Below are 51307 nucleotides of genomic sequence, written 5' to 3'. Positions count from 1 at the left end.
GGAACGACAGGCTCGGAGGCAACAGGCGAAGGCTTGAAAGACACGACACCAGGATCCCGCCAACAAGCCCATCACACCCACAGAACTAACGAAAAGATCAGTAGGGGCCCGGGCCGTCCACGGCCCGGGCGGGCGGCCCGCTCAGCGCTTGAGCGGCCCCACGCCGTTGAGCAGCGTGTCCACGACGGCCGCGGCGAGCGCGTCCGGATCGATGCCGCTGGCCGCGCGCTCCTGGATCGCCTGCTCGATCAGCGCGTGGTAGACGCGCTGCGCCCACACCAGGTCCGCACCGGGACGCAGCAGCTCCGCGTCCCGGGCCCGTTCGAGCAGCATCATGCCCTTGGCGAAGATCCGGTCGTGCGCGGCGACGGCCTCCGGGTCGCGCAACTGGGGCTGGTGGACGGCGAACCGCCAGCTGCTCTTGACCTCGATCACATTGGCAGTGACCTGATGGAGCGCCACCATCGGCGGCGCGGTCTCCGGGCGCCCCGCGTCGATGGCCTCCTCGACCTGCCGGAAGGCGTGCGAGGCCATCGCGTCGAGCAGGGCCTCGCGCGAGAGGAACCGCCGGTGCACGGTGGTGCGTGCCACGCCCGCGGCGGCCGCGATCTGGGCCAGGCTCGCGGCGGGATCCTCGCTGAGCACGCGCTCGGCGGTCTCCAGGATCAGACGGACCGTGCGCTCCGTGTCCGCACGCAGCGGCCGCTCTTTCGTGGTGTCCGGCACGGTGCCCGCCTTTCTGCCCTGGTCTCGCCGGTCTCGGCGTTCTCCCGACTGTACCAACGTACAGCCAAGTAGCAAGAACGTGAATAGATGCAACGTGATGTTGCATCTTCGTGAGTTTTGACTACAGTCATGTACCGACTAGCAACTCAGTTGCAACCATTGAGGAGCGTGAATCTCGTGTCGCACGACCAGCAGGACTGGATCGAGACGTACGAGTTCCACGACGGGGTCACCGCGAGTGGCCCCACGGAACTGCAGAAGGTCGGAGTCCTCAAGATCGGCCGCCCAGACGCCCGCCGCGTGCTGGTGCTGGTCGGTGGCCGGGAGGGCGGCGCCGCGGTCTTCAAGCACGCCGCGCGCTGCCTGGCCAGGGCCACCGACGACCTGCAGGTATGGGCGGTCGACCGCCGCGAGCAGAACCTCGCGGACCTCTCCGGCTTCGCCCGCAGCCCCGAGGAGGCCACCGAGTACTACCTCGGCGGCCACTACCGGGCCTGCGAGTCGAAGGACCACCCGTACGCGGCCGAGTGGGGCCTGCGGGTGCTCGTGGAGGACCTGCGCCGGGTGGTCCTGGCAGCCGCGGACGGCGGGCGGCGGGAGGTCGTCCTGGGCGGTGTGTCCGTGGGCGCGACCGCCGCGCTGTCGTACGCCGCCTGGGACTTCGACGGCACCCCCGGCCACCGCGACCTGGCGGGTCTGGCCGTGGTCGACGGCGGTGTGCACAACGCCTACGCGGGCGCCGGCATGGAGTTCGACCTGCCGCTCGCCGCCGCCGAGGGCTGGCTCGCGCAGATCGAACAGGGCGCGGTGTTCGAGGACTTCACCAGCACCACGGTCGGCCTGGGCACCCGGCCGGAGGACGCCGCCGTCTGGTTCCAGCTGGCCGCCCTGCACGCGGTGGCCGACCCGGAAGCCCCGGCGGTGCTCGCCGACCGGCTGCCCGAGGCGGTCCGCACCGACCGCAAGCTGACCAACGCGGGCCTGCTGGGCTGGCTGTTCGACGCCAAGCGCGCCCACCCCTCGTTCTCGGTGAACGCCGGCACGCTGGAGGACAGCGGCGTCTGGAGCGACGGCGGTCCCACCCGCCTGGCCACGGTCGCCGAGGCCTTCGCCGGCCCGCGGCCCAGCGCCTGGCTGTGGTACACCCTCAACCGGGTGCTGCTCGACTACGTTGCCGCACTGCCCTTCACCGAGACGGACGTCACCCGGCGACTGGGGCTGCGGCTCGCCCACACCTCCGGCATCGACATCCCGCTGTACGCCTTCCAGTCGGGTCTGACCAACGGCACCACCGGCCAGGCCGCCGCCTCGGTCGTCGCCGGCAGCCGGATCCCGGAGCTGGCGCTGTACGCGGACCCGGCGCTGACCCACCAGGACGTGGTCTACGCCCGCTGGGAGGACAACCGCTTCCTGCAGACCCTGTCGCAGTTCCTGCGCGACCTCCCGGCACGCGACCGCTGACCGGATGCCGTGCCCGGGCGGCGGAGCCGTTCCCGCAGCTCCGTCACCCCCTGGATCTCACCTCGGAAGGAGCAGCAGTCCCATGACTGCAGTCACCGCCCGTGAGGCACCTCCACGGGCCGGGCTCACCCTCTTCGCCCTGTGCCTGGCCGTCTTCATCGTTCCCTACGGCCTCAGCAGCCCCCCGGTCGCCCTGCCGGCGATCGGCCGCGACCTGGGCGCGGGCGTCGTCCCGCTGCAGTGGGTGGTCAACTCCTACAACGTGATGGCCGCCAGCTGCATGATGGCCGCGGGCTCCATCGCCGACCGCATCGGCCGCAAGCGGGTCTTCGCCTTCGGCGTCGCCCTGTACGGCCTGTCCTCCCTGATCGGCGCGCTCGCTCCGCACGTCGTCGTCCTGGACGTGGCGCGCGGCATCTCGGGTGTCGCCGCGGCCTGCATCATGACCGCCGGCGTGTCGGTGATGGCGAACATGTACCACGGTGCCGCCCGGACCAGGGCGTTCGCCTACGTCGGGGTCACCATCGGCGCGGGCCTCGCGCTCGGTCCGACGACCTCCGGTCTGCTCGCGTCCGCGCTCGGCTGGCGTTCGGTGTTCTGGGTCCACGTCGTGATCACAGCGGTGTCCCTGTTCGGGTTCCGCCTGGTGCAGGAGTCGAAGGACCCGGAGGCCAACTCCGTGGACTGGCCGGGCACGATCACCTTCACCGTCGGCCTGTTCCTCTTCACCCTCGGCGTCATCGAGGGCCCGCAGTGGGGCTGGGGCAGCCCGCAGGTGCTCGGGCTGTTCCTCGGCTGCGTGCTGTTCCTCGCCGCCTTCGTCGCCGTGGAGCGGCGCCAGCGGATGCCCATGTTCGACCTGAGCCTGTTCCGCGAACCGCGCTTCATGGCCGTCAACCTCCTCGCCACCGCGGTCTCCTTCGGCTTCGTCGGTCTGATGGTCCTGCTGCCCTCCTACCTCGTCGGAGCCAACGGGCAGAGCGACGGCGAGGCCGGTCTGACCATGCTGCTGCTGACGGTTCCGGTGCTCGTCTTCCCGCTGGTCGCCGGGCGCCTGGTGCAGGCCGGGGTCGCCATGCGCACCGTCCTCAGCGCCAGCCTGGTGCTGGTGGCCGCCGGCTGCGCCTGGCTGACCGTCGTCCACCCCGGCATCGGCCTGCTCGGCCTGGCCGGACCGCTCGTGGCGGTCGGTGTCGGCATCGGCCTCATCTACGGCCTGATGGACGGCGCGGCGGTCAGTACCGTCCCGCCCACCAAGGTCGGCATGGCGAGCGGCATGTTCAACACCATCCGGCTCGCCAGTGAGGCCGTCGCCGTCGCGGGCATGGTGGCCGCGCTCGTCTCCCTCGTCCAGAGCCGGATCTCCGACGGCCTGAACCGCTTCGCGGCCGGGACCGCACTGCGCACCCGCGCGGTCGCCGACAGCGTGACCAGCGGTGACGTCGACGGTCCGGTCCGGAAGGTGGCCGCCGGTCTGCGGTCCGAGTTCACGGACTTCCTGCGCACCGGCTACACCGAGGGCTTCCGGATCGTCCTGTGGTGCGCCGCCGCCATCTGCGTCGTCAGCGCACTGGTACTGCACCGCATCCTCACCGACCGCGCGGACGACGCCGGTCAGGGCGGCGCGGAGGCGGAGCACACCGAGGATCCCGCCCCGTCGCGGACGGACGCCACCGTCTGAACCGTCCGAGGCCGGCCTTCCCCCGCTTGTTCGCCGCGGCCGGCCTTCCCCCGCTTGTTCGCCGCCCGGGGCATCGAGCCCCGGGCGGCGAACGCGTTCCTTTCTGCGGAATTCACTCCGTTCCCGTGTGCACATCGCCGCGCGCACACCGTCGTGGCGAAATTCACACACCTATACCCCAGAGAAGCAATGGTAAAGAACAGGCATGCGGGGTCAACCTTCGTTGCATTTCCTTGCGAGCCACCTTCGCATGTGTGAGCCTTCTGGTGAAAGGTCTTGGAGCGAGCACCAACTCAAGGATCACAGTGTTTCGGTTCAATGTTCTCGGCCCACTGACTCTCACCTGGAACACCGAGACGATCACCGTGCCACGAGGCCCGAAAGTTCGTCAACTGCTGAGCCTTCTGGTACTGCAGCCAGGGGCGGTGGTGTCACACGGAACAATGGTGGACGAACTCTGGGGAAAGGAACCTCCGAAGACGGCGCTTTCCACGGTCAGAACACATGTGTACCACCTGAGAGGAATTCTGCGCGAAGCGCTCGGCGAGCGAATATCGCACGATCTGATAGAGACGTGGTCGACCGGCTACATCCTGCGCGTGCTGCCGGAGCAGGTGGACGCGGAGAACTTCCAGCGGCTGGCCCGCCAGGGTGAGGCGCTGCTCGACCGCGGGGACCTGCAGGAGGGGTCTCGCCTGGTCAGAAAGGCCCTTGCCCTCTGGCGGGGCGACCCGCTGACCGATGTGGCCAGCGGCCCGGTGCTCACCCAGCACGTGCGGCATCTCGAGGAACTGCACATGCGGACCCTGCAACTGCGCATAGAAGCCGACATGCGCATGGGACGGCACTGCCAGATCGCCGCCGAACTGAAACGCCTGGTCGCCTGCCACCCGCTGAACGAGTGGCTGCACGGACAGCTGATCACCGCGCTTTACCGCAGCGGCCGGCGCGGAGACGCTCTGCACGCCTATCACGATATGCGGTGCCTGCTGCGGGAGGAACTCGGACTTGATCCCTCGCTGGAACTCCAGCGGCTGCACCAGGCGATACTGTCGGACAAGGCGGGGAATCGACACTTCGTCCACTCCCCCGCCATCACTGCGGACCGGCTGTTCACCGAGGGCATGGACCGCGCGTCCTGATCCCCCGGCCGATCAATGTTACCCATGGTATTACCCGGGGTGGCCGCATGGAAAATCATGGATGAGCATTTCCCTCTCCGGGGTCGCCCCTGTGGCGAGAAATGCAGATTAAAAGGAGCGAACGTGCGGGAAGCACTCATCGCCCATCGTGGCGCAATCGCCGTCCGTGTGGCGAGTGCGCGCAGGGGGTCCGGGACGCGGGCCTGATCTGGACGTGCGGGCGCACCGCGGGTCCGGCTCGGAGGAGGCCATCGCCTTCGCCCAGGAGCACGGCCTGCGCCGCACACCCCCACATCCCCGACCCCCACAACACCCCTCGCGCCCACACCAGCCCCGACCCCCACACCGACTCACCGTCACCTCGACTCACGTCACGTCAACTCATCGAGCCCGCTACGGAAAGGACTCCCATGGTCAACGGACTCCGACGCGTGCACCGGGCGATCCTGCCCGCCGCCCTCGTCCTCTCCACCGCCCTGCTGCCCTCGACAGCGGTCGGTGAGCCCGCGGCGGCCGGTGCCGACGGCACCAGACAGGCCGCGGCCGACGCGGCGCTGCCCGCCGTGATCAACGGATCGGGCACGGCCATCCACCCCGAGGGCGTCACCTGGGACCCGACGCGCTCCGCCTTCCTCATCGGCTCCATCCGCTACGGCACCGTGTCCGTCGTCCGCGCCGACGGCACACCCCACACGCTGATCGACGACCCCGAGCTGATCGCGACCGGCGCGATACGCGTCGACGTGCCCCGCAACCGCCTCCTGGTCACCTACGACGACGTGTACGCGGGCCCGAACGCCCTGCTCAGCGTCGGCTCCACGCCCGAGACCCGCGGCCGTCACGCGGGGTTGGCCATCTACGACCTGCGGACCGGGAAACTGCGGCACCGGATCGACCTCGGCGAGGCGCCCGGCCTGCACCTCGCCAACGACATCGCCCTGGACCCCCAGGGCAACGCATACGTCACCGACTCGTTCTCCGGCCACATCTTCAAGGTCACCCCGTCGGGCCAGAAGTCGACGTTCCTGTACGACCCCGCGCTGGACGCCGGCACGGACGACAGCGGCCTGCCCAACGTCGGCGTGAACGGCATCGTCTACCACCCCGGCGGCTATCTGCTGGTGGTGCGCTACGACACGGGTGCGATCTTCCGGATCCCGCTGGACCGGCCGCAAGACTTCCGCGAGGTCGACCTCCAGCAGCGCATCCCCGGTGCGGACGGCATGGCCCTCGCCCCGGACGGCACCCTCTGGGCGGCGACGAACACCATCCGCTCCACCGGCATCGACGGGGTGTTCCGGCTGCGCTCGGACGACGGGTGGCGCACCGCCCGCACGGTCAGTGCCCAGGCCTCACCCGAGGCGGCGCCCACGACCGTGGCCGTCACCCCGTCCGGCGAATACGTGCTCAGCAGCAACCTGAACGTCCTCTTCGGCAGCGGCGGCGCTCAGACCCGCGACGGCTTCGTCCTGCGCCGCTACTGAGCGGGCGCGACCCCACAGGGAACAACACGGAGAACACAGAACACATGGAACGTCGTTTCCTCGCCGGTCTGGAGGTCTCCGCCCTCGGCCTCGGCTGCATGGGCATGAGCGACCACTACGGTGTGCCCGACGACACGGAGTCCCTCGCGACGATCCGGCGCGCACTGGACACGGGCGTGACCCTGCTCGACACCGCGGACATGTACGGCCCGTTCACCAACGAGCGCCTCGTCGGCAGGGCCGTCGCAGGGCGCCGGGACCAGGTGGTCATCGCCACCAAGTTCGGCATCGAGCGGCTGGCCGACGGCACGGTCAAGGGCATCAACGGCCGCCCCGAGTACGTGCGCGCGGCCTGTGACGCCTCGCTGCTCCGGCTGGGTGTCGACCACATCGACCTGTACTACCAGCACCGGGTCGACCCGAAGGTGCCCATCGAGGAGACCTGGGGTGCCCTGTCCGAACTGGTCGCCGCGGGCAAGGTGCGGCACCTCGGCATCTCCGAGGCCGCACCCGGCACGGTGCGCAGGGCGCACGCCGTCCACCCGATCACCGCGGGGCAGTATGAGTACTCCCTGTTCACCCGCGACGTCGAGGACGCCCTCCTGCCCACGCTGCGGGAGCTCGGCATCGGGCTGGTGGCCTACAGTCCGATGGGCCGCGGGCTGCTCACCGGCCGTATGACGGACACCAGCGACCTGCCGGCCCACGACATACGGCACCTGTCGCCCCGCTTCCGGCGAGAGAACCTGGGCGCCAATCTCGCGCTCGTGGACGCGCTGCGGAAGGCGGCCGCGGACCTCGGCGTGACGGCGGCGCAACTGTCCCTGGCGTGGCTGCTGGCCCAGGGCACCGACATCGTGCCCATCCCGGGCACCAAGCGGCGCACCTACCTCGACGAGAACCTCCGGGCGGCGGAGCTGAAGCTCACCGAGGAACAGCTCGGCGCGATCGAGGCGGCCGTACCAGCCTCGGCCGTCGCGGGTGAGCGGTACGACCCGCCGCGGATGGCCACCGTCAACATCTGACCAGCCGTCATATCCCCATCGCATCCGTCAGTATCTGTCAGCAACTGTCCTGGAGGAACCATGAACGTCACTGTCCTCGGGGCCACCGGCGCCACGGGCCGACGCGTCGTCACCCGGCTGCTGGCGGGCGGCCACACAGTCCGCGCCGCGGTGCGCGACGCCGCGCGGGCCGAGAAGCTGTTCGGCGCGGACGTCACGACCGCCGTCGTGGACCTCGCCGCTCCGGGCCCCGCCCTGGCCGACGCTTTCGCGGGCACCGACGCGGTGATCAACACGGCCGCCACGCGCAGCATGGACAAGCAGCAGGCCGAGCTGATCGACCACCGGGGCGTCGTCGCGGCCGTCGACGCGGCAGTGACCGCCGGTGTGCGGCGCTGGGTGCAGCTGTCGATGTGGGGCACCGCCGACCCCAGCCGCCTGCCCGGGTACCTGCGCGACACCGCGCACGCCAAGCTGGCCGCGGACACCCACCTGGAGAAGTCGGAGCTCGACTGGACCATCGTCCGGCCCCCGTGGCTGAACGACAGCGCCCCCGGCGACCGCATCACCGTGGGCGACGAGGTCGAGGAGGGCTCCCTGAGCCGTGAGGACCTCGCGACGGTCCTGGTGCGCGCGCTGGACCACCGGGCCACTGTCAACCGCGCCTTCGAGGTGACCGGCGGCGGTCGTCCCATCGCCGAGGCCCTGGACTCACTGGCCTCCTGACGGCGCGGGGGCCGCCGGCTTCCGCAGGAACCGCACGGTCAGGCCGGCCCCGGCCACGATGTCCGCCTTCGCGGTGCCGCTCTCGGCCGCGCCGACCCCGTTCGACGTCCGCGCGCCGGGCCGGTTCGTGTGCCGGTGCCGCGCCCGGCCAGGCCCGCGCGCGGCCCAGGTCACCACGACGGTCCGGTCCTCGAGGGGACTGTCCGTCACCGGCTGTTCCTTCGCCCCCGGTCGCGCCTCACGCCCCCCTCACGAACCGCTGCCGCGAGGTGGCGGGCCCTGGGTCCGCGCCCCAGCAGGAGATGCACTCCGGCCCACGACACCGTGCGCGCCCGTGCCTTGCCCGGAGGGTCGAGCCTGCGGGTGGAGATGTGCACCCCGCCGACCAGTCGTCCGCCCGAGGCCGCGACGGCGGACAGACAGAACCGGACCCACATGTTGAGCTGAACCTCCTTCGCCAGACGCAGGCGCGAATACAGCAGGTCCACCAAGCGATTGCCGGCACGGGCCCACAGCTCGATCTCGAACACCAGCAGGTCGTCGTCTCTCCGCGCACGGAACTGCACCTGCCCGGCCTCCATGTGACCGTTCAGGGTCACCAGGTGCAGGGATTCGGCGTCGCGGCGCACGACCCTGACGGGTCCGTTCCAGGGCCCCGGCATCTCCACCAGCAACTCGTCCGTGACGTCGAGGCCGTAGTCGCGGAGCGCGCGCGTGCGGATGTCGACCACCTCCGACGGGACGAAATGTTTGAAGTCCCGGCAGACCCATGAGATGAGCTGGTCCGCGGCGAGGTCCGCCCCGGCGATACGCACCCGGAAGAGGCGGTGGTAGAGGGGGCCGCAGCCGTCCTCCGCCCGTTGCACCCCGTCGCCGGCCGCTTCGGGGGGCAGCGGCGGTGGGCGGTCCCGCTCGTCGCCCCGACACTCGCCACCGCGATGGAGCGGGGTGGTCTCCCAGAGATAGCGCCAGGTGACCAGCGCCGTGCCCAGGAGCCACCGCGCCAGCACGGCGAGTACGCGAGGACAGCGAGGTCCCGCCATTCGCACCCCTTCGAACCGACAAACCACCGCATATATGAATAATCATGTGTATACCCCTGCATAGCGATGGTGACAAAGGGGATGCCGCCAGCCGACGAACCCGGAGGCCCACATGGTGGTCCGGCTCCTGCACCGGGCCGGCGCACGCCGTGCCCACCTGCACCTCGCCTCACTCGCCGCGGTCGGCCTGTGCCTGACGCTGTGGGTGCGCGCGAAAACCGTCGACCAGGAACAGCGGGGGAACGCCGAGCGGCGTGCGCTCTTCGTGGGCCTGTGGCCACCGATGCTGTGGTTGATCGGCGAGTCACTGGAGGAATTCGAGTGACCCCCTCGGGCGACCGGGCGTTCGGGCGGCTCGACGCCGCACGGGTGTGGCGGGGGCTGGCGGACGCACGCGTCAACTACTCGGCTGACGAGGTACGCCGGCCGTCCTGGACCATCGACACCTACCGCACCACGCTGCCGACCGAGCGACCGGGCTCCCCGGAGCCGGGAGGGTCCTGGGAGCACGCCTGCCGGCTGGTCCGCGACTACCAGTTCTCCCCACCGGAGATCGTCCGCGCCCTGTACGACCCGGCGGCACCGCTACTCGGCCGTGACATGCTGCTCGAGGCCCGTTTCCACGGCCTGCACTTCTACTGCGGCGTGCGCGTCACCGAGGTGGTGGACGAGACCCGGGACAACGCCGACCGCATCTGGGGATGGGCCTACGAGACCCTGGAGGGCCACCTGGAGCGCGGCAAGGCCATCTACGAGGTGGTGAAGCAGCACCACACGGGCCAGGTGCAGTTCGTGGTCTCCTGCCGTTCGCAGGGCGCCCCCACCCTGGACCGGATCACTGCTCTCGGATGGCGGCTGTTCGGCCGCCGCACCCAGTTGCGGTTCTACCGCCGGTGCGGCGAACGCCTACGGGACTTCGTCGAGGCCGCGTTGCGCGGTGAACGCCCGAACGCCGTCCCTCCGCTCCGCGTCGGGCACCTGGTGTACGCGCCCTTCGACGCGAGAACGCGTCGCAGGGATGCGCTGGCGATCCACCGCGTCGCCCCCGGCTGAGTGACCTGGCACATTCCGGGCAAACAGGAACGCCTGCACGGAAAAGCCCCGGAAGCGCCCCGAACAGGCGCTTCCGGGGCTCTCCCCCGATCCTCCGGTGGGCGCGGACGGTTTCGAACCGCCGACATCCTGCTTGTAAGGCAGGCGCTCTACCCCTGAGCTACGCACCCGAGACGATTCGACAGCCTACATTGCCGGAGGGGATGCCTCGCAAACGCGTGTCCGGGGGATATCCCCACCCCCGATCCGGGAGCGTGCCGGATCCTCCCCCGAGCCGTGGATCAGTACCGTCGAAGCACTTCGGCGTTGAGGGCCCGGCGGCCCTCCGGCTCTCAGGGGGACACATCATGGCTCGTACGACGGTGCACGCGCGGCGCGCCCGGGTGGCCGCGGTCGCGGGGCTCGCCGCCGTGCTCATCGGCACCGTCGCCGCCTGCGGGAACGACGCCCGCGACGACCCGCACCCGGACCACGCCGCCTTCGCGCTGCACGGCCGTACGCTGACCGTCGACTCCGACGACTCCACGTTGGAGATCGTTCCGGCGGATGTGGACAAGGTGCAGGTGACCCGGTGGTTCCGCGGCACGGTCGTGATGGGCGGGGATCCCCGCGTGACCTGGGCCATGAAGGGCGACCGGCTCGTGCTGCGGCTGAAGTGTTCCGGGATCGTCGCGGACTGTTCCGCCCGACACCGGATCGAGGTGCCGCGCGGGGTGGCCGTCACCGTGGAGGACGGCGACGGCAGCGTGTCGGCGCGGGGCTTCGCGACGGCCCTGAGCATTCGGACGCGGGACGGGTCCGTGCGGGTGAGCGACTCCACCGGGCCGCTGGCGCTGGCCGCCGACGACGGGTCGGTGCGCGCGACGGGCGTACGGTCGCGGCGCGTGCGGGCGACGGCGCAGGACGGGGCGGTGAGCCTCGAGTTCGGTGCCGTTCCGGATCTGGTGGAGTCGAGCAGCCACGACGGGTCCGTCGCGATCGCGGTGCCGCACGGCACGTACCGCGTGACGACGCACTCCGCCGACGGTTCGGTGCACGTGTCCGTCCCCCGGGACGCGGGCAGCTCCCATGTGATCGACGCCCGGACCCGGGACGGGTCGGTCAGCGTGCGGACGGCGGGCTGAACCGACCGGCCCGTGTGTTCGTCCTCAACCGGTGGGAGAATGACACCGGGCAGGGCGGATCACGGTACGGGAGAGGGATGTGACGGGGACACCACGGCAGGAGTCCGAGCAGGAGTCCGACCGCGTCGCCCGGTCCGTCTCCGGGGCGCTCCTCCTTCCCCTCCTCGTCGCCCTCGTCCTCCCCGCCGCCTTCGCCTCGGGCGGCACCCGGCGCTGGTTCGGCGGGCGGGGCGAGGCTCAGCGGGCCGAGGCGCAGGGGGCCAAGGACGCCGCCGCGGAGGCGTTCTACGAGCTGGACACCGCGCAGCGGGATGTGCGGATCTCCGTGGAGACCATCACCGCCGTCGACGACTCCCCCGCCGCCCGCCGCGCGCTCGCCGACTTCGAGGCGCTCGGGCGGCGGATCGACGAGGTCAGTCACCGGTACATCCAGGCCGTGGACGCGCATGATCTGGACCGGGTGGATCTGGAGGCCTCCGCGGCTTCCCGGGCCCGGGCGGATCTCACCGCCGCCAGGGACGACCTGGTCGGGGTCAAGCAGGAGCTGGATCGATTCGCCCAGGGGCTCGGGCCGCTGCTCGGCAAGGCCGAGACCCAACTGGCCCGGCTGGCCCCGGCCGTGGAGCGTGCCCGGCAGGCGTTGCTCGCCGCGAGCAACGCCCTGGACGCCGTACGCGCCTCGGGGCTGAAGGCCGACGATCTCGCCGCCCGGCTGGCCGCCCTCGGCCCGGAGCTGACCCGGCTCAACCAGGGCGCGGGGCAGCACGGGGTGCAGCAGACCCTGGAGCGCGCCGAGCGGGTCTCACGGGAGGCGGCGGCGATCCGCGCCGAGGCCGAGCGGCTGCCGGAGAGGGCCGCCGAGACCGGCCGGCGGCTGGTGTCGCTGCGGACGCGGGCGGAGGCGCTGACCACGCGGGCCGGGCAGGTGGAGCCGGTGCTGAGCGAGCTGAGGCGCCGGTTCACGGCCGCGTGCTGGCAGGACCTGCAGCATGTGCCGGAGCAGGCCGCCGAGACCGTGCGGCAGGCGGAGCTCAAGCTTCGGCAGGCGCAGGCCGCGCGGGACGCGCAGCGCTGGGCGGAGGCCACCTCGCTGCTGTCGACCGTGCGGGCGCTGCTGAACACCACCGATGAGGCCGTGTCGGCCGCCGGGGAGCGTCTGCGGCGGCTGAACGCGGTGCAGAAGGACCCGGAGCAGGAGATCGAGCGCACCCGGTTCGCGATCCGGGACGCGCAGCGGCTGGCGATGGCGGGCCGTGCGACGCCCGATCCGCGGCATGCTCGCCCGCTCGACGACTCCGTGGCGCGGCTGGAGCGCGCGGTCGCCGGGCTGGAGGGCCGTCACCCGGACTACTGGCACTTCCTGACGGAGACCGAGGGGGTGCGGCAGACGGTCGCCGAGGTCGTCGCGCGGATCCGGGAGGAGCGGGGCGCCGGTCACTGAGCCCGGCCCCCGCCCCGGGAAGGCCACCGATCGGGTGCGGTGGGCGCAGCAGTACGCCGCTTCCGGTTGCGGCGCCGTCGCTGCGCGGTTCACGCCCTACTCGCCCTGTGGCCGTGTTCCCCGGGTTCGGCGGGCACCGCTCACTTCTTGGGGCTGCAGTCGTAGAGCGTGATGCTGCCGTGGGCGCGGCGGCCGTAGGCGGTGGGGGGGACACGTGTGCAGTGGGACTTCACCCAGGTGGTGGCGGGGGTGGTGGGGCGCTGGGTGGTGAGCATCGCGTAGCGGAGCTGGTGGGTGCTGACAAGGGTGCCGAGCTGCTGGGCGGAGGGGAACGGGGTGAGGCCGGTGAAGCCGCCCATGACGAGCATGGGCTGCGACTCGGCCCGCAGCAGGGGCTCGGCGGTGTAGGCGGCCTGGGTGGCGACCAGGTACTTTTCGCCGTGGCGGTGCGCGGTGAGGTAGTCGAGCACGGCGGTGTCGCGGGCGCTGGGCCGGCCGAGCCCGATCCTTCGCAGAGCGGCGCGGTTGTGGACGGCCTCCTGGTAGGCGTTGCCGACCGGACCGGCCGAGGGCGAGGTGGAGGCACCCGCGTACAGCGGGTTGAGGCTGGAGGCGGCCCAGCCGGCCGGTACGACCAGCATGGCCGTGATCCCGGCGGCGAGGGCGGTGTGGACCGACCGGGGCGAGGTGCGCGGCCCCCGGGTCCACAGGCCCAGCGCGCCGCACACCGCGAGCATGACGGCGATCGGCAGCAGCCAGGAGACGAACCGGGTCGGCCAGTCGAGCACGAGCGCCCAGGCCACCGTGGCCACGATCGCCCACGGCAGCGCCGCAGCCCGGCGGCCGCCCGCCTCGTACTCGGTCCGGAAGAGCGCGAGCCCGCCGCCGACCAGCGCGGCGAGCGCGGGGGCGATGACGGCGGTGTAGTAGGGGTGGTTGCCGTTGGAGGCGCTGAACACCATGGCGTGCACGGCCAGCCAACCGCCCCAGAGCAGGAATCCGGCGCGCGTGAGGTCTGTTCGCGGCTGCCCGGCGCGCCAGACGACGCCCAGTACCGCGGCGGCCGCGGCGAGCGGCAGGAACCAGGCGATCTGCGGGCCGACCGTGTGGTTGATCAGCATCCCCCAGCCGGTGTTGCCGGTGGTGCGGCTGGCGGCGGTTCCCGCGACGGCTCCGAATGCGCTGGCGTCGCTGCTGAAGCGGCTGAGCCCGTTGTATCCGAAGACCAGGCTGAACGGGTTGTTGTTGGAGGTGCCGTCGAGGTAGGGGTGGCTCGCGGCGGGTGTCGCCCAGGCGAACAGCACCCAGGAGCAGGAGACGGCCAGCGCGACCGCACAGCCCAGCAGGGCGCGCAGAGCCCGCTTCAACGGTGTGCCGGGCGCGGCGACTTGGTGGACCGCCGCGAAGACGGGCAGTACCAGCCAGGCCTGGAGCATCTTCGCCTGGAAGGCGAGCCCGACCCAGACCCCGCAGGTGATCAGCGGCAGCATCCGTTCGGTGCGCATGGCCTTCTGCAGCGCTCCGGCGGCCGCCACCAGGAGCAGGGTGAGCGTGGTGTCCGGGATGGTGGCCCGGGTGAGGGCCACGGTGACCGGGGTGAGGGTGAGCGTGAGCGCGGCGGTCAGCGCGGCGAACGGCCCGGCCCAGGCCCGTACGATGCGGTGGAGCAGCCAGACGGTGAGCACGCCCTCGACGACCTGCGGCAGCGCGGCCGCCCACGTGTGCGGGCCGAATATCCGGACGGAGACGGCCTCGGGCCAGAAGGCGCCGGGGAGCTTGTCGATGCTGATCGAACCGCTGGGGTCGAGTCCGCCGAAGAGGAAGGCGCGCCAGCTCGTGGCCATCGACCGTACCGCCGCGCTGTAGTAGGGGTGGATCGCGGCGTGTGCGATGCCCCAGGCGTACAGCACCGTGGCGGCGACGAGTACCGCGGCGAGTGCCGGGCGCTCCCAGCGCGCGACGGTTTCCGGCCGGCCGGAGCGGCGGTTCGCCGGCTGGCGGCGGCGGCTCGCACCGGTGGGCTGGGCGGCGGGGATGGTGGCCATGGCGGTGGTCCTCGGATCAGCGGGTCGGGTGAGGCGGCGGGGTCACAGGCGGCGGGCGGTCCTGAAGCCGCGGGCGTAGAAGTCGGTGCCGTCCAGCAGCGCGTGGCCCGACAGGTCGCCCATGGTGGGGCCGTTGGCGGCGGAGCGGCTGGAGTAGAAGCGGTGGCGGCCCCGGTCGTCGAGGCCCATGTACATGCCGACGTGGTCGATGAAGTTGGGCCGTTCCTTGATGATGGCGAAGAAGACCAGGTCGCCGGGTTGCAGGACGCTGAGGTCGGTGGGCTGCCGGCCGGTGTTGGGGATCACCACGCGGCCGGGACCGTAGGCGGCGATGGCGAAGGCGCGGCGGGGCAGGCCGACGCCCTCGGTGTTGGTGTGGTGCATGGGGATGCCCATGCGGTAGCCCCACACCAGACGCTGGAAGCCGGAGCAGTCGACGTCGCCGTAGCGGGCCTTCTCCGGCTGCACGCGCGTGCCGTCCGGGAAGGTCCACGGAATACCCAGGTAATCGTAGAAGTCGGACTTCTCGTCGTAGAAGGCGAAGTCCAAGGGGTTGCTGACGTCGGGATTGCGCGGACCGAAATGCGCGGTGCCCGCATAGCGCACGCCGGCTGCGTTGTGCTTGTCGGGCGCCCCGGCGCTGCTGTACTGGAACGCGACCGCGAAGACGTCCGGGCTGGTGTCGCCCAGCGCCTTGGGGAACCAGCCCTTGAACCAGGCCGACTTCTCCATGCCCTGCTTCCACTCGTGCGGCAGCACCCGCACCCAGGCGTCCGTGGTCACCGTGGCGGTGGTGGTCCGCGGCTCGCTGAAGCTGCGGGTGGGGCCGGTGAGCACGGCGGTACGGGCGCCGTCGGTGAAGGTGGCGACCGTGGCGCCGTCGGCGGCGCGGACCACGGTGCGGTCGGGGGACGACAGCCGCTCGAAGGTGTGGCCCCCGGTGGGCCGGGCGCTGGGGCCGGCGCCCGCACCTCCGCGGTCGTCGCCGTCACCGCCGTCGTGGCCGAGGCGGTCCCAGGCGTACCCACCGGCCGCTCCGGCGGCCACCACCCCCGCGATCGTCCCGAGCACGGTGCGGCGAGTGCGGTGACTGCGCCTGCTGCCGGGTTCCGGATGCATGACCGGTCCTCCTGGTTGACGAGGGATGAAGCGGGTGATGGCGGATCAGCCGGTGGGCAGGGCGCCGAGCAGGAGCCCGGCGACCAGCACCACGTACGTGGCCAGCGTCACCGCCGTGGTCGAGATGAGCGTGGCCGCCGGCGGCTGCCGGACGAGCTGGTAGGAGATCAGGCCGGGGACGATGAAGCCAAGCGTCTGTGAGGTGTACAGCAGCGGGAACTCGTGGTTGAGGGCGAGCATCACGGTGGTCTGCATCAGCACGGCGCACAGCACCACGGCGGCGAACAGCCTCTTGCCGTAGAGGATCACGTTGCGCTGCAGCAGCTTGGTCGCGAAGTACGTCAGCACCGCGACGCCGACCATCAGCCCGGCCAGTTGCACGTCGGTGACGAGCGTGAGGGCGACCCAGCCCGGTGTGATCATTCCGCCCGGCGAGAGGTTGGTGGTCAGATAGCAGACGAGCGAGAAGACCAACCCGAGGGCGATCCCGAGCGCGGCGGTCTGTGCGGTGAGGTTGGCGGGGATCACTTACGGGTTCCTCGTCGACTGGTACGGATCGTAGGAGTGGTGCAGGTCGGCTTCGGCGCTCTCGCCCTCGGGCCGGCCGTGGCGGGCGGCGAACCGGCGGGCGAGTTCGCGCTGTCCCGGTATGTGGAAGCCGTACGCCGGTGTCTCCAGCGGCGCCACCCAGCTGTACGGCTCCTGCTGGGGCGGCCGGGCGACCGCGACGTGCCGCGGCAGCGCGATCTGCATGGTCTCCTGGTCCAGGACGTCGCCGCCGGGCACGGCGGCGAGCGGCTCCTCGGACTCGTCCAGCGGCAGCTCGGCGAGGCATTCCAGGAACAGCTCGCCCTGGCCGTGGATGTTGCCGATCGCCACCAGCGAGGAGGCCGGGCCGAGTTCGGCGAGGATTCCCGCGGTCAGCTCCTCGGGGTCCCGGCGGTCGCCGCCGAGATCCACCACCCGTCCGGTGAAGCCGGCCGGGATGGCGTCACGGGCGCTCTTGGTCGGGTGGCCGATCAGGAAGACCACTTCGGGGTCGAGGTCGGGGATGATCTCGCCCATCTGGCCGTTGCGCTCGACGCGGTCGGGGCGGCAGTTGATGACCACGTTGAGCGGCCGCCTGATCGCGCCGAGATCCTCGAGCTGCTTGACGTTCATGAGCGTCGACTCGGGGTCGTTGGCGGCGAAGACGTTGGCGAACCGCACCCGCTTGCCGTCGGGCGTGATGTAGCGCTCCACCGACAGCACGCCCGGGTCGGGCGGCGCGTCCCACATGCCCTGCAGCGCGGTCTGCCGGTCCACACCGAGCAGTTCGGCGACGGCGAGCGCGATCGCCACGTTCTCCTTGAAGGTGAACCAGCTGAAGCCGCGCAGCTCGGCGTCGGTCACCGACTCCGGATCGACCGCTATCAGACGGCAGTTCCGCTTGTCGGCCTCCTCCTGGAGGATGTGCAACCGGTCCTTCTCCGCCGTCACGCACACCCCGCCCACCGGCATCGACCGGGACAGCGAGCGGGCCACATCGTCCAGCGTCGGCCCCATCTCCTCCAGATGGTCCTCACGGACGTTGCACAGCACGCCGATGGTGGAGCGGATCAGCTTCTCCTGGTTGATCTCCTGCAGCGCGGGCATCACGGCCATGCACTCGATCACCAGCGCGTCCGGCCGGTAGGTCGCCGCCCGCCGCACGATGCCGATCTGCTCGACGATGTTGGAGATGCCGAACTTGCGGTACACCGGCTCCTCGGTGGCGTCCGGGTGGATGAACCGGGCCGCGGTGCCGGTGGTCTTGGCGACGGTGACCAGACCGCCGCCGCGCAGTGCGCCCGCGCACAGCCGGGTGATCGAGCTCTTGCCGCGGATGCCGTTGACCAGCACCCGCGTCGGTATCTGAGCCAGCGAGGCGAAGTGCCGCTTCTGCTCCAGGATTCCGGCGACCAGCAGCGCCGCGCAGCACAGCAGAAGTACGCAATAGAGGAAAAGCACGCCGATTCCGTCCTTCTACCGCTGGGGTACGTTCTCACGCCGCGACTGGGCGGGGATGGTCGCGTGGCCGGGTGCGCCCGCCCGGCCGCGTGCCGCCAGGGCCTGACGGATGAGCTCCAGGCTTCGGGTGATCGAGCCGACCTCGTCGTGGTTGACCGGGTACAGCACGGTACGGCGGTCCCCGCCGACGAGCCGCTCGACGAGCACGGCGACCGTGCGCAGCGGCCGGATCACCACAACGTGCAGCCAGCCCAGGCAGGCCACACCCACCGCGAGAGCGAGGATCCCGGCGAGGATGGTGCGCTGCTGGGCCTGCGTCGCCGGGAGTTGGAGCGCCGCCGCGGGCTCCGCGGTCACCACGTGCCAGCCGAGGCCTGCCGTCGGGCCGCTCTGCGCCAGCGGCGCGGCGGCGTCGACCGACGGGCCGGAGGACGAGGAGAGTACCGCCGAGGTGGCGGTGCCGGGGGTGCCGGGGGCGCCCCGGGTGGCGCGGGCGAGGCGGGTCAGGCCGGATTCGGGCAGCTCCTGGAAGGCGCGGTAGCCGACGCTGGCCGCCAGCACCTTGTAGTCGCCGTCCGTCACCCAGACGCTGCCCAGGTTCGGCCTGGGCAGGGTGGAGTTGAGGGCCTTCACGTCGATCTCGCCGAAGAGGACCACGCCGGCCGCCGGGGCCTTGCCCTTGACGGCCGGGATCCGGGCGTAGGCGGCGATCGACGGGATCCGGCCGGAGGTGTTGACGGTGGTGATCCCGCTGCCGTCCGGCACGTGCACGATGGTGCGCAGGGGGGTGTCGCCCACCCGCAGGGTGATGTCGCCGGAGGAGCCCAGCAGATACAGCGAGCGGTACGGCTTGTGGTCGGCGAGCGTGCGCCGCAGGACCTCCTTCTGGGCAGCCCGGCTCCTGCCCGGCAGGCTCGCGGCCACGCCGCTCAGGTCGGTGTACGACTGCTCGAGCGACTGCCGGATCCGGGTCGCCGCTATCTCGGTGCGCGCCTGCTGGTTGGCGACGACCGGGGCCGGCACCGTGGTCGTGGTGTCCACCCGGTTCAGCAGGAAGATCATCGGCACCGCCCATCCGGCCACCAGCACCGCCGCGACCACGGCCAGGGCCCTGCAGCCCGGTCCGCGCCGCGCCGGGGATTCCTCCGGACCGGTCTCACCGAGCAGTTGCCGGCGCAGCGACTCCAAGGCCCGCCCGATCCGGGCCGGCTCACCGAAGCCCAGCACCGGAACCGGCCGGGCGAGCTCCTCCAGCGCGGCCGGCCCGCTCCCGGTCGCGCCCCGGGCCAGGCGACCGGCGGACAGGTACAGCCGCAGCAGCGGCCGCTCCACGGAGAACCGCAGCACCAGCCCGAGCAGCAGCGCGATCGCGGCCAGGGCGCCCGCGGCCTCCAGCGCGAAGCGCGAGTAGTCGGCGGAGGCGGTCGTCGCGGGCACCGCCCGGTGGGTGAGCACCACCAGGCCGAGGTCGTCGGCGTGGCCCGGACCGGCGGTCGAGGCGACCTCGGCCCAGCCGGCCACCGTGGACCGGCCGCCGGTCGTGGCGCCCAGCAGACTTCCCGAGGGGTCCTCGGTGTCACGCCCCGGCCCGTTCGCCGCGCGGACCGCCGCCGCGGGCAGACCGCTGTCGGCCGCGTCCAGCGGCGCCGCGCCGCGGGCGGCGGTGAGGAGCACGTTGCCGCTCGCGTCGAGCACTTCGGCGGTGCGCCCGTCGCCGGACACGGTGAGGGCGGGGAGCGCCTCGGAGACCACCAGCAGCCACTGCCGCTCGGTCTGGTTCGGAGCCTGGTCCTGGTTGGGGTCCACGCTCTGCGCGGGCACCGTGACCCTGGCGAAGTACAGCAGCCGCCGCTTGCCGCCCGAGGTCACCAGCCGCGGCGGGATCGCGCCGTGCCCGGACGCGACCGCGGCGACGTGCACCCCGGCCAGGGACACCGGTTCACCGCCGGTCGCCAGCAGACGGCCGGTGTGCGCGTCGAGGAGCGCACTGCCGAGGACCGGCTTCCTGGCGGAGGTCAGCGTCTTGAGCACGGTCGCGGGGGCCGGCGCGCTCGCTGCCGTGTACGCCTCTGCGCTACGGCGTACCGCGGTCGCCTCGGCGTCGATCGCGATGCGCGCCGAGAGCGCGGTGTCCGCGGCGACCCGCTGCTCCCCGTCCAGCACGGCTTGCGGCACCCGCTCGGAATGGATACCGCCGAGGCCGACCACGGTCAGGCCGGCGACCCCCAGCAGCAGCACGATGAGAGAGGCGATGGGCGGGCGAACTCCGCCCAGCAGAGGCATATCGGCGCGGCGGCGGGAGCGATGTCGGCGCGGCGCCCGGGAAGCTGTGGGCAGGGCAGCAGATCCTCTCTCAACCGGCGCCGAGCGCCCGAATGTTCGACTGTTCGACCAAGCACACATACTTTAGCCGCAAAGAATCACACGACAATCACACTTTCATTCCCGTGCCACGCCTGTGAGAGGGACCACACGGCGGGGGAAGGGCGAGAGAAGGGCGGGCCCGCATGCACGGCCCGCCCTTCGGATGTCCGGTCAGCGGACGAAGGAGATCTCCGGGTAGCTCTTGTTGGCCCCGTCGAGCAGCGTGCTGTGCTGCTTGCGCAGCGTCTGGTCGAAGAAGGCGGCGAGGTAGACGCGCTGGATCTCGATCGCGCGGTTCGGGTCGATCGTGCCGAACTGCTGCTGGAGCTGGGCCCGCGAGAGGCCGAGCAGGCCCGCCTCCTGCGGCACCATCGCCTCGTTGTCGCTGAACGACAGGTGCGCCGAGCCGTGGAGCTGGATGTCGACCCGGTACCCCTTCAGATGCGACCACAGCGTGCGCCATGACCCGTCGTTGTTCCGGTTGTGGGTGCCGGAGCTGAACAGCATGAAGGGGCGGTTCAGGTCCTTGCTCGGCGCCGAGCCGAAGAACTGGCCGTCCAGGTTGGCACCTGCGGCGATGCGGGAGTCGAGCTGCATGGCCGTGTCGACCGCCGCGCCGCCCAGCGACCAGCCGAACATCCCGATGCGGGACATGTCCACGGCCTTCGACAGACCGGCGGGGAGCGTGGCCTTGCCGGCGTCCGGGTTGCCGCCCTTGGCGATCGTGCCGAGCTGGTTGATGACGAAGCGGATGTCGGCCGCGCGCACGTTGAGCGTGTCGCTGGAGTGCGAGCCGGACGGCATGGTGTTGACCTCGAGCCGGTTGCCGGGGAACTGCACCTCGTTGGCGTCGTGGGTGTGGTCGACGGTGACGACGAGGTAGCCGCGGCTGGCGAGATCCTGGACGAGCGCGGTGCCCATCGAGCGGTCCGAGTGCAGCCCGGTCGAGTACAGCAGCACGGGCAGCTTGCCGAGCTTGGTGGCGACCGGAGCGAGGACGTGGCCCGCGGTCTTCGGCAGGGTCACCTGCTGCGGCGACAGGCCGCGCGAGGCGAGGAAGTGGGCACCCGAGATCGACGGCTGCCACGGCGCCTGGTAGTGCCCGGACGTGGAGGAGGCCGGGTAGAAGAGCGACACCATCAGCTCGCGCGGCTTCTTGCCGGGCACGTACGGGTCCGTGCGGGACTTGTCGACGAGGTGCAGGCCGACCATGCCGACGCCGTAGCGCCCGGTCGGCGCGGGAAGAGTGAGCTGGACCGGGGTCGTGCGCGCCCGGCTGAGCTCGAGGGCCGGATGGGCGGCCTTGTGCTGCAGGGGCGCCTCGTCGTTCTGCGGCGCCCAGGGCACGTCCTGGTCCGGCGAGAACCCGGTGGCCGTGGGCTTGTCTGACGTCTTCTCCGCGGCTGTCGCCGGCGATATCCCCGCGCCCAGGGCGACGGCCAGCGCACCCGCCGTACCGACCGCTCTTGCGATCAGTTTGCGACGGGGACGCGGTCGACGGTGTTGCATGGAACCCCCACTACTCGTTCAACGATCCCGAACAGACGAGCTGTTGCCGGACACCGTACCGCCGCCGCGGGCGAACGGACTTCGGAACCCCGGCGTTCACCGCGGCGGAGCGGGAACGGGCGACCCGACGCTGGAGCGATCGCCGTAGTCCACATGGGCACAGGCGAAGTGAACGGCGATCCGATCGTCGTGTCGTCAGGTCGTCCGGATCCCCTGCGCGACCGCGGTCCGATAGCCTGAGCACATGCCTCGCTACGAGTACCGCTGCCGGAGCTGCGGCGACACGTTCGAACTCAGCCGTCCGATGGCCGAGTCCTCGGCTCCGGCACACTGCCCCGCGGGCCACGACGACACGGTCAAACTGCTGTCGACGGTGGCTGTGTCCACGGGCGGTACGACGTCGTCCGCTCCGGCCCCGGCACCCCGCGCGGGCGGCGGTGGCGGGTGCTGCGGCGGAGGCTGCTGCGGCTGATCGGCAGCCGCAGGCCTACGGGCGTCGAACCACGGGTGTCCGCCCGACTACTTCGGTTGCACCGCGGACGTCGACCCACGCGCCGCCTTCAGGAACTCCCGCAGGATCCGCTCCCCGGCCACCACCCCCCGCTCCGGCAGCGCGCCGATCGCGGGGGCCGTCCAGCCGGTGTCGGCCAGTTCCCCGTGGCCCGGGCGCCAGCCGCGGTCCGCGGCGAGCAGCAGGTCGGCGTCGAGCAGCGAGTCCCCGGCGGCCAGTGTCAGCGTGGCGCCGGTGCGGCGGGCGACCTCGCGCACGGCCGCGCTCTTGGTGAGCGGCTTGGGGACGGCGTAGATCTTGCGGCCCTGCACGGACACCGTCCAGCCGCGGTTCTCCGCCCAGACGGCCAGTTCCTTCACCCACTCCTCGGGCAGCAGCTCCCGCTCCACGACGAGGTAGGCGAACAGGTCCTCGGCGACCCGGTGCTTGCGCACCCAGGCCGGGTCGGCGGTGACCGTCAGATGGTCCCGTACCTCGGCCAGCGGCGCGCACTCGTCCGCCAGTTTCGCCAGCACCGCGGCGTGCCAGTCGAGGTCCGTGACGCCGTCGACGAGAAGGTGGCCGCCGTTGGCGCAGATCGCGTACGCCGGGGTGGGGCCCGGCAGGTTGATGCGCTGGTACTGCTTGCGGGTGCGGGTGGTGGTCGGCACGAACACCGCTCGGTCGCCCAGCTCGGTGAGCAGCCCGGCCGCGGTCTCGGTCATGTACGACAGCGGCCTGCTCTCGTGGACCTCCACGCACAGCAGCCGGGGCGCCCGCGCGTCCGGCATGGTCAGCGCGAGCGCCGCGGAGGAGTAGATCAGGGTGCGGTCGAGGTCGCTGGCGACCAGGACGGGGCTCATCCGGCCACCGCCTTGCCGTCGGCGCCCGTCGCGCCCCGCGTGTACCGGGGGTGGATCAGCCCCACGCAGGTGTACGGCAGCCCGTCGACCTCCTCCACCGGCACGCCCCGCTGGGCGGCGAGCAGGCGCACATGGTCGAGGTCGGCGCCCGCCCCGGCGCGGGCCAGGATCTTCCACGGCACCCGGCGCAGCAGCACGCGCGTGGTCTCCCCGACGCCCGGCTTGACCAGGTTCACGTCGTGGATGCCGTACTCCTCGCTGATGCGCTCCACGGCCGCCCAGCCCTCCCAGGTCGGCGTGCGGTCACCGGCCGACAGCTCCTTGGCCTGCAGCTCGACCGCCTCCTCCACCTCGGTGAAGCGGGCCGAGACGGCATCGAGGAAGGCCACCGACACATCGGCCCCCGCCAGCTCGCGGTAGAACTTCGCGCCGTGGTAGTCGTGCGGGCCGACCAGGTCGGCGCGCAGCACCGTGCGCGAGATCAGGCCGGAGACCGTCGAGTTGAGACAGGCGGACGGGATGAGGAAGTCCTCCCGGGTGCCGTACGTCCGTACGCACGAGCCCGGGTCGGCGAGCACCGCGATCTCCGGGTCGAAGCCGGTGATGCCCTCGGACGCCTCGAACTCCCCGATCGCCTGGGCCAGTTCCCGCGCGATGGCGCCCTTCCCGGTCCAGCCGTCGACGAAGACGACGTCGCTCGGGTCGTGGCGGTCGGCGAGGTAGCGCAGCGCGTTGGCGTCGATGCCGCGGCCGCGCACGATGGACACCGCGTAGTGCGGGACGTCGAGGCCGTGCCGGTGCCGGGCCCAGCGGCGCATGAGGACCCCGACGGGAGTGCCGGCCCGGGCCAGGGAGACCAGGACGGGCCGTGGCGACCGCTCGGCGAGGACCGTCTCGGTGACCACGCCGACGGCCTGGGCGAGGCGGGCGGCCGAGGACTCCAGGGCCGCGTGGAACAGCTCCTGGTACTGCTCGCTCGGCTGGTACTCCACCGGCAGCGACTCCGCGTAGTGCGCGCCGCCGCTCTGGATGGCCTCCTCCCGCTCCTCGGTCGGCGCCTCCAGGGTGACGTCCGACAGGTCCTGGAGCAGCCAGCCGACCTCGTCGGGCGCGTACGAGGAGAAGGCGGGGCCGCGGAGGGGCTCGGGCAGCATGGCGGATCTTTCTGACGGGGCGGCGGCGTGCGGGGAGGGCGCGGGGACGTAGGCGGGGACGACCGCGAGCAGGACGTGCGGGGTGTGCGCGGCGAGCCGGTCGAGCAGGCCGCCGGGGGCGTGCAGTTCCGGCGTGTCGGCCACGGAGTCCACGACCGTGACGACGGCGTCGAAGCCGGCGCCCGCGACGTTGTAGGCGTAGCGCTCGCCGGGGCCGTCGGCCGGGTCGTCGTGCGCGGGGAACACGATGCGGGTGCGTATCGCGTAGCCGGGGTCGTCGACCGCGAGGACGGGCGAGCGGGTGGTGGTGGAGTAGCGGACCTCGGCGGCCACCGTCTCCTCCAGCTCGCGGGCGAGCCTGAGCGGCGCGTACATCAGCTCCTCGAAGCCGAGGACGAGCACGCGACGGGCCCCCTCGGGCAGCGCCCGGGCGAGCCGCGCCGCCATCGCGGGCAGTGCGCGCTCCAGGCGGGAGCGGTGCTCGGGGGTGAAACCGTGCCGTCCTCCGTCGGGCAGCCCGACCGGCCAGCCGAGGTCGACGCGGGTGATCGTCCCGTAGGCCTCCTCCGGGCGTACGGGCGTCTCGTGCCGGGCGACGAGCTCCTGCCCCTTCTCCAGCACGTCCTTGGGCAGCTTCACCGTGCCGGAGGCCGTGGCCACCAGGTCCACACGGGCGCCGATCTCCCGGGCGAAGTCCTCGAGCCGGCCGAGATCGGCGGCCGAGCGCAGGTCGACCAGGGCGACGACGACGTACCGCTCCCGGGGATGGCGCTCGTGCAGGTCGCGGATCGTGTTCATGACGGTGTTGCCGGTGGAGAACTCGTCGTCGACCAGCACGAGCGGGCCGTCCCCCGCCAGCAGCGCCGGGTCCTCCGGGAGCAGCAGGTGCGAGGTGGCGTGGGAGTGGGACTCCTCGAAACCGCCGGCGCGGGCGACGCCCTCGACGGGGCGGCGCGTGGAGTGCAGACAGGGCACGGCACCGAGGCCGTCCGCGACCGAGTGGCCGAGTCCGGTCGCCGTCTCGGCGTATCCGAGGACGACCGCGCGGCCCGCCTCGGCCTCGCCCAGCAGGTCCCGCACCCGGCGGCCGAGCGCCAGCCCGTGGTCGTGGACGACGGACGGTGACTGCGGGACGTGCTTGCCCAGTACATGGGAGACGAGCAGGTGCGCCCGCTTGGGGTTGCGGCGCAGCGCGAGCCCCAGCAGGTCCTTGAGCCGTCCGTCGCCGACGAGTTCCACCCCGAGCCGCTCGGCGACCCAGGTGCCCGACCACACCACGTTCTCCATCGATTCCTTCACCGGTGTCACTGCGGCAGCCCGGCGGCCAGCAGGTCCACGAAGCCGACGTTCTCGTGGGCCACGCCGAAGACCTCCGCGCGCCGCAGGGTGCGCTCGGCCCACGCGCGGTGCGGCTTCACCTCGTTCATCTTGTTGGTGTACGCCGAGCGCAGGACGCCGCCGCCGAGTCGCTCGGGCCGCAGGATGTCCTGGGCGTCGCTGTACTCCTCGTGGCTGACGACCGACAGCGCGTGCACCGGCATCACGTGCGAGGGGTGGATGCAGGTCTTGCCGAGCAGGCCGTTGGCGCGGTCGAGGGAGATCTCGCGCAGCAGCCCGTCCAGGTCGTGTTCGATCAGCGTCTCGCGCAGTTCCTCGACGTGGCCCTCGAGGAAGGGGCTGCGGCGCAGCTGCGGCTTGAACATGCGCTCCTGGACCCGGAAGTACTCCCAGACGGGTCCGGTCACCGTGAACCCGGTGCCGTCGGCGCGGCCGAGGACGTTGACGACGTCGGCGATCACGGAGGCGACGATCTGGACGTCGTAGGCGGTCATGTCGGGGGCCCGGCGCAGGCCGTAGGAGGAGCAGAAGTCGGTGACGCCGAGGCGCAGCGCGAGCACGCGGTCGCGCCACTTGTCGACCGTGCGGAAGATCCCCTCCAGGGTCTCGCGGCGCGACTCCAGGTAGAGCAGGTCCGGCGACTCCAGGACGGGCATGGCGAACAGGCGGCGCCCGCTCGCCGTCTCGGCCGCGGTGAGCGCCTCCAGGAAGGGCACGCCGCGCTCCTCGGTGAACTTCGGCAGCACGAATCCGGACAGCAGCCGGACGGCCGGGCCGAGCCGGGCGACCAGGTCCGGGATCTGCTCGGGGAAGCGGACGCGGACGAAGAGCAGGGGCAGTTCGATGTCCTGCCGTCCGGCGAGGTCGGTGAACTGCCGGACCAGGTTCTCCTCGGCGGGCACGACGTCCGCGTCGTCGATGGAGTCCTCCAGGCACAGCACCATCGAGACGACCCCGCGGCCGGCCTGCTTGACCACGTCGTCGGCCAGGTGCGGGCGGGTCGCCGGGCTGTAGAGGGTGGCGCCGAGGGCCGCCGCGAGAACGGGCGCGGGCGAGTCAGCGGTGAAGACGGCCGGCTCGCGGTGGAAGAGGCGCTGGCGCTCCTCAGGGGCGACGTGCCCGAAATGACGCATATGACTCCCCCGTGATGCAGGACTGCCCGGACAGGCGTGGCCGGTAATAGTACGTACAACTCCATGTCATGGGTTCCCCCCGGGCATGAAGTTCAGGTAACCCGGCTGTGTCGGCGGCAGCGCGGCCAGCATGCGGAGGGACGGCCCCCGCGTTGTCGTGAGCAGGACCGAGAAGGCAGGATGACGGCATGACGCACGCGATGCTGAAGGGGTCGAACGTACTGCTCGAAGCCACGGCGGTACGGGCGGTGCTGCGCTGGGCGCCGGGGCAGGGCGTCCCCGAGGTCGACGCCTCGGCGCTGCTGCTGGGCCCCGACGGCCGGGTGCGGTCGGACGAGGACTTCGTCTTCTACAACCAGCCCCGGCATCCGTCCGGGAAGGTACGGCTGCTGGGGAAGAAGCGGGAGTCGGACGGGCTCACCGACACGATCCAGACGGATCTGGCGGGCGTCGAGCCCGGGGTGGGGCGGATCCTGCTGGTCGCCTCGGCGGACGACGTCGCCTTCGACCGGGTGCGGGGGCTGCGGATCCTGCTGTACGACGCGGGGGCCCCGGACGGGGAGCCGCTGGCGTACTTCGACGTCAAGCCGGAGACGGGCGCGGAGACGGCGCTGATCTGCGGGGAGCTGTACCGGCGGGGGGAGAGCTGGAAGTTCCGGGCGCTGGGCGAGGGGTACACCAACGGGCTGAAGGGTCTCGCGAACGACTTCGGCATCTCGGTGGACGAGTCGGAGGAGGCGGCGTCGGCCGCCGCGCCGGAGGTGCCGGTTTCCGCGCCGGAGGTGTCGCTGCCGTTGCCGCCGGAGCGGGGGGCCGGGGAGCCTGCGGGGTACGGGTATCCGGCGGAGGCGGGGGCCGCGGCTGCCGCTGTGGCCGCGACCGTGCCTGCGCCGGCGACCGTGCCTGCGCCGGCGCCTGCGTATGGGTATCCGCAGCCCGCCTACGGGTATCCGCAGACGGCGCCGGCCCCGGCGTACGGCTATCCGCAGGCGGTCGCGCCGGTGCCGGACCCCGACTTCCGGCTGCCGCCGCAGGGGCCGCAGTTCATCGGGCGCCAGGGGTAGGACGGGACCCGGCGGCTGCGATCCCCCCGGCGGGGACGGCTTACGCCTTCGTCTTGTAGCCGCGGCCCCATTGCAGGCCCCAGCCGTACAGGCGGTCCAGTTCCGCCTGGAAGCCGTAGACGAACCTCACCTCTCGGCGGACGATGATCTCGCCCTTGACGTTCTCGATCAGGACGACCGCGCAGGAGCGGGCCTGGGGGTGGCGTTCGTCGAGGCCGATCTCGATGCGGGGGCCGCTGCTCGGGTACAGCGTCACGTGGGCGTGTGTACGGTCGAACGCCGGCGTCTGGTCGTAGATGTAGACGAAGATCAGCAGGCGCTTGAAGTCGTCCCGGTGGTCCAGGTTGACGAAGATCGTCTCACCGGAGCCGGAGCCGAACCGGTCGTCGCCGCTGAGTTTGATGTACGGCGGGTCGTTGAGCTCCCCGAAGAAGCTGCCCAGCGGCTGCACCACGCCCTTCGTGCCGTCGCTCAGCTCGTACATGCACCCCAGGTCGAGGTCGACGTTGACCATGCTCTGGGTGTGCGCCTGCACCACCTCGGGGGTGAAGAAGCGCAGCGGGTTGCGGAGCAGGCCGCCGCGCTCCGGGCCGCCGATGTCGGACGTCCGCATGCGCCACGACAGGTTGATGCGCAGATTGCCGCTCGCCGCGCCCTGCTTGGTCAGTGAGACCCGGTGGTGCCGCTTGGTCAGCTCGATCGCGTTGGTCGCCGCGCTGCCCGAGTCGAAGTCCGTGGCCCGCCCGCGCCACACGCCGTCCCAGAAACCCATGCCCGCCCCCTGTACCTACCGCCCCTGCACGTTCCACCGGTTCCACAGCCGCGGGGCGGCCACCGAGGACGCATCCTCGCGACCGCCCCGCACAGAGCGTTCCTCCGGTTCGCACGCACGAAACGGCCACTCATGGCGAGTGAGCCGAAGGAAACAGCCACTCACGGCGAGTGAGCCGAAGGGGCGCCCCGGAGGCGAACCGAGCCCTGAAAAAGGGGCTCCCTCACACCCCGGACGAGACCTCATTCTTCTCGTCCGAGGCCGTCGCTTTTCCCTCGGCCGCGGCGAGCGCTCGGTTGCGGCGCACGGAGGACCAGAAGGACGCCGCGATCAGGACGACGCCGACGAGGCCGGTGACGACCTCGTTGATCTCGTACTGGATGGTGACCAGGAGGATCACGGCGAGCGCGCCGATCGCGTAGTGGGCGCCGTGCTCCAGGTAGACGTAGTCGTCGAGCGTGCCCTGGCGGACCAGGTAGACCGTCAGCGACCGCACGTACATCGCGCCGATGCCCAGGCCGAGCGCCATCAGGACGATGTCGTTGGTGATGGCGAACGCGCCGATCACGCCGTCGAAGGAGAAGGACGCGTCCAGGACCTCCAGGTAGAGGAACATGAAGAACGCGGCCTGGCCGGCCAGCAGCACCGCCGAGCGCGGCTTGCCGCTGCGGGCGGCCTCCTCTTCCTCCTCGTGCTCCCGCTCCTCCTCTTCCTCGAGGCGGTCCTCGAAGAAGCCGGACAGACCGCCGACGATCATGTACGTGACCAGGCCGGCGATGCCGGAGATGAGCACCGTCTGCGCCTTGTCGACGTGCGCGCCGCCGTGCTGGTGGGCGTGGGCCGCGAAGGTCATGGAGGCGATCAGCAGAACGATCAGCGAGATGCAGACCGACAGCATGTCGACCTTGCCGAGCTTGGCGAGCGGGCGCTCGATCCAGCGCAGCCACTGGATGTCCCGGTCCTCGAAGATGAAGTCGAGGAAGATCATCAGCAGGAACATGCCGCCGAACGCCGCGATCGCCGGGTGGGCGTCGGTGACGAGCTGCTGGTACTGGTCCTTGTCCGTCAGCGCCAGGTTGACGGCGTCCATGGGGTTCTTCTTCGCGGTGACGGCGACGATGACGACGGGGAAGACCAGCCGCATGCCGAAGACCGCGATCAGCACGCCGACCGTGAGGAAGATCTTCTGCCAGAAGGCGTTCATCTTCTTCAGGATTCCGGCGTTGACCACCGCGTTGTCGAAGGACAGCGAGATCTCGAGGATGGAGAGGATCGCCACGATGCCGAAGGCGGTCCACCCCCCATAGAGGACCGCCAGGGCCAAGCCGATCGCGGTGATCACGAACGACCAGCCGAAGGTTTTCAGAAGCACTGGCTACCCAATCCGTATGTGTACGGTGCTACCCGTCGCCGTACCCGGCTTTGCGAAACATTGACCACGAGTGTAGGGGGCCGCCCCTCCCGCCGGGACACACAGGTCGGTCTCGACGGGAGATGCACAGGTCCGGGAGCTGACGGCCTCATCGGCGGCCCTTGGCCCCTTCGAAGACGACGAGGAAGGGAGAGGTGAAGCCGGAGGCCTCGACGGGATCGGCCCGGCCGGTCACGATCAGCACGACACCGGCTGTCAGCACGGCGCAGTACACCAGCGCGGAGAGCGCCGGGTTGAGGTGCAGAGGCGTTCGCTGCGGTTCCCGTTGCATGAAGCGCACTCCGATCATCCGAAGTCGGCGACGTGTCGAGGGGTTCGGGCCCGATGCGGATACGGCAGCGGCATGAATCCCGGTCCCCCGTCGCCACACCCGGCTTTACGAAACGTTGACCCCGAAGTCCAGGGCGATGCCCCGCAGGCCCGACGCATACCCCTGCCCCACGGCACGGAACTTCCATTCGCCGCCGTAGCGGTACACCTCGCCGAAGATCATGGCCGTTTCGCTGGAGGCGTCCTCGCTGAGGTCGTAGCGGGCGAGTTCCTGGCCGTCGGCCTGGTTGACGACGCGGATGAAGGCGTTGCTGACCTGGCCGAACGTCTGGCCGCGCTCGTCGGCGAGGTGGATGGAGACGGGGAAGACGATCTTGTCGCACTGGGGCGGGACCTTGGAGAGGTCGATCAGGATGGTCTCGTCGTCGCCCTCGCCCTCACCGGTGAGGTTGTCGCCGGTGTGCTCGACGGAGCCGTCGGGGCTCTTGAGCTGGTTGTAGAAGACGAACCACTCGTCGCCGAGGACCCGTCCACCGCTGCACAGCAGTGCGCTGGCATCGAGGTCGAAGGGCGCCCCGGTGGTGGAGCGTGCGTCCCAGCCGAGCCCGATCATCACCTGCGTGAGGTTCGGTGCGGCCTTGGAGAGGGAGACGTTGCCTCCCTTGGCGAGCGTGACGCCCATGATCCTGATCCTCCCCGGTACGTGGTTGCCCGGGGGCGCGGGACCCCCGGTCGCCGGGGGTTGGTCCCCCGGTGGCGGGGGCTCCTCCCCCGGTGGCCGGGGTGGGTCCCCGGCGATGGGGTCGGCCCCGGCTGATGGGGTCGGCCCCCGCTCGTGGGGCCGGCCCCCGCTGGTCGGGGGTCCTCCCCTGGTGGTCCTGGTTTCTCCCCGGCCGCCGGAGCGGAAACCCTCGGCGGTCGCAGGCTCGGGGGCCGCGTCGGCAAAGTCGTCGCAGACCGGAGGCAGGCAGGCCGCCCCGGGGCGCGCGGCCGCGGGCAGCGAACGGCTCCTTCGCACCGCCCGCGCCGGACGGTGCTCGGCGGTGCGGGCGGTGCGGAGGAGCCCGTGCGCTGGTGCGCCCGGGTCAGACGTTGACGCCGAAGTCCTGGGCGATGCCCCGCAGGCCCGAGGCGTAGCCCTGGCCGATGGCGCGGAACTTCCACTCGGCGCCGTGGCGGTAGAGCTCGCCGAACACCATGGCGGTCTCCGTGGAGGCGTCCTCGCTGAGGTCGTACCGGGCGATCTCCTGCTGGTTGGCCTGGTTCACCACGCGGATGAACGCGTTGCGCACCTGGCCGAAGGACTGCTGGCGGTTCTCGGCGTCGTAGATCGAGACGGGGAAGACGACCTTCTCGACGTCCGCCGGCACCGCCGCGAGGTTGACCTTGATCACCTCGTCGTCGCCCTCGCCCTCACCCGTGAGGTTGTCACCGGTGTGCTCCACGGAGCCGTCGGGGCTCTTGAGGTTGTTGAAGAACACGAAGTGCTGGTCGCTGACCACCTTGCCCGCCGAGTTCAGCAGCAGAGCGCTGGCGTCCAGGTCGAAGTCGGTGCCGGTGGTGGTGCGGACGTCCCAGCCGAGTCCGACGAGGACCGCGGTCAGGCCGGGGGCCTCCTTGGTCAGCGATACGTTGCCGCCCTTGCTGAGGCTGACTCCCACGAGTCCCTCCATTGGTGTCCAGGGGCGGGGAGCCCCGTCGTGCGATGTACCGGATCAACGAGTCGATCCTAGTGACGGGTTCCCACGCCCCACAGGCCTTGGAACCGAAGTAAGCCGAAGGGGCGCGCCCCTCGGGCGGACCCTTCGGCACGGCGTCACAGGGTGTCGAGCGCCTTCACGTACTCGTTCAGGTCACGCGCGTCCGGCAGGCCGTTGACGACGGTCCACCGCACCACGCCCTCCTTGTCGATGATGAAGGTCCCGCGCACCGCGCAACCCTTGTCCTCGTCGAAGACGCCGTACGCGCGCGAAATGTTGCCGTGCGGCCAGAAGTCGGACAGCAGCGGGTACTCCAGGCCCTCCTGCTCGGCGAAGACGCGCAGGGTGTGGATGGAGTCGTTGGAGACGGCGAGCAGCTGGGTGTCGTCGTTGACGAACGTCGGCAGGTTGTCGCGCAGCGCGCACAGCTCGCCGGTGCACACGCCGGTGAAGGCGAACGGGTAGAAGAGCAGCACGACGTTCTTCCGGCCGCGGAAGTCGGAGAGCTTCACGGTCGCGCCGTGGTTGTCCTTGAGCTCGAAGTCGGGGGCCTTGTCGCCGACCTGGATCGCCATGGTCCTGCTTTCTCTTTCGACGGGACTGTCGGAGCAGGACCACCCTACGCAGTGACCATGACGCGCGGTGCGAAGAGGCCGGGCTGAGCCGATGTCTCGGCCCGGCCCGGCGAAATCAGCCCGTCCCGGGGGTGCCCCCTGCTCGACGAGCTCGGGGCGGTGCGAGGACGAGGCCGTGCGGCCGATGGGTGCCGGGGGCGCGGCCCCCGGGAGGGCCATCCCGGCCGACGGCCCCGCTCAGCGGAGCGTCACCGCTTGGACTTGGCGGCCTTCGGCGTCACCAGACGCGAGCCGCTCCAGTCCTTGCCCACACTGACGCTCTTGGACGCCGACAGACCCGCCGTCGTCGCGGCTTCAGAGATGTCGCTGGGCTCCACGTAGCCCGTTCGGCCGGTCTTCGGCGTGAGGAGCAGGATCGAGCCGCCTTCTTCGACGTACGTGGTGGCGTCCACCAGCGCATCCGTCAGGTCGCCGTCCTCGTCGCGGAACCACAGCACCACGGCATCGGCAACGTCGTCGTAGTCCTCGTCCACGAGCTCGCTGCCGATGAGTTCCTCGATGGCCTCGCGAAGCTCCTGGTCGACATCGTCGTCGTAGCCGATCTCCTGGACCACCTGCTCGGGCTGGAACCCCAGCCTGACGGCAGGGTTCGTCCGCTCCTCCGCGTGGTCCGCGGTCGCGCTCACGGGTTGCCTCCTGATCATGTCTTGGTGAGTATCTCAGCCACGCGCGTACGCGAAGCATTGGCCGTAGTCCACACGGGCGGGGCGGATCGCGCAAGTACCCGGCGGTTCAGACCGCCGAAACGGTGACGATCCTGGCCGTGTCGCCGCAACTCCAGGCACGGTATCGCGCCGCAGGGTGACCTACACCACACCGTTCTGCCCGGTTTGCGCATTCCGGAATCATCCGCGGGTACGCCTCTCGAATAACTTTGCGGGGCGCGTCACGGCCTGGGCGTATCGTTGCGTTTTGATCGGGCCCGCCCCTGAACATCCGGCCCGCCGCCGTGGTTACCTCGCGGTAGAGATGACGTTTCGCTTCCCCGAGGTACACGATGGGGACCGGTGCAGCACAGGAAAAAGTGGCCCTCTGACAGGTAAGGAACAGCGTGGCTTCCGGATCCGATCGCAATCCGATCATCATTGGCGGCCTTCCGAGTCAGGTTCCTGACTTCGATCCCGAGGAAACCCAGGAGTGGCTCGACTCCCTCGACGCCGCCGTGGACCAGCGCGGCCGTGAGCGGGCCCGCTACCTGATGCTCCGTCTGATCGAGCGGGCCCGTGAGCGGCGCGTGGCCGTGCCCGAGATGCGCAGCACGGACTACGTGAACACCATCGCGACCAAGGACGAGCCGTTCTTCCCCGGTAACGAGGAGATCGAACGCAAGATCCTCAACGCCACCCGGTGGAACGCCGCCGTCATGGTCTCCCGCGCCCAGCGGCCCGGCATCGGCGTCGGCGGCCACATCGCCACCTTCGCCTCCTCGGCCTCGCTGTACGACGTGGGCTTCAACCACTTCTTCCGCGGCAAGGACGAGGGCGACGGCGGCGACCAGGTCTTCTTCCAGGGCCACGCCTCGCCGGGCATCTACGCCCGCGCGTACCTCCTGGACCGGCTCACGGAGCAGCACCTGGACGGCTTCCGCCAGGAGAAGTCCAAGGCGCCCTACGGGCTCTCCAGCTACCCGCACCCGCGCTCGATGCCGGACTTCTGGGAGTTCCCGACGGTCTCCATGGGACTCGGTCCGATCGGCGCGATCTACCAGGCGCGGATGAACCGCTACATGGAGGCGCGCGGCATCGCCGACACCTCCAAGTCGCACGTGTGGGCGTTCCTCGGCGACGGCGAGATGGACGAGCCGGAGTCGCTCGGGCAGCTCTCGATCGCCGCCCGCGAGGGCCTGGACAACCTGACCTTCGTCGTCAACTGCAACCTGCAGCGCCTGGACGGCCCGGTGCGCGGCAACGGCAAGATCATCCAGGAGCTGGAGTCGGTCTTCCGGGGCGCCGGCTGGAACGTGATCAAGCTGATCTGGGACCGCTCCTGGGACCCGCTGCTGGCCCAGGACCGGGACGGCGTGCTGGTCAACAAGATGAACACGACGCCGGACGGCCAGTTCCAGACGTACGCCACCGAGTCCGGCGCGTACATCCGCGAGCACTTCTTCGGCGACGACCTGCGGCTGCGCGCGATGGTCGAGAACATGACCGACGACCAGATCCTGCACCTGGGCCGCGGCGGTCACGACCACCGCAAGATCTACGCGGCCTTCTCGGCGGCCAAGGCCCACAAGGGCCAGCCGACGGTGATCCTGGCCAAGACGATCAAGGGCTGGACGCTGGGCCCGAACTTCGAGGGCCGCAACGCCACCCACCAGATGAAGAAGCTGACGGTCACCGACCTGAAGCACTTCCGGGACCGCCTGCACCTGCCGATCTCCGACAAGGAGCTGGAGTCCGGCCCGCCGCCGTACTACCACCCGGGCCGGGACTCGGAGGAGATCCAGTACATGCACGACATGCGCAAGGCGTGCGGCGGGTACGTCCCGACGCGCGTCGTGCGGTCGAAGCCGCTGGCGCTGCCGGACGACAAGACGTACGCGACCGTGAAGAAGGGCTCCGGTCAGCAGTCCATCGCCACCACCATGGCGTTCGTTCGACTGCTGAAGGACCTCATGCGGGACAAGGAGATCGGCAGGCGGTTCGTGCTGATCGCGCCCGACGAGTACCGCACCTTCGGCATGGACTCGTTCTTCCCGAGCGCGAAGATCTACAACCCGCTCGGCCAGCAGTACGAGGCCGTGGACCGGGACCTGCTGCTCGCCTACAAGGAGTCGCCGACCGGGCAGATGCTGCACGACGGCATCTCCGAGGCGGGCTGCACGGCGTCGCTGATCGCGGCGGGCTCGGCGTACGCCACGCACGGCGAGCCGCTCATCCCGGTGTACGTCTTCTACTCGATGTTCGGTTTCCAGCGCACCGGCGACCAGTTCTGGCAGATGGCCGACCAGCTTGCGCGCGGATTCGTCCTCGGCGCGACCGCGGGCCGTACGACGCTGACCGGTGAGGGCCTGCAGCACGCGGACGGCCACTCGCAGCTGCTCGCCTCGACGAACCCGGCGTGCGTGGCGTACGACCCGGCGTTCGCCTACGAGATCGCCTACATCGTGCAGGACGGTCTGCGCCGGATGTACGGCTCGTCGCCCGAGCACCCGCACGGCGAGGACGTCTTCTACTACCTCACCGTCTACAACGAGCCGATCCAGCACCCGGCCGAGCCGGCGAACGTGGACGTCGAGGGCATCCTCAAGGGCATCTACCGCTTCAGCGAGGGCACGGCGGGCAGCGTCCCGGCGCAGATCATGGCCTCGGGTGTCGCCCTGCCCTGGGCGGTCGAGGCGCAGAGGATCCTCGCCGAGGAGTGGAACGTGAAGGCCGACGTCTGGTCGGCGACCTCCTGGAACGAGCTGCGGCGCGAGGCCGTGGCGTGCGAGGAGCACAACCTGCTCCACCCGGAGGAGGAGCAGCGTGTCCCGTACGTGACGCGGAAGCTCGGCGCCGCGGAGGGTCCGTTCGTGGCGGTGTCCGACTGGATGCGGTCGGTTCCGGACCAGATCGCGCGCTGGGTGCCGGGCACGTACCAGTCGCTCGGCGCGGACGGCTTCGGCTTCGCCGACACGCGCGGGGCGGCGCGGCGCTTCTTCCACATCGACGCGCAGTCGGTCGTGGTGGCGGTGCTCGCCGAGCTGGCGCGGGAGGGCAAGGTCGACCGCTCGGTGCTGAAGCAGGCGATCGACCGGTACCGGCTGCTCGACGTGACGGCGGCGGACCCGGGCGCGGCGGGCGGCGACGCGTGAGGTGACGCTGCGCTCGGCCTGAGCGGTGGAAGGGCGGCGGGACCCGGTCCCCGCCGCCCTTCGTCGTCACACGTCTTCACGTTCTTATACGACGTGGGCATGAACGAGCAGTCGACGCAGGCCCGTTGGGCGACGTGCAAGTGTACCCGCGGACCCTGTCGGCGAGCGAGGTCGGCGCCCTGCGCTGATCCGCGCCACGACCGCCGCGGGCCCCCGCCGCTCCCGTGAGGAGCGGCGGGGGCCCGTCTGTTTTCCGGCATGGGGGCCGGTCGTCCCCCGGCGGAAGGCCGACCGCCCCGTCGGGCTGCCCGGTCCTCCCGCAGCACGCACGTCGACGATTGCCCTGTTCAGGGGCGCGGCCGGCGTCGTACTCCGGGACCCGGTCCGGCAGTGCCGTCACCGGCACCGTGTCGCAGGGCCTGAGCGGGTCACGGCCAGCCGGGGGTCGCCCCGGCGAGCCACACGATCGCCAGGAGCGTGTCGATCGCTCCCAAGACCACGGCCACCAGGGCCGGCACCGAACGGCTTCCCGTCCAGGTGCGGCCCATGGCCAGCCAGCCGCAGACGACCGCGACCGGGCCAAGGACGATGCCGAGGGCGAAGAAGCCCGCGATCGCACAGATGACTCCGACGATCCCGAGCGTCGCGCGATCCGGCCCGCTCCGGGACCACATCCGGCTCCGTGAGCGGGGGTACCTGCGCGTTCCGTGTCCGAAGCCCGCCATCATCAACTCCCTGACTCGGCCGTCGGTTCGGGCTTGATGGTGCGGGTACCCCCGTTTCGCGTTTCAGTCCTGCCGGTGCGCTGCCCCCCTCCGGCAGCGCACCGCAGGACGTGACCCACTGTGACCCGCGGCGCCCGCCCGGCGGGAGGGATCTTGAGCGCCTTCACCCTGATGAGGGAAACCGGGCCTGTGCCGGGTCAGATGTGGGCGGCCCCGGCGCCCGCCTCCGCATTCTCCCCGCGCTTGGTGAGCAGCGCGACCAGTACGGCCACGGCCGCGACTCCGGCCGCGACCAGGGAGGCGAGGCTCATACCGGAGATGAACGTGTCGTGCGCTACGGAGGTGATCTTCGCGGCGAATGCCTCGGGCGTGCCCTTGGGCACCGGGGCGACGCCGACCTGCACCGCCTCGGCAGCCTGGTCGAGCTGGGCCTGGCTGAGCGGCGGGAGCCCCGCGTCCTTCCAGTTGCCGGGCAGGGCGTGATCCACCTTGGAGGCCATGACGGCGCCCAGTACCGCCGTACCGAGGCTGCCGCCGATCTGCATGGCGGCCTGCTGGAGACCGCCGGCCACGCCGGACAGCTCCATCGGCGCGTTGCCGACGATGACCTCGGTGGCGCCGACCATCACGGGGGCGAGGCCGAGCCCCAGCAGGGCGAACCACAGCGACATGGTGGCGCTGCCGGTCCCCGCCTTCAGGGTGGACATGCCGTACATGGCGACCGTGGTGGCGAGCATGCCGCCGGCCAGCGGGATGCGCGGGCCCAGCTTGGTGATCAGCGCGCCCGCGAGCGGGGAGCCGACGATCATCATGCCGGTGAGCGGCAGGAGGTGCAGGCCGGCCTTGACCGGGCTCATCGCGTGCACGTTCTGCAGGTAGAAGGTGACGAAGAACAGGCCGCCCATGAAGGCGATCGCCATCAGGACCATCAGGACGACACCCGCGGACAGCGGCACCGAGCGGAACAGCGACAGCGGGATCAGCGGCTCCTTCACCTTCGTCTCCCAGACGGAGAAGAGGACGAAGCCCAGCACGGAGGCGCCGATGAACAGCCAGGTCTTCCCGTCGCCCCAGCCCCACGTCGGGGCCTTGATCAGGGCCCAGACCAGGCAGAACATGGCGCCGGACAGCAGCGCGATGCCGAGGATGTCGAAGGAACGCGGGGCGTTCTCGGCACGGTGGTCGGTCAGGATCACCAGGCCCAGGATCAGGGCGAGGGCACCGACCGGCACGTTGATGAAGAACACCGACTGCCAGTTGACGTGCTCGACGAGGACGCCGCCGAGGATCGGGCCACCCGCGGTGGAGGCGCCGATGACCATGCCCCAGATGCCGATCGCCATGTTCAGCTTCTCGGCCGGGAAGGTGGCCCGCAGCAGGCCGAGCGCGGCCGGCATCAGCAGCGCGCCGAACAGGCCCTGGAAGACGCGGAAGGTGACGACCGCGGCGATGCTGTGCGACAGGCCGATGGCGCCCGAGGCGGCGGCGAAGCCGGTGACGCCGACGAGGAAGGTCTGCCGGTGACCGAAGCGGTCGCCGAGCTTGCCCGCCGTGATCAGGGAGACCGCCAGGGCGAGGAAGTAGCCGTTGGTGATCCACTGGACATCGGCGAAGCTGGCGCCCAGGTCCTTTTGGATGGCCGGGTTGGCGATGGCCACGATGGTGCCGTCGAGGGCCACCATCATGACCCCCACGGCAACGGTGATCAGGGTGAACCACGGGTGCCCGCGCAGCCCCCTGCCCGGCGCGGACTCCGACGGGGCTTCCGGCGCCTTGTCCCCCGGCCCTGTCGTGTCGATGGTCTGACTAGTCATGTGTTCGAGGCTAGTGACAGCCACTGACAATTGACAAACCAGTTCACAATTCAGTAACTGTCACGTCGTTCGCCGATAGTGTGAACCGGGCGGATGAACGGAATGAGGGCTCATGGAAACGGCGTCGCGACCGGGGCTGCGCGAGCGCAAGAAGCGGCGCACCCGGGACGCGCTGCTGCGCGCCGCCCTGGAGCTGTTCACCACCCGGGGATACGAGACGACGACCGTCGACGACATCGCCGAGGCGGCGGACGTCTCGCAGCGCACCTTCTTCCGGTACTTCGCCGGCAAGGAGGACGTCGTCTTCTTCGCCCACTCCCTCGCGGAGGAGCACTTCGTCGACGTCCTGCGCGGACGGCCGCTCGAAGAGGGCCCGTTGGAGGCGTTGCGACAGGCGGTGCTGGAGGGCTGGGACCGCATCGGGGAGGCCATCGAGCGGATCGTCCCGGTGGAACTCCACATGCGCACCTACCGGTTGATCGAGTCGACGCCCACCCTGTTCGCCACCCATCTGCGCCGCTCGGCGGAGCTGGAGGAGGAGATCGCCCGCATCATCGCCGCACGCGAGGGACTCGACGTGGACAGGGACCCGCGGCCCCGGGTCGCGGTGGCCGTGTTCAGCGGGGTGATCCGGGTCACGGAACGCCTGTGGAGCGCGGGCGGCGACACCAGCGTGGCGGCGATCCGCGAGCTGACGGCCTCGTATCTCGACGCCCTCCGCCCCGCGTTGGCGGACAAGTGGCGCACGGAGTGACGACGTACGCATGTCGTACGCACTCCGCACGAACGCCGAACGTACGTATGTCGCGGGAACTGATTCCGTGTCGGTCGCGTGGACGTCAAGCGAATTCCCGGCGCGTCCGGGAAGGGCCGTCGCCGGAAGGGTGACCTCGTCGTGACAGCGCGTGCCAAGTGATGTGCACCTCATCGACTTAGCGTGACGATCGAACGCAAGGGCTACCCGTTTTGCCCCAATTGACATACGAGAAACGTGAGACGCATCACTCGGCTAACGCGAGACCCTCTCGTTCTCCTAGTGTGTCCTTCCAGTGACTTCCTTCGACACCTCCCCGCAACTCAACGCCTGGCGCGCGCTGCTCGCGCTGGCCGTGGTCTTCGTGATGCTCGCGACGACCGGCTGGACCGCCGTGCGCAGCCACCGTGGCGCGACGCCCCTCGAGGCGTCGCGTTCCGCGTGGGAGCACGGCACGATGGCCGGACACAGGCTGCCGGACCCCGGCGACTCCCCGGCCCGCCTCGCCCGCTTCTTCTCCTCGCTCGACGCGCACCAGCGCTCCCGGCTCGTCCACCGCTACCCGCTCGCGGTCGGCAACATGAACGGGGCGCCGGTGGGCCTGCGTTACGAGGCCAACCGCATCGCCCTCGACCAGCAGCGGAAGGTCGAGCGCGCCCGGATGCACGACGACCGGCTGTCATCGGTGGGCCAGCAGGACGCGGGCCGCCTGATGCACCGCTTCGAGGCGCTCATGGAGAAGGGCCGGCAGATCCTCGCCTTCGACCCGGACGGTTCGGGCCGCATCGCGGAGGTCTTCGGCGACCTGGTCTCCGCCCGTCGGATCTCGGTCGTCGTGCCCGGCGTCGACACCGACCTGCTCACCTTCCAGCGCACCGTCCGCCCGTACTCGGCCCCGGTCGGCATGGCCCAGTCGCTGTACGCGGCGGAGCACGCGGCGAGCCCCGGCACCCGGACGGCCGTGATCGCCTGGGCCGACTACACCTCGCCCAGCGGCCTCGGCATGGAGGCGGCGACCGCGATGCGCGCCGAGCAGGGCGCCGTCCGGCTCAACGCCCTCCTGCGCGCCCTGCCCGGCCGTTCGACCGTCCAGCTCTACTGCCACAGCTACGGCTCGGTGCTCTGCGGGATCGCCGCGCGCACGCTGCCCGCGCGGGTGTCCGACATAGCGGTGGCGGGCAGCCCCGGCATGCGCGCCGAGTCGGCCGCCGGGCTGCACACCACGGCCCGGGTCTGGGCCATGCGGGACGCCGACGACTGGATCCAGGACGTGCCGTACCTGGAGGTCGGGGGCCTCGGCCACGGCGCCGACCCGGTCTCCCGCGCCTTCGGCGCCAGGCTGCTGTCCGCGCAGGGGGCGAAGGGCCACGCCGGCTACTTCACGCCGGGCACCGACAGCCTGCGCAACTTCGCCGACATCGGCGTCGGGGCGTACGACACGGTGCGGTGCGCGCACGACGATGACGCGTGCCGGGCGGATCTGCCCGGCATGGTGCCGGTCGGACGCGCGTAGAAGACCAGGAATTGCGGTCTGCTCGGGGAGCGACGGAGGAGCGCGTGCCGCATACGATGAGCCGCATGGGTGACGTACTGGCCGGATTTCATGCCGTCTGGGAGTTCGAGTCCGACTCCGTGCTCATCCGCTTCGAACGGGGGATCCGCACACCGAAGCTGTTCCAGGCGCTCGGGCGGCGCCGCATCCCCCTGGAGGCGATCGCGGGGGTCACGCTCAGCCCGGGCAGACGCGGGACCGTGGTCCTGCACGCGGTGCCGAGACCCGGTGCCGACCCGCTGATGGAGGCGGCGGACGGACAGCTCAAGGAGACCTCCGACCCCTACCGGCTGGTCCTGCCCGCCGACCGCGAGCCCCTCGCCGAGTCCTGCGCGGAAGAGCTGCGCGCCCGCATCGGCGGGGACGCCACCCCGGCCGAGCGGTTCCTGGTCGCGGCGCCCGAGGCTCCGCTCCAGTTCAAGGCGTACGACGGGAAGGCGTCCTTCGACGGCAAGGCGGTGTCCTTCCGCTGGTTCTGGACGGGCGCGTCCTCGGCCAAGTGGAAGGCCGGCGACCAGAGTTTCCCGGTCGGCGACCTCAGCGGGGTGGAGTGGCGGTCGCCGGAGGTGTCCGAGGGGTACCTGCGGTTGCTGCGCCGCGACGGCGGCGGGCAGCCGGCCCAGCCCGACCAGGACCCCGCGGCCGTCGTCTTCGGGCTCGGCTACGGCCCCGTTCACGAGTCGTTGCCGTTCGCCGCGGCCGTGCTGGCCGCGGCGCGGGCCGCGGGCACCACCCCGGTCGCGGTGCCCGCCCCTCGGCGGGACCCGGCGGACATCGCCGAGCGGATTCGGCATCTCGGGGAGTTGTACGAGGCGGGGCTCGTCACGGACGAGGAGTTCTCCGTGAAGAAGGCGGAGTTGCTGGCGGAGCTGTGAGCGCGAGGCTCCGTACTACTCCCGGCCCACCGACGTGAAGCTCATGTCCGGGTAGCGGTCGCCCGCCACCTGCGACGCGATCGGCTCCAGCAGGGACAACTCCTCCTCCGCCAGGACGATCCGGGTGGCCCCGACGTTCTCCTCGACGCGGTGGCGCTTGGTCGTGCCCGGGATCGGCACCACCGGCAGGCCCCGCACCGTGGCCTGCTGCTGCACCCAGGCCAGCGCGATCTGCGCCGGCGAGGCGCCGTGGGCCTTCGCGACCGACCGGATCGGCTCCAGGAGCGCGGCGTTGGCCGCCGCGTTCTCGCCGGTGAAGCGGGGCATCGTACGGCGGAAGTCCTGCTCCGTGAGCTCCGTCTCCGCGTTCACGAAGGAGCCCGTGAGGAAGCCGCGGCCGAGCGGCGAGTACGGCACCAGGGCCACGCCAAGCTCCTCTGCGGCCGGCACCACCTTCGCCTCGATGTCCCGGCTGAACAGCGACCACTCCGACTGCACCGCGGCGATCGGGTGCACCGCGTGCGCCGCCCGGAGTTCATCGGCGGTGACCTCGCTGAGGCCGAGGTGCTTGACCTTGCCCTCGCGCACCAGCTCCGCCATGGCGCCGACGGTCTCCTCGATCGGCACGTTCACGTCCCGGCGGTGCATGTAGTAGAGGTCGATGACGTCCACGTCCAGGCGCTTCAGGCTCGCCTCGACGCACTGCCGGATGTAGGGCGGGTCGTTGCGGACGATCCGCTTGAACGGGTCGTCGGGCGGGACGGAGATCGCGAACTTGGTGGCGATGACCACCTCCTCCCGATGCGCCTTGAAGAACGGTGACAGGAACTTCTCGTTCTCCCCCGCGCCGTACATGTCCGCCGTGTCGTACAGGGTGACGCCGAGCTCCAGCGCCCGCTCCAGGGTGGCGCGCGACTCCTCGGCGTCCGCGGGGCCGTACGCGAAGGTCATGCTCATGCAGCCGAGTCCCTGCACCCCCACTTCGGGGCCGCCGTCGCCGAGCCGTACCTGCGGGATCCTGCTGTCCGTCATCGGGGCCTCTCCGACGCCAGGGCGCGCCCGGCGTCCGCATAGAAATCGATCTTCCGGTTGAGGACCGCGAGCGTGTCCTGGAGCTCCGCGATCCGGGCGAGCACGTCCCGCCGGGTCGCCTCCAGGAGTTCGTACCGCTCGGCGTAGGTGTGGTCTCCGGCGCGCACCAGTTCCGCGTAGCGCACCATGTCGGCCACGGGCATGCCGGTGAGCCGGAGCTTGCCGACGAGGTCGAGCCAGTCCAGGTCGGCGTTGCTGTAGCGGCGCTGGCCGGTGTGCGAGCGGTCCACGTGGGGCATCAGCCCGATCCGCTCGTACCAGCGCAGGGTGTGCGCCGTCAGGCCGGTGAAGGCGACGACCTCGCTGATCGTGTAACTGTCCTGCCCGTCGGGGCGGGGGTGCCGCCCGGGCGCCACGCCGCAGATGTCGGTCCCGTTTTCGGCCGCCTCGGCCAAGGTCTCGATCACCGTCATGGCGTCCACGCTAGGACCTTCGAGTGCACTCCAAGCAAGCGGAATGTAATGAAAATGGCGAGACCCGGACGACGGCCGTGACTAGCGTGCGGGCATGAGTCTCGTACGCCGGGCCCTGCCCGAGGACGCCGAAGAAGTGCTGCGCCTGCGCCAGGTGATGATCGACTCGGTCTTCGCGGCGCACGCCTCCGCCTCCACCGAGTGGCACGAGGAGTCCCTGCCCGCGCTGCGCGGCCGGCTCGCCGATCCGGACGGCGGCTTCGCGGCGTTCGTCGTGGACCATCCGGAGCGGCCGGGCGCCCTGGCGGCGCTGGTGGCCGGGACGATCGAGTACCGGATCGGGCGGGCGGGCAATCCGCGCGGCAGGGTCGGGTACGTCTTCAGCGTGGCCACCGATCCGGACGCGCGCCGCCGGGGCTACGCCCGCGCCTGCATGGAGGAGCTGCTGGACTGGTTCCGCGAGCGGGACGTCCCGCAGGTCGACCTGAACGCGTCCGCCGAGGCCGAGCCGCTGTACGCGTCGCTGGGCTTCGTCCGCAAGCCGGACCCCTCCATGCGGCTGAACCTCCGGCCCGCTTAGGCTCGAGGGCATGTCGCTGCAGAGCCTGGCACTGATCGAGAACTGGCCCGTCCCCACCGCCGCCGCGGCGGTCGTCCGCGCGGACGGCACCGTCCTCGGCACGCACGGCCCGGTCGACCACCGGTTCCCGCTGGCCTCGGTGACCAAGCCGCTGGCCGCCTACGCGGTGCTCGTCGCGTACGAGGAGGGGGCGCTCGAGCTGGACGAACCGGCCGGACCGCCCGGTTCCACCGTCCGTCATCTGCTCGCGCACACCTCCGGTCTGGCCTTCGACGAGCACCGGGTGACGTCGGCGCCCGGTGAGCGGCGGCTGTACTCGAACGCCGGGTTCGAGGTGCTGGGCGACCATGTGGCGAAGGCGACGGACATCCCGTTCGCCGAGTACGCCCGGCAGGCGGTGCTGGAGCCGCTCGGCATGACGTCCACGGCCCTGGACGGCTCCCCGGCGAAGGACGGCGTCTCCACGGTGGCGGACCTGGCGCGCTTCGCGGCGGAGGTGCAGGCACCGCGCCTGCTGGACCCGCGCACGGTCGCGGACGCGATGACGGTGCAGTACCCGGGCACGAAGGGGGTGCTGCCCGGGTACGGCCACCAGAACCCCAACGACTGGGGGCTCGGCTTCGAGATCCGTGACTCCAAGTCGCCGCACTGGACGGGCTCCTCGTCCTCACCGCGAACGTTCGGGCACTTCGGTCAGTCGGGCACGTTCCTGTGGATCGATCCGGTGGCCGGGGTGGCGTGCGTGGCGCTGACGGACCGCGCCTTCGGCCCGTGGGCGATCGAGGCGTGGACGCCGTTCACGGACGCGGTGCTGGCGGAGGTACGGGGCTGACGGCGCCCGTGAGAGGCACCCGTCGAGCGAAAACCCCTCTCTCGCGCCGGGAGGTCACCCGGGATCCACGGGACCCGGGTGCCGGTCGGCGTCCGGCACTGCGACCAAGCCGAAGCCGGACGTGCGCCATGTGGCCCGAGGGGACCTCGGCGCGGCCCAGCAGGTCACCGACCCGTCATCTCCCACACCAGCAGTTCCGCCCCCGTCACCGCCACCGCCTCCAGCCCCTCGGCGCCCGTGATCCGCACCGCGTCCCCGGGTCCCAGCTCCTCCCCCTTCAGCCGTACTCCGCCCCGCACCACATGGACGTACGCGTACGCCGCATCCGGCACCGCCGTCCGCTCCCCCGCCCCCAGGCGCCGCACGTGGAGCATCGCGCCCGCCTCCGGGACCGCGTAGGGGGTGGAGTCCGCGATGCCGTGGACGACCTCATACACGGGGTCGCCGCCCGGGGTCAGAGGGGACAGCCACATCTGCACGAAGACCAGGGGGGTCTCGCCGTCGTTGCGTTCGACGTGGCGGACGCCGGCCCCGGCGCTCAGGCGCTGGACGTCGCCGGGGCGGATCACCGAGGTGTGGCCGGTGGAGTCGCGGTGGGTCAGTTCGCCCTCCACCACCCATGTGACGATCTCCGTGTGGCTGTGCGGGTGCTCGTCGAAGCCCGCGCCCGGTGCCAGCCGCTCCTCGTTGCAGGCGATCACCGCGCCGAAGCGGAGGTTGTCCGGGTCGTAGTGCGGGCCGAAGCTGAAGGCGTGCAGGGACTCGATCCCGGCGGCCGGGTCCCCTCCGCGGTAGCGCTCACCGGCGCGCCGTACGTCCATCACGTTCCCCACCGTAGCCCCGTGTCTCCCGCCCTCCGGGACCCCCGGCACACGGTCCCGTCCCGATAAGGCAGTCTTGTCCCCGTGCCCGAACCCGAAGCCCGCCTCACCGAGCCCCCAGCGCATTCCATCCATCCGCACGCCGCGACGCTGAAGCGGCTGGAGAAATCGTCCGGAAGCCTCGCCGCCCAGGCCATCGCGCGCATGGACGAGACGCTGCCGTGGTACCGGGCGATGCCTCCGGAGAACCGTTCCTGGATCGGGCTGGTGGCTCAGGCGGGTATCGCCGCGTTCACCGAGTGGTTCCGGCACCCGGACGCCCCGCAGGCCATCTCCACCGATGTGTTCGGGACCGCGCCGCGCGAGCTGACCAGGGCGATCACCCTGCGGCAGACCGTGGAGATGGTGCGCACCACCATCGAGGTCATGGAGTCGGCCATCGACGAGGTGGCCGCCCCCGGTGACGAGTCCGTGCTGCGCGAGGCGCTCCTCGTCTACGCGCGGGAGATCGCCTTCGCCACCGCGCAGGTCTACGCCCAGGCCGCCGAGGCCCGCGGCGCCTGGGACGCGCGGCTGGAGTCGCTCGTCGTGAACGCGGTGCTGAGCGGGGAGGCCGACGAGGGGGCCGTCAGCCGGGCCGCCGCACTTGGCTGGAACTCGCCTGAACATGTGTGCGTGGTGCTGGGTACGGCGCCGGACGGTGACAGCGAGTTGACCGTCGAAGCGATTCGGCGGGCCGCGCGGCACGCCAAGCTCCAGGTGCTCACCGGGGTGCTCGGGGACCGGCTCGTCGTCATCGCCGGAGGCAGCGACAATCCGCTCGCGGTCGCCAAGTCGCTGATCGGGCCGTTCGCCGCCGGGCCCGTCGTGGCCGGGCCGATCGTGCCCGATCTGCTGGCCGCGACCCGGTCCGCGCAGGCCGCCGCCGCGGGCCTGAAGGCGTGTTCTGCCTGGCAGGACGCCCCGCGCCCGGTGCTGGCGGACGATCTGCTGCCGGAGCGCGCGATCGCGGGTGATCCGAGTGCGCGCGAGCAGTTGGTGGAGGAGATCTACAGACCGCTGGAGGAGGCGGGCTCGGCGCTCCTGGAGACGCTCAGCGTGTATCTGGAGCAGGCGTCCAGTCTGGAGGGCGCCGCACGCATGCTCTTCGTTCACCCGAACACCGTCCGCTACCGGCTCCGACGTGTGACAGACGTCACCGGGTGGTCACCCTCTGATGTACGCTCCGCGTTCACGTTGCGGATCGCCCTGATTCTGGGGCGTCTGGCCGAGGGCGATCTCCAGACCTAGTCTTTTGTCGGGGGCCCACAAAACCCCCTGCGGTTCTTCGTCCTTGTCCCCACGGGCGGCCCCGGCCGTCCCCAAGAGAGAGTGTGAGAGTGCTCGTACTCGTCGCTCCCGGCCAGGGCGCCCAGACGCCCGGCTTCCTGACTCCCTGGCTCGACCTCCCCGGCGCCGCCGACCGCGTCGGCGCCTGGTCGGAGGCCATCGGACTGGACCTCGTCCACTACGGCACGCAGGCCGACGCCGACGCCATCCGGGACACCGCCGTGGCCCAGCCCCTGCTGGTGGCCGCCGGGCTGCTGTCCGCCGCGGCACTCGGTGTCGACACACTCGCCGCTGACGCGGCGGGCGTCCCGGGCGCCGTCGCGGGACACAGCGTCGGTGAGATCACCGCGGCGGCCTTCGCGGGCGTCCTCGGCGACACGGCCGCGCTGACGCTCGTCCGCAAGCGGGGCCTCGCCATGGCCGACGCCGCCGCGATCACGCCCACCGGCATGTCGGCCCTGCTCGGCGGAGACCCCGAGACGACCGTCCCGCACCTGGAGAAGCTCGGCCTGACCCCGGCGAACGTGAACGGCGCCGGGCAGATCGTGGCCGCGGGCACCCTGGACCAGCTCGCCGCCCTGGAGGCGGACAAGCCGGAGGGCGTGCGCCGGGTCGTTCCGCTGAAGGTGGCGGGCGCCTTCCACACCCACCACATGGCACCCGCGGTGGACGCCCTCGCGCACGCGGCCGAGGCGCTGACGCCCGCCGATCCGAAGGTCATCTACGTCTCCAACAAGGACGGGCAGACCGTCGAGACCGGCACCGAGGTGCTCAAGCGCCTGGTCGGCCAGGTCGCCAACCCGGTCCGCTGGGACCTGTGCATGGAGACCTTCCAGAAGCTGGGCGCGACCGCGCTGATCGAGGTGTGCCCCGGGGGCACCCTCACCGGCATCGCCAAGCGCGCGCTGCCGGGCGTCAAGACCCTCGCCCTGAAGACCCCCGACGACCTCGACGCGGCTCGCGAGCTCATCGCCGAGCACAGCGCCTGATCAGGAGAGCGAGAGCATGTCGAAGATCAAGGCACGCAAAGGCGCCCCCTACGCTCGCATCCTCGGCGTCGGCGGGTACCGCCCGGTCCGGGTGGTACCGAACGAGGTCATCCTGGAGAAGATCGACTCCTCCGACGAGTGGATCCGCTCCCGGTCCGGCATCGAGACCCGGCACTGGGCGAACGACGAGGAGACCGTCGCCGCGATGTCGATCGAGGCGGCCGGCAAGGCGATCGCCGACGCCGGGATCGCCGCCGACCAGATCGGCGCGGTCGTCGTCTCCACCGTGTCGCATTTCAGCCAGACCCCGGCCGTGGCCACCGAGATCGCCGACAAGCTGGGCACGAACAAGGCCGCCGCCTTCGACATCTCGGCGGGCTGCGCGGGCTTCGGCTACGGCCTCACGCTCGCCAAGGGCATGGTCGTGGAGGGCTCGGCCGAGTACGTCCTCGTCATCGGCGTGGAGCGGCTGTCGGACCTGACGGACCTGGAGGACCGGGCGACCGCGTTCCTGTTCGGGGACGGCGCCGGAGCGGTCGTCGTGGGCCCCTCCGAGGAGCCGCACATCGGCCCCACGGTGTGGGGTTCGGAGGGCGACAAGGCCGAGACCATCAAGCAGACGGTGCCGTGGAACCGCTTCCGGATCGGCGACGTCTCCGAGCTCCCGCTCGACAGCGAGGGCAACGTCAAGTTCCCTGCGATCACGCAGGAGGGCCAGGCGGTGTTCCGCTGGGCCGTGTTCGAGATGGCGAAGGTCGCCCAGCAGGCGCTGGACGCGGCCGGGATCACCCCGGACGACCTGGACGTCTTCATTCCGCACCAGGCCAACGTGCGGATCATCGACTCGATGGTGAAGACTCTGGGGCTGCCGGAGCACGTCACGGTCGCCCGTGACATCCGCACCACCGGCAACACCTCGGCCGCCTCGATCCCGCTCGCGATGGAGCGGCTCCTGGCGACCGGTGAGGCGAAGAGCGGCGACACCGCGCTCGTCATCGGCTTCGGGGCGGGTCTCGTCTACGCCGCGACGGTCGTTACCCTCCCCTAGGCACTCCGTGCCGGATCATGCGGTCCGGTGCGGGAACTGCACAACCTGCCGCTGACGCGGCGGGCGCCACACATTTGGATATCTACGAAGGAGCGCCTGACATGGCCGCCACTCAGGAAGAGATCGTCGCCGGTCTCGCCGAGATCGTGAACGAGATCGCCGGGATCCCCACCGAGGACGTCCAGCTGGACAAGTCCTTCACCGACGACCTGGACGTCGACTCGCTGTCCATGGTCGAGGTCGTCGTCGCCGCCGAGGAGCGCTTCGACGTCAAGATCCCGGACGACGACGTCAAGAACCTCAAGACGGTCGGTGACGCCGCCGAGTACATCCTCAAGCACCAGGCCTGATCGACCGATCACCTGGGCTGAGGGCCCGGGCCAGGCCATCCGGCCGCCCGGGCCGACTGCCCCGCCACCCGGCGGTGGCGCCGCCATCCCCGCCCGCGCGGGGGTTGTCCTCCTCGAATCCGTTGGAGAAAGAATTCCCGTGAGCTCGACCAATCGCACCGTGGTCGTCACCGGTATCGGCGCAACCACACCGCTGGGTGGCGACGCGGCCTCTACCTGGGAGGGCCTGATCGCCGGCAAGTCCGGTGTCAGCCCCCTCGAGCAGGAGTGGGCCGCCGAGCAGGCGGTCCGCATCGCCGCGCAGATCGCCGTGGAGCCCTCCGAGGTCATCCCGCGGCCTCAGGCCCGCCGTCTGGACCGTTCGGCGCAGTTCGCGCTGATCGCGGCTCAGGAGGCGTGGAAGGACGCCGGCTTCACCGGAAAGGCCGGGGAGGACTCCAGCGTCGACCCCGACCGGCTCGGTGCGGTCATCGCCTCCGGCATCGGTGGTGTGACGACCCTGCTCGACCAGTACGACGTGCTCAAGGAGAAGGGCGTCCGCCGCGTCTCCCCGCACACCGTCCCCATGCTGATGCCGAACAGCCCGTCGGCCAACGTGGGCCTGCTCGTGGGCGCCCGCGCGGGCGTGCACACGCCGGTCTCCGCCTGTGCGTCGGGCGCGGAGGCCATCGGCTACGCCATCGAGATGATCCGCACCGGCCGCGCCGACGTCGTCGTCGCGGGTGGCACGGAGGCGGCGATCCACCCGCTGCCGATCGCCGCGTTCGGCAACATGATGGCGATGTCCAAGAACAACGAGAACCCCCAGGGCGCCTCGCGTCCCTACGACGTCGACCGTGACGGCTTCGTCCTCGGCGAGGGCGCCGGCGTGATCGTCCTGGAGTCCGCCGAGCACGCCGCCAAGCGCGGGGCCCGCGTCTACGCCGAGGCGGTCGGACAGGGCATCTCCGCCGACAGCCACGACATCGTGCAGCCCGAGCCGGAGGGGCGGGGCATCGCGCACGCCCTGCAGAACCTGCTGGACCGCACCGACCTGGTCCCGGCCGAGATCGTGCACGTCAACGCGCACGCCACGTCGACGCCTGCCGGTGACGTCGCCGAGCTGAAGGCGCTGCGGAAGGTGTTCGGTGACGACACCGACCACATCGCGGTGTCCGCGACCAAGTCGATGACCGGTCACCTGCTGGGTGGTGCCGGCGGTGTCGAGTCGGTCGCGACCGTGCTCGCCCTGTACCACCGGGTGGCTCCGCCGACCATCAACGTCGAGAACATCGACCCCGAGGCCGAGGCGAACGCGGACGTCGTCCGCGGTGAGGCGCGCAAGCTGCCCGTGGAGGGCCGGATCGCCGCGCTGAACGACTCGTTCGGGTTCGGCGGCCACAACGTGGTGCTGGCGTTCCGTACGGTCTGACGCGGGCCGTCCCGGTCACACGACTCGGACCCGCCTGCGGGAACACGCTGAAGGGCCCCCACCGAGGGCGGTTTCTAGGGATCGTTGCAACACGTGGTCGTGTTGATCAGGCCGCGAGCAGTTTATGCAGGCGCTCGGCTGGGGTTGCCCAGCCGAGCGTT

Annotated in this window: 47 protein-coding genes and 1 tRNA gene; 23 read left to right on the top strand and 25 right to left on the bottom strand. The window is 71.2% G+C overall.

The annotated features are described in order from the left end of the window. Nucleotides 1–141: 141 nt before the first annotated feature. Complete coding sequence (locus ACZ4SW_RS35195) at nt 142–726, bottom strand: TetR family transcriptional regulator (protein WP_468253158.1); 585 nt, start codon at nt 724–726, stop codon at nt 142–144. Nucleotides 727–903: 177 nt separating this feature from the next. Here ACZ4SW_RS35195 and ACZ4SW_RS35190 point away from each other — a divergent pair, with 177 nt between their 5' ends. The 6 genes from ACZ4SW_RS35190 to ACZ4SW_RS35165 all read left to right on the top strand — a co-directional run bounded on the left by ACZ4SW_RS35190 (nt 904) and on the right by ACZ4SW_RS35165 (nt 8224). Further along, nucleotides 904–2187 carry an alpha/beta fold hydrolase gene (locus tag ACZ4SW_RS35190; RefSeq protein ID WP_468253157.1) on the top strand — a complete coding sequence of 428 codons (1284 nt, stop codon included), beginning with the start codon at nt 904–906 and terminating at the stop codon, nt 2185–2187. 82 nt (nt 2188–2269) lie between these two features. After that, nucleotides 2270–3868 (top strand): MFS transporter, encoded by a 1599-nt coding sequence (locus ACZ4SW_RS35185; protein WP_468253156.1) that lies wholly within the window; start codon nt 2270–2272, stop codon nt 3866–3868. Between the two features lie 254 nt (nt 3869–4122). Further along, on the top strand, nt 4123–5010 hold the full coding sequence (locus tag ACZ4SW_RS35180; RefSeq protein ID WP_468253155.1) for an AfsR/SARP family transcriptional regulator: 888 nt from the start codon (nt 4123–4125) through the stop codon (nt 5008–5010). Between the two features lie 410 nt (nt 5011–5420). Beyond that, a complete protein-coding gene (locus ACZ4SW_RS35175; RefSeq protein WP_468253154.1) occupies nt 5421–6494 on the top strand; it encodes an SMP-30/gluconolactonase/LRE family protein in 1074 nt (357 codons plus the stop codon). A gap of 44 nt (nt 6495–6538) precedes the next feature. Further along, on the top strand, nt 6539–7519 hold the full coding sequence (locus ACZ4SW_RS35170) for an aldo/keto reductase (RefSeq protein ID WP_468253153.1): 981 nt from the start codon (nt 6539–6541) through the stop codon (nt 7517–7519). A gap of 60 nt (nt 7520–7579) precedes the next feature. After that, nucleotides 7580–8224, top strand: coding sequence for an NAD(P)H-binding protein (locus tag ACZ4SW_RS35165; protein WP_468253152.1), 645 nt, complete (start codon nt 7580–7582; stop codon nt 8222–8224). Here the strand turns inward: ACZ4SW_RS35165 and ACZ4SW_RS35160 are convergent. Continuing rightward, nucleotides 8210–8434: a hypothetical protein gene (locus tag ACZ4SW_RS35160; protein WP_468253151.1), complete on the bottom strand. Its 225-nt coding sequence runs from the start codon at nt 8432–8434 to the stop codon at nt 8210–8212. The two genes, ACZ4SW_RS35165 and ACZ4SW_RS35160, sit on opposite strands and share 15 nt — an antisense overlap. After that, nucleotides 8431–9267 carry a DUF1990 domain-containing protein gene (locus tag ACZ4SW_RS35155; protein WP_468253150.1) on the bottom strand — a complete coding sequence of 279 codons (837 nt, stop codon included), beginning with the start codon at nt 9265–9267 and terminating at the stop codon, nt 8431–8433. Before ACZ4SW_RS35155 ends, ACZ4SW_RS35160 begins: the two co-directional genes overlap by 4 nt. A 112-nt stretch (nt 9268–9379) precedes the next feature. On the opposite strand from ACZ4SW_RS35155, the gene ACZ4SW_RS35150 reads away from it, so the two are divergent. Further along, a complete protein-coding gene (locus ACZ4SW_RS35150) occupies nt 9380–9592 on the top strand; it encodes a hypothetical protein (protein ID WP_468253149.1) in 213 nt (70 codons plus the stop codon). Continuing rightward, nucleotides 9589–10320, top strand: a complete 732-nt coding sequence (locus ACZ4SW_RS35145; protein ID WP_468253148.1) for a DUF1990 family protein — start codon at nt 9589–9591, stop codon at nt 10318–10320. The genes ACZ4SW_RS35150 and ACZ4SW_RS35145 overlap by 4 nt, the downstream gene beginning before the upstream one ends. Nucleotides 10321–10418: 98 nt before the next feature. On the opposite strand, the gene ACZ4SW_RS35140 is transcribed toward ACZ4SW_RS35145, so the two are convergent. Further along, nucleotides 10419–10490: transfer RNA gene (locus ACZ4SW_RS35140), tRNA-Val, on the bottom strand. Between the two features lie 177 nt (nt 10491–10667). Between ACZ4SW_RS35140 and ACZ4SW_RS35135 the strand changes: the two genes are divergently transcribed. After that, complete coding sequence (locus ACZ4SW_RS35135) at nt 10668–11444, top strand: DUF4097 family beta strand repeat-containing protein (RefSeq protein WP_468253147.1); 777 nt, start codon at nt 10668–10670, stop codon at nt 11442–11444. Nucleotides 11445–11523: 79 nt separating this feature from the next. Then, nucleotides 11524–12885 (top strand): coiled-coil domain-containing protein, encoded by a 1362-nt coding sequence (locus ACZ4SW_RS35130; RefSeq protein ID WP_468253146.1) that lies wholly within the window; start codon nt 11524–11526, stop codon nt 12883–12885. Nucleotides 12886–13025: 140 nt separating this feature from the next. Here ACZ4SW_RS35130 and ACZ4SW_RS35125 read toward each other — a convergent pair whose 3' ends face one another. The 6 genes from ACZ4SW_RS35125 to ACZ4SW_RS35100 all read right to left on the bottom strand — a co-directional run bounded on the left by ACZ4SW_RS35125 (nt 13026) and on the right by ACZ4SW_RS35100 (nt 21911). After that, complete coding sequence (locus ACZ4SW_RS35125) at nt 13026–14930, bottom strand: glycosyltransferase family 39 protein (RefSeq protein ID WP_468253145.1); 1905 nt, start codon at nt 14928–14930, stop codon at nt 13026–13028. 42 nt (nt 14931–14972) lie between these two features. Next, a complete protein-coding gene (locus ACZ4SW_RS35120; RefSeq protein WP_468253144.1) occupies nt 14973–16049 on the bottom strand; it encodes an NlpC/P60 family protein in 1077 nt (358 codons plus the stop codon). A 45-nt stretch (nt 16050–16094) separates the two neighbouring features. Beyond that, nucleotides 16095–16577 carry a poly-gamma-glutamate biosynthesis protein PgsC/CapC gene (locus ACZ4SW_RS35115; protein WP_468253143.1) on the bottom strand — a complete coding sequence of 161 codons (483 nt, stop codon included), beginning with the start codon at nt 16575–16577 and terminating at the stop codon, nt 16095–16097. Next, entirely contained in the window at nt 16578–18038 is a 1461-nt protein-coding gene (pgsB, locus tag ACZ4SW_RS35110; protein ID WP_468253142.1) for a poly-gamma-glutamate synthase PgsB, read from the bottom strand. A gap of 15 nt (nt 18039–18053) precedes the next feature. After that, nucleotides 18054–20276 carry a HAMP domain-containing protein gene (locus ACZ4SW_RS35105; protein WP_468253141.1) on the bottom strand — a complete coding sequence of 741 codons (2223 nt, stop codon included), beginning with the start codon at nt 20274–20276 and terminating at the stop codon, nt 18054–18056. A gap of 297 nt (nt 20277–20573) precedes the next feature. Next, the gene (locus tag ACZ4SW_RS35100) at nt 20574–21911 is read right to left on the bottom strand and encodes an alpha/beta hydrolase family protein (RefSeq protein WP_468253140.1); all 1338 of its coding nucleotides are present in this window, start codon (nt 21909–21911) and stop codon (nt 20574–20576) included. Nucleotides 21912–22155: 244 nt separating this feature from the next. Here ACZ4SW_RS35100 and ACZ4SW_RS35095 point away from each other — a divergent pair, with 244 nt between their 5' ends. After that, nucleotides 22156–22383 carry an FmdB family zinc ribbon protein gene (locus ACZ4SW_RS35095; protein ID WP_468253139.1) on the top strand — a complete coding sequence of 76 codons (228 nt, stop codon included), beginning with the start codon at nt 22156–22158 and terminating at the stop codon, nt 22381–22383. A gap of 47 nt (nt 22384–22430) precedes the next feature. Here ACZ4SW_RS35095 and ACZ4SW_RS35090 read toward each other — a convergent pair whose 3' ends face one another. The 3 genes from ACZ4SW_RS35090 to ACZ4SW_RS35080 are packed head-to-tail and all read right to left on the bottom strand — an operon-like array spanning nt 22431 to nt 26889. Next, nucleotides 22431–23264 carry an HAD family hydrolase gene (locus ACZ4SW_RS35090; RefSeq protein ID WP_468253138.1) on the bottom strand — a complete coding sequence of 278 codons (834 nt, stop codon included), beginning with the start codon at nt 23262–23264 and terminating at the stop codon, nt 22431–22433. Then, nucleotides 23261–25705: a phosphoribosyltransferase gene (locus tag ACZ4SW_RS35085; protein ID WP_468253137.1), complete on the bottom strand. Its 2445-nt coding sequence runs from the start codon at nt 25703–25705 to the stop codon at nt 23261–23263. The genes ACZ4SW_RS35090 and ACZ4SW_RS35085 overlap by 4 nt, the downstream gene beginning before the upstream one ends. 17 nt (nt 25706–25722) lie before the next feature. Next, complete coding sequence (locus tag ACZ4SW_RS35080) at nt 25723–26889, bottom strand: HpcH/HpaI aldolase/citrate lyase family protein (protein ID WP_468253136.1); 1167 nt, start codon at nt 26887–26889, stop codon at nt 25723–25725. A gap of 188 nt (nt 26890–27077) precedes the next feature. Between ACZ4SW_RS35080 and ACZ4SW_RS35075 the strand changes: the two genes are divergently transcribed. Next, complete coding sequence (locus ACZ4SW_RS35075) at nt 27078–27953, top strand: TerD family protein (RefSeq protein WP_468253135.1); 876 nt, start codon at nt 27078–27080, stop codon at nt 27951–27953. 40 nt (nt 27954–27993) lie between these two features. On the opposite strand, the gene ACZ4SW_RS35070 is transcribed toward ACZ4SW_RS35075, so the two are convergent. The 7 genes from ACZ4SW_RS35070 to ACZ4SW_RS35040 form a co-directional block, all read right to left on the bottom strand. Next, the gene (locus tag ACZ4SW_RS35070; RefSeq protein ID WP_468253134.1) at nt 27994–28725 is read right to left on the bottom strand and encodes a TerD family protein; all 732 of its coding nucleotides are present in this window, start codon (nt 28723–28725) and stop codon (nt 27994–27996) included. 223 nt (nt 28726–28948) lie between these two features. Next, nucleotides 28949–30097, bottom strand: a complete 1149-nt coding sequence (locus ACZ4SW_RS35065) for a DUF475 domain-containing protein (protein ID WP_468253133.1) — start codon at nt 30095–30097, stop codon at nt 28949–28951. Nucleotides 30098–30245: 148 nt separating this feature from the next. Continuing rightward, on the bottom strand, nt 30246–30428 hold the full coding sequence (locus ACZ4SW_RS35060) for a hypothetical protein (RefSeq protein ID WP_468253132.1): 183 nt from the start codon (nt 30426–30428) through the stop codon (nt 30246–30248). Between the two features lie 105 nt (nt 30429–30533). After that, a complete protein-coding gene (locus ACZ4SW_RS35055) occupies nt 30534–31109 on the bottom strand; it encodes a TerD family protein (RefSeq protein WP_468253131.1) in 576 nt (191 codons plus the stop codon). Between the two features lie 403 nt (nt 31110–31512). After that, nucleotides 31513–32088 (bottom strand): TerD family protein, encoded by a 576-nt coding sequence (locus ACZ4SW_RS35050; protein ID WP_468253130.1) that lies wholly within the window; start codon nt 32086–32088, stop codon nt 31513–31515. 155 nt (nt 32089–32243) lie between these two features. Then, on the bottom strand, nt 32244–32702 hold the full coding sequence (locus ACZ4SW_RS35045; RefSeq protein ID WP_468253129.1) for a peroxiredoxin: 459 nt from the start codon (nt 32700–32702) through the stop codon (nt 32244–32246). Between the two features lie 248 nt (nt 32703–32950). Continuing rightward, nucleotides 32951–33388: a DUF3052 domain-containing protein gene (locus ACZ4SW_RS35040; protein WP_468253128.1), complete on the bottom strand. Its 438-nt coding sequence runs from the start codon at nt 33386–33388 to the stop codon at nt 32951–32953. A 425-nt stretch (nt 33389–33813) separates the two neighbouring features. Here ACZ4SW_RS35040 and aceE point away from each other — a divergent pair, with 425 nt between their 5' ends. Beyond that, the gene (aceE, locus tag ACZ4SW_RS35035; protein WP_468253127.1) at nt 33814–36561 is read left to right on the top strand and encodes a pyruvate dehydrogenase (acetyl-transferring), homodimeric type; all 2748 of its coding nucleotides are present in this window, start codon (nt 33814–33816) and stop codon (nt 36559–36561) included. A 428-nt stretch (nt 36562–36989) separates the two neighbouring features. Here aceE and ACZ4SW_RS35030 read toward each other — a convergent pair whose 3' ends face one another. Then, a complete protein-coding gene (locus ACZ4SW_RS35030) occupies nt 36990–37289 on the bottom strand; it encodes a small hydrophobic protein (protein WP_468253126.1) in 300 nt (99 codons plus the stop codon). Between the two features lie 194 nt (nt 37290–37483). Continuing rightward, nucleotides 37484–39100: an MFS transporter gene (locus tag ACZ4SW_RS35025; RefSeq protein WP_468253125.1), complete on the bottom strand. Its 1617-nt coding sequence runs from the start codon at nt 39098–39100 to the stop codon at nt 37484–37486. A gap of 112 nt (nt 39101–39212) precedes the next feature. Here ACZ4SW_RS35025 and ACZ4SW_RS35020 point away from each other — a divergent pair, with 112 nt between their 5' ends. From ACZ4SW_RS35020 to ACZ4SW_RS35010, 3 genes are all read left to right on the top strand, one after another. Beyond that, nucleotides 39213–39854, top strand: a complete 642-nt coding sequence (locus tag ACZ4SW_RS35020) for a TetR family transcriptional regulator (protein ID WP_468253124.1) — start codon at nt 39213–39215, stop codon at nt 39852–39854. Between the two features lie 295 nt (nt 39855–40149). After that, nucleotides 40150–41367: an alpha/beta hydrolase gene (locus ACZ4SW_RS35015; RefSeq protein ID WP_468253123.1), complete on the top strand. Its 1218-nt coding sequence runs from the start codon at nt 40150–40152 to the stop codon at nt 41365–41367. 65 nt (nt 41368–41432) lie between these two features. After that, complete coding sequence (locus ACZ4SW_RS35010; RefSeq protein ID WP_468253122.1) at nt 41433–42281, top strand: DUF4429 domain-containing protein; 849 nt, start codon at nt 41433–41435, stop codon at nt 42279–42281. A 15-nt stretch (nt 42282–42296) separates the two neighbouring features. Here ACZ4SW_RS35010 and ACZ4SW_RS35005 read toward each other — a convergent pair whose 3' ends face one another. Both ACZ4SW_RS35005 and ACZ4SW_RS35000 read right to left on the bottom strand, forming a co-directional pair. Beyond that, nucleotides 42297–43313, bottom strand: coding sequence for an aldo/keto reductase (locus tag ACZ4SW_RS35005; protein ID WP_468253120.1), 1017 nt, complete (start codon nt 43311–43313; stop codon nt 42297–42299). Next, a complete protein-coding gene (locus ACZ4SW_RS35000; RefSeq protein ID WP_468253119.1) occupies nt 43310–43786 on the bottom strand; it encodes a MerR family transcriptional regulator in 477 nt (158 codons plus the stop codon). Before ACZ4SW_RS35000 ends, ACZ4SW_RS35005 begins: the two co-directional genes overlap by 4 nt. Nucleotides 43787–43880: 94 nt before the next feature. Between ACZ4SW_RS35000 and ACZ4SW_RS34995 the strand changes: the two genes are divergently transcribed. Together ACZ4SW_RS34995 and ACZ4SW_RS34990 are read left to right on the top strand one after the other, a co-directional pair. After that, nucleotides 43881–44366, top strand: a complete 486-nt coding sequence (locus tag ACZ4SW_RS34995; protein WP_468253118.1) for a GNAT family N-acetyltransferase — start codon at nt 43881–43883, stop codon at nt 44364–44366. A 10-nt stretch (nt 44367–44376) separates the two neighbouring features. Continuing rightward, complete coding sequence (locus tag ACZ4SW_RS34990; RefSeq protein WP_468253117.1) at nt 44377–45198, top strand: serine hydrolase domain-containing protein; 822 nt, start codon at nt 44377–44379, stop codon at nt 45196–45198. 164 nt (nt 45199–45362) lie between these two features. Here the strand turns inward: ACZ4SW_RS34990 and ACZ4SW_RS34985 are convergent, their stop codons facing one another. Continuing rightward, the gene (locus ACZ4SW_RS34985) at nt 45363–46022 is read right to left on the bottom strand and encodes a pirin family protein (RefSeq protein WP_468253116.1); all 660 of its coding nucleotides are present in this window, start codon (nt 46020–46022) and stop codon (nt 45363–45365) included. An 81-nt stretch (nt 46023–46103) separates the two neighbouring features. Here ACZ4SW_RS34985 and fasR point away from each other — a divergent pair, with 81 nt between their 5' ends. The 5 genes from fasR to fabF all read left to right on the top strand — a co-directional run bounded on the left by fasR (nt 46104) and on the right by fabF (nt 51146). Continuing rightward, a complete protein-coding gene (fasR, locus tag ACZ4SW_RS34980; RefSeq protein ID WP_468253115.1) occupies nt 46104–47309 on the top strand; it encodes a fatty acid biosynthesis transcriptional regulator FasR in 1206 nt (401 codons plus the stop codon). An 89-nt stretch (nt 47310–47398) separates the two neighbouring features. Further along, nucleotides 47399–48337 carry an ACP S-malonyltransferase gene (locus tag ACZ4SW_RS34975; protein WP_468253114.1) on the top strand — a complete coding sequence of 313 codons (939 nt, stop codon included), beginning with the start codon at nt 47399–47401 and terminating at the stop codon, nt 48335–48337. Nucleotides 48338–48353: 16 nt separating this feature from the next. Then, the gene (locus tag ACZ4SW_RS34970) at nt 48354–49385 is read left to right on the top strand and encodes a beta-ketoacyl-ACP synthase 3 (RefSeq protein ID WP_468253113.1); all 1032 of its coding nucleotides are present in this window, start codon (nt 48354–48356) and stop codon (nt 49383–49385) included. Between the two features lie 101 nt (nt 49386–49486). Then, the gene (locus ACZ4SW_RS34965) at nt 49487–49735 is read left to right on the top strand and encodes an acyl carrier protein (RefSeq protein ID WP_043440034.1); all 249 of its coding nucleotides are present in this window, start codon (nt 49487–49489) and stop codon (nt 49733–49735) included. 139 nt (nt 49736–49874) lie between these two features. After that, the gene (gene fabF / locus ACZ4SW_RS34960; protein ID WP_468253112.1) at nt 49875–51146 is read left to right on the top strand and encodes a beta-ketoacyl-ACP synthase II; all 1272 of its coding nucleotides are present in this window, start codon (nt 49875–49877) and stop codon (nt 51144–51146) included. The last annotated feature ends 161 nt before the right edge of the window (nt 51147–51307 follow it).

Source organism: Streptomyces sp. NPDC028331, from assembly GCF_055565775.1.
The sequence above is the reverse complement of the archived record's forward strand: the minus strand, read 5'-3'. Positions and strand labels throughout refer to the sequence as shown.

Coding starts and splice junctions, on each gene's coding strand:
- ACZ4SW_RS35185 (WP_468253156.1), top strand. CDS start 2,270: ATGACTGCAGTCACCGCCCGTGAGGCACCTCCACGGGCCGGGCTCACC.
- ACZ4SW_RS35175 (WP_468253154.1), top strand. CDS start 5,421: ATGGTCAACGGACTCCGACGCGTGCACCGGGCGATCCTGCCCGCCGCC.
- ACZ4SW_RS35170 (WP_468253153.1), top strand. CDS start 6,539: ATGGAACGTCGTTTCCTCGCCGGTCTGGAGGTCTCCGCCCTCGGCCTC.
- ACZ4SW_RS35165 (WP_468253152.1), top strand. CDS start 7,580: ATGAACGTCACTGTCCTCGGGGCCACCGGCGCCACGGGCCGACGCGTC.
- ACZ4SW_RS35155 (WP_468253150.1), bottom strand. CDS start 9,267: ATGGCGGGACCTCGCTGTCCTCGCGTACTCGCCGTGCTGGCGCGGTGG.
- ACZ4SW_RS35150 (WP_468253149.1), top strand. CDS start 9,380: ATGGTGGTCCGGCTCCTGCACCGGGCCGGCGCACGCCGTGCCCACCTG.
- ACZ4SW_RS35135 (WP_468253147.1), top strand. CDS start 10,668: ATGGCTCGTACGACGGTGCACGCGCGGCGCGCCCGGGTGGCCGCGGTC.
- ACZ4SW_RS35125 (WP_468253145.1), bottom strand. CDS start 14,930: ATGGCCACCATCCCCGCCGCCCAGCCCACCGGTGCGAGCCGCCGCCGC.
- ACZ4SW_RS35120 (WP_468253144.1), bottom strand. CDS start 16,049: ATGCATCCGGAACCCGGCAGCAGGCGCAGTCACCGCACTCGCCGCACC.
- ACZ4SW_RS35100 (WP_468253140.1), bottom strand. CDS start 21,911: ATGCAACACCGTCGACCGCGTCCCCGTCGCAAACTGATCGCAAGAGCG.
- ACZ4SW_RS35095 (WP_468253139.1), top strand. CDS start 22,156: ATGCCTCGCTACGAGTACCGCTGCCGGAGCTGCGGCGACACGTTCGAA.
- ACZ4SW_RS35090 (WP_468253138.1), bottom strand. CDS start 23,264: ATGAGCCCCGTCCTGGTCGCCAGCGACCTCGACCGCACCCTGATCTAC.
- ACZ4SW_RS35085 (WP_468253137.1), bottom strand. CDS start 25,705: ATGGAGAACGTGGTGTGGTCGGGCACCTGGGTCGCCGAGCGGCTCGGG.
- ACZ4SW_RS35080 (WP_468253136.1), bottom strand. CDS start 26,889: ATGCGTCATTTCGGGCACGTCGCCCCTGAGGAGCGCCAGCGCCTCTTC.
- ACZ4SW_RS35075 (WP_468253135.1), top strand. CDS start 27,078: ATGACGCACGCGATGCTGAAGGGGTCGAACGTACTGCTCGAAGCCACG.
- ACZ4SW_RS35070 (WP_468253134.1), bottom strand. CDS start 28,725: ATGGGTTTCTGGGACGGCGTGTGGCGCGGGCGGGCCACGGACTTCGAC.
- ACZ4SW_RS35060 (WP_468253132.1), bottom strand. CDS start 30,428: ATGCAACGGGAACCGCAGCGAACGCCTCTGCACCTCAACCCGGCGCTC.
- ACZ4SW_RS35055 (WP_468253131.1), bottom strand. CDS start 31,109: ATGGGCGTCACGCTCGCCAAGGGAGGCAACGTCTCCCTCTCCAAGGCC.
- ACZ4SW_RS35045 (WP_468253129.1), bottom strand. CDS start 32,702: ATGGCGATCCAGGTCGGCGACAAGGCCCCCGACTTCGAGCTCAAGGAC.
- ACZ4SW_RS35030 (WP_468253126.1), bottom strand. CDS start 37,289: ATGATGGCGGGCTTCGGACACGGAACGCGCAGGTACCCCCGCTCACGG.
- ACZ4SW_RS35025 (WP_468253125.1), bottom strand. CDS start 39,100: ATGACTAGTCAGACCATCGACACGACAGGGCCGGGGGACAAGGCGCCG.
- ACZ4SW_RS35020 (WP_468253124.1), top strand. CDS start 39,213: ATGGAAACGGCGTCGCGACCGGGGCTGCGCGAGCGCAAGAAGCGGCGC.
- ACZ4SW_RS35010 (WP_468253122.1), top strand. CDS start 41,433: ATGGGTGACGTACTGGCCGGATTTCATGCCGTCTGGGAGTTCGAGTCC.
- ACZ4SW_RS35005 (WP_468253120.1), bottom strand. CDS start 43,313: ATGACGGACAGCAGGATCCCGCAGGTACGGCTCGGCGACGGCGGCCCC.
- ACZ4SW_RS35000 (WP_468253119.1), bottom strand. CDS start 43,786: ATGACGGTGATCGAGACCTTGGCCGAGGCGGCCGAAAACGGGACCGAC.
- ACZ4SW_RS34995 (WP_468253118.1), top strand. CDS start 43,881: ATGAGTCTCGTACGCCGGGCCCTGCCCGAGGACGCCGAAGAAGTGCTG.
- ACZ4SW_RS34990 (WP_468253117.1), top strand. CDS start 44,377: ATGTCGCTGCAGAGCCTGGCACTGATCGAGAACTGGCCCGTCCCCACC.
- ACZ4SW_RS34970 (WP_468253113.1), top strand. CDS start 48,354: ATGTCGAAGATCAAGGCACGCAAAGGCGCCCCCTACGCTCGCATCCTC.
- ACZ4SW_RS34965 (WP_043440034.1), top strand. CDS start 49,487: ATGGCCGCCACTCAGGAAGAGATCGTCGCCGGTCTCGCCGAGATCGTG.